Here is a 45,622-nt window from a genome sequence, read left to right on the forward strand (position 1 = left end):
CCATCGGGCTCCAGATCTCGATCTTCGCGTTCGTCCTCGCCGCCCTCGTCGCACTGCCCGTGTTCCGGCTGCAGTCCGCGCCGATCGCGGGTCCCGACTCGCTCGGACAGTTCGCGGCGCTGATGTCGGCGGTGACGGCGATCGTCGTCTTCGTGCTCGGGCGTGTCATCGCGGCCGACCCGGCGCGGCGCGACCGACTCGGGGTGCTCGACATCGTCGACATCGCCGCGTTCGCCTTCGCGCACGCCATGATCGCGCTACTCGGGTGGACCCTGGCGGCGACGATCGTCGAGGCGGGACTCATCGGCGCTGCGGTGTTCCCGGTACCTGTGCTGATGCTGGCCGGTGCCGCGGCCGCATTGACCGCATACGTGACCTACTACTCCGCCACGCACCTCGACCTGCAGCTGCTGGCCACGGTTCTCGCCGTGTTCCTCGTGCTGGGAGTGCTCGCGAGCATGCTCACGGCGAGCGACCCGCAGTGGTGGAAGGAGAACCTGAGCGCTCTCGGCATGACGGACGACCTCTCCGCCCGGGCCTTCAACCTGACCCTGATCGTCGCCGGGATCCTGGTGACGACGCTGGCCCGCTACGCGACGAAGGGGATTCCGACGCCTCATCCGCGCGGGGCCGCCTCGGTGCGCACGTGCCTCGTGATCGTCGGCATCTTCCTCGGTCTGGTGGGGGTGTTCCCCGTGGATGAGCACTTTGCCCTGCACACCGGGGTGGCTTCGGGGATGGTGGTCGCCTACGCGGTGCTGATCATCGCCGTCCGGTGGTGGGTGCCGGGCGTCTCGCGCACGTTCCTGCTCGTCGGCTACGTCTTCACCCTTCTGATCCTGCTGCTCGCGGTGTTCTTCGCCGTCGGCTACTACACCCTGACCGCGGTCGAGCTGGTGGCGGGGACGGTCGTCTTCACGTGGATCATCCTGTTCATCCGCACCGCCGACGCACTCAAACGCGACGCCGGGAGAGGTCTCGCGGACTGAAAGATCACCCGGAGGATGCCCTTGAGGGCGGGGCGCCGACGCCACTAGCTTTGGTGCCATGTCGCCCCCCGTACGATCGACGACGCCGGGACCCGTGGTGCGCTTCCGCCCACCGGGGCCCCAACCGGGTGCCATCCGCCGGGAAAGGGTGAGCACCGCGATCGCCGATGCAGCGGCGATCGACCCGCTGACGGTCGTCAGCGCGCCGAGTGGCTTCGGCAAGACGACCGCGGTCGCCGACTGGGCTTCCGGGCTCGAGCAGGTCGCCTGGCTCAGCCTCAGTTCCTTCGACTCCGACCCTTCGCGTCTGACGTACGGCGTCGTGCATGCTCTGCTCGTCGGCGCCGAGCGTGCGGGGCGTCCACTCGCACTCGCGCGGGACCTCGACGATCCCGAGCATGCCTATCAGGAGATCTGCGGCGCCCTCGAGGCGCTCGACACCCCCATGCACCTGATCGTCGACGACGCGCACCGCGCCGGTGAGAGCTGGCGCACCGGGCTCCTCGGCATGCTCGCGGAGCAAGCACCCGAGAATCTCCGGGTCGTGCTGGTCGGGACGACGCTGCTCGAGGTCACCCTCTCGCGGCATCGACTCACGCATCCTGCTTCCTTCGTCGGTGTGGACACGCTCAGCTTCACGGCCCCGGAGGTCAAGCTCCTGCGCACCGCAGACGGAGCCGGGCTCGCTGCCGAGACGATCTTCGCGGAGTCCAGAGGGTGGCCGATCGCCGTGCGGCTCATGATGATCGGCGGTGCCCGACCCGACGCCCGCGCACAGAGCGCGTCGAGCTTCCTCGGGACCTACGTCCGCGAACACGTGCTCGGGGCGCTGCCGGCCGAGATCGCCGACTTCGTGCTCGACGGCAGCGTCTGCGGCGAGCTGACTCCCGAGCTCGCCGCCGCCGTGACCGAACGTCCGGATGCGGCAGAGCTGCTGGAGACGTGCGTGCGGCTCGGTCTTTTCCTCGATCGTTTCGAGGGTCCGCACGGCGTCGTCTACCGGTGGCACACCTCGTTCGCCAAGCAGTGCGCCGACATCGTCGCGCTCGACACCGCTCGGGCTGCGGCCTGCCATCGCCGCGCCGCCATCGCGCTCGAGGCGACGGACCCCACCGCCTCGATCGCGCACTCGCTTCGTGCGGGAGATGCGGAGATCGCGAGGGAGACGCTGCTGCACCACTGGCTCGGCCTCGTGGTCGGTGCCCGCGCGGCGGAGATCGAGCAGACGGCGATCGACATGCTGCGCCGTACGCCCGACGACGCGCAGGTGCTCCTGGTGCGTGCGTGCGCAAGCGATGTGCTCGGCGACCATCGCGTCGCGCGCGAGCTCTTCCGGCGCGCAGAGGCGATGATCGCGCGCACCGGCGACGGGACGGAGCCCGCGGTCCTGCAGATCGCGCGTCTGTTCATCACCGACGAGCGGTCAGAGGTCGCTGAAGCGAGTGCGAAGGTGCGGCAGATGCTCCTCGACGCGGATTCGACCGAGCTCGGAGACCGCGCGGCACTCAACTATCTCCTCGGGTGGACCGAGAACCGGCACCGCGGTAACCCGATGATCCCGCTCGAGTACTTCTCGGCCGCGGCGAGGGAGGCGCAGAGCTCCGGCGATCGCGAACTCGCGAAGCGGTCCCTGGGGCATCTCGCCTTCGGCCAGACCTGGGCGGGTCGCCTCGTCGATGCGAGGTCATCGCTGGCCGCGGCACATCATGAGGATGACGTGAGTCTTCCCTGGAGCACCTACGCCGGAGGAAGCGCCGCCGCAGCCGCCGGGTACGTCGCGTACTGGTCGGGGGAGTTCGATGAAGCGATGCGGGCTTTCGGGACGGTGATCGCCAACGGGAGTTCCGACCGTTCCTTCACCGGCGTGGCGCGGATGATGATCGCGTACACGGCGGCCGAGACCGGTGATGTCCCGACATGCCGTCGCGCGGCGATCGGCGTGCAGGACATCCCGCTCGAGGTCGTCCACGGTATCTCCTGGCCGGCATTTCGGGAATCGTCCGTCGCGGTTCTCGAGGAGGCGGTCGGTCGACAGGACCGCGCGTTGCGGATCGCCAGGAAGTACCTCCACTGCCCGGACCTGCCGGTCGTGAACGTCACGCTCGCCGGTGTGCTGCGCCGTGCCGGTGACTACCCCGCAGCTCTGGAGATGCTGCGATCGCTGCGGGCGTTCAGCGAGGTGTCGTACGTGAAGACAGCGACCCTGATCACCGCCGCCGTGCTGCGCCGTCACACCGGGCACCACGACGAGGCGCACGAGTTGTGCGAAGCCGCGGTCGCGGTCGCCTCCGGGGAGAACATCCGGCTGCCGTTCGGACCCCGTGAGGCGGCGGTGCGCAAGCTGCTGGGCGAGCACGTGCATTTCGGCACGCAGTTCGAGGACTTCATCGGTCGATGCCTCGCCAACGATGCCGCCGGCTCGCTGGTGGAGACGCTCTCGGAGCGGGAGCGCGATGTGTTCCAGCAGTTGCAGACGGCGCGCACACTGCACGAGATCGCTCGGGAGCTGGCCGTGTCGATCAACACGGTGAAGACCCACCAGCGCGCCATCTACCGGAAGCTCGGGGTGTCCTCCCGCCGAGAGGCCGTGCGGACGACCGTCTGACCCCGCGCCGCGTTCCGCGCCCGCCGACGCGTCAGGGCTGGCGCAGCGCCGATGCGAGAACCGTGTTCGCGATCGAGGCGGGGATGGGTTGGGTCGCGAGGATCCGATCACCCCGACGGTCGACATCGTGGGAGAAGCGTTCACTCCAGGTCGGCTCGACGAGGATGAGTGCTGCGAGGGAGCCGATGGGGAGCCCGGATGCGAAGTGCCGGGCGTCGTCTTCGCAGACGAGACCAGGGGTGTCCAGACCGAGACCGGCGAGGGTGAACTCATCGGCGTCGATCTCGATGAGGTGCCAGTCCTCCGCGCCGAGCCGGCGGATGAGAAGGAAGTCCAGAAGGCGGATGGCGCCGCTCTCCACCTGTCGGAGCAGGGCTTCGAGGATGTCGGGGCTGAGGCGGTCGTCCTCCAGGCGCACGACGACGAATTCGACGTCGCCGAGCGCCTGCAGGGACATATCGACCACCTCAGCCACGATGTCAGCTCAGTGCGCGCGTCTTGATGGCGGCGAACTCGTCGGGAGTGATCGTTCCCGCCGCGAGGAGCTTCGACGCCTTGTCGATCTCATCGCTGGGACTGGATCCGGCGACGCTGCGGATGTAGGAGTCGGCAGCGTGCTGCTGCTCCCGGTACGCCGAGACGCTGCGTTCGCCCATTCCCTTGCCGCGTGCGATGAGGTAGACGAGCGCCGTGAGGAAGGGCACGAAGATGAGGAAGATGATCCACACGGCCTTCCACCACCCGTTGAGGGCGTGATCCCGGAACAGGTCGGCCACGATGTTGAAGAGCACCATCAGGTAGGAGATGAACACGAAGACCCAGAAGAACCACCAGATGATGTCCCAGAAGCTTTCCCAAATGGACACTTCGGACCCCTTTCGTTGAGTTACTGCGTACGGCGATAGTGACAGCGCCTCCACGGGCGCGGGAAAGCTGCTCACCCCTAGCGGGCGACCCCCGTGCCCGGCAGGTCGAGCCGCCGGACGGCGAAGTTCTCATCCGATCGGGGTGAGGGCGGCGATCACCCCGATCGCGGCAGTGCGAACATGGCCGCAGAGTCCCGGTACGTCGTCGCCGGGAGAAGGGATACTCCATGAATGACTTCCGATTCGGCCCCGCCGAGTTCTACCTCGTCGGGTTCGAGGGCGATCGTCCAGACCCGGCGACGTTCCGCGCGCTGACCGACCTCGTCGACAGCGGGGTCGTGCGATTGCTCGACTTCGTCCTGCTGTCGAAGTCGGCGGCAGGGGAAGTGGAGATCGTCGAGCTCGACACGGATGACGACTCCCTCGGACTCGACGACTTCGAGCCGATCGCCGCCGGGCTGGCCGGCGAAGAGGACGTGGAGGCCCTCGCGAGCGCTCTCGCCCCCGGTCAGTCCGCTGCCGTCGTCGTCCTGGAACTCGCTTTCGCCCGCACCCTCGCGCAGAACCTCGCCGCCGCCGGCGGTCAGGTGCTCCGTAGCGAGCGCGTGCCGGCACCCGTCGTGAACGCCATGATGGACATCCTCGATCAGGAAGGTGAATGACATGCCCTTGAGAAGATTCGGTCGCCCGGGACTGATCGGACTGGCCGCCAGGACCGCGGTGGTAGCGGGAACGGCGTCGGCGGTCGGCGGTGCGATGTCGCGGCATCAGCAGGAGCGTGCGCAGGGGCAGTACGAGCAGCAGCAGTACGAAGCCGCTCAGCAGCAGGCGCAGGTCGACGCCGCCGCGCAGAACGCGGCAGCCCAGTATGCGGCTCCGCCGGTACAGGCGGGTGCGCCGGCCGGGACGGATGATCTGATCGCGAAGCTGCAGCAGCTGGCGTCGCTGAAGGACGCCGGCGTGCTGTCCGAGACGGAGTTCGCTGCGGCAAAGCAGAAGCTCCTGAGTTGAGAGGTCTGGCCGTCGTCGGCACACGCGAGCGACGCGACCGCACGAGGAGGAGAGCGAATGAGTGAACTGGATGATCTGCGAGCCCGGGTGCTCCTCCTCGAACAGGAGAACCAGACACTCAAGAGCGAGACTCGAGAGAAGCCTCGTCGCCGACCGGTGGGCAGGAGCATCGTCGCCGGAATCGTGCTCGCCGTGGCGGTGCTGCTCGCGCCGATCGCGGCGATGGGAACGTGGGCGCGCCTGCAGCTGGTCGACGCCGATCGGTTCGTGGCGACGTTCGCGCCCCTGGCCGAGGATCCGGACGTGCAGGACTTCGTCGCCGCTCAGGCCAGCGCCGCCATCCAGGAGCAGGTCGACCTCACGGCTGTGGTCGGCGAGGTGTTCGACGGACTACGCGAGCTCGATCTGCCGCCGCGCGCGGCATCGGCGCTGACCCTCCTGGAGGCGCCGGCGGCGAGCGGACTGACATCCCTCGTCGACGGGGTGATCCACGACGTCGTCGCCTCGGACCAGTTCGCCGATATCTGGGCGCAGTCGCTGCGCTTCACCCACGAGCGCGCTGTCGCGATCATGCAGAACAGCCCGGACACCGCGCTGCAGCTGGCGGACGACGGGGTGCTCTCGATCGACCTCGGCCTCGTCGTCGAGCGGGTCAAGTCGGTGCTGGCCGAGCGCGGTGTCGGCTTCGCCGATCTGATCCCGGAGATCGACCGATCGATCCCGATCGCCCAGGCGGACGCTCTGGTGCTCGTGCGGACCGTCTACCAGATCGCCGTCGCCGCAGGGTTCTGGCTGCCCTGGGTCGTGCTCGGCCTCGTGGTCGCCGGCATCCTGATCGCCCGGAACCGCCCGCGCGCGCTCTTCTGGACCAGTGCCGCGTTCGCGGTCGCCTTCCTCCTGCTCTCCGCAGGCATGGGCATCGGGCGGACGTTCTTCATCGGGGCCGTGAGCCCGTCGATCATGACGTCGGCCGCCGCACAAGCCCTGTTCGACGAGGTCACCTCGCTGCTCAGCTCGACGATCGTCGCGCTGGCGATGGTCGGCGTGCTCATCGCGGTGTGGGCGTGGCTCGCCGGTTCGAGCCGCAGCGCCGGGGCCACTCGTGGTGTCCTCGAGAGCGGCTTCTCCGCGGTGCGCGGGACCTGGGAGCGACGGGGACTGTCCACCGGACGATTCGGTCTCGCGGTGGATAGGTTCCACGGACCCATCGTCATCGTCGGCATGGCTCTCGCACTGCTCATCCTGATCGTGACGCGACCCGTCTCGTTCGGGACGGTGGTCGGCGTGACGATCGGACTGATCGTCTTCATGATCCTGATCGAGCTGCTGCGGCGCCCGACCGCGGAGGCGGATCCCCTGGATGCCCCGGGGACGCCCGAGACGGATGGCATGGGGATCGAGACCGCCGACCCGGAATCTCCGGTGGTCACCGCCGCTTCGTGAGCCGCCACGCAGGAGGATGCCCGGAGAGCCGCGCTCCCCGGGCATCCTCTTGCGTCGTTCAGGCGCCGTCGACCTCGGAAGCGGCCTGGGGGAACACGGTCGCCCAGTCGTCCTTGACGCTCACGACGGTGTACCCGGCGTCATCGGCGGCAGCGAGCGCCTTCTCCGCGCCCGCGTCGTAGGGTGCGTCGCCGCGGTCGGGGTCGTCGTGGTGGATCAGGATCGCGAATCCGGGGCGGGGTCCCTTGCGGGCGAAGTCGAGCATGGCCGTGTCGCCGTTCGAGTTGCCGCCGGCGAACAGCGGCCGTCGGCCGATGCGGCTCCAGATGCGCACCGGCTTCTCGGGTCCGTCGTCGAAGAATGCGAGGGATGACGAGTACTTCACGGTCGCGTCGGCGTCGTCCCAGGTGAGACCGAAGGCCGAGCCCACGACGCGCTCCGGCGGGATGCCGTAGTTGGCCTGCGTCATCGGTCGCATGAAGTCGCGCTCGCCGCCCGACACGATGTAGCAGGTGAAGCCGTGGCTCTCCAGGTACCGAAGCAGCTCGACCATCGGCTGGTACACGGCGTCGGCGTAGGGCCGCTTCAAGGCCGGATGCTGCGCCGTGCGATAGAACTCCCCGACAGAGAGCGCGTAGTCCTCCACGCTCATCCCGTCGGTGAGGCCGACGAGCGCCTGGATGATGGTCTTCAGGTCGGAGTCGTCACCGCTGTAGTGCTTGTCGATAGCCGTGCTCAGCCAGCCGAAGTCGCCACTCACCGCGGCGAGGTACGGTTGCCGCTCCGCGAGCTCCGGCGCGCGTTCCGCCGCTGTACGCCATTGCTCGACCACGTAGTGCAGTTGCGTGGGCATCGGCTTCTCGGACCACAGTGTGCCGTCGTTGTCGAACACGGCGATGCGCTCCTCGACCGGCACCGCATCCGGGCCCTCCGTGACGGAGGCGACGAAGGCCTCGATGTCTCTGCGCGTGCGGGTGTCGCGCCAAGAGGGGAGAGAGCTGTGATCGGTCATGTCGGGTCCTCGCGTCTCGATGAGTGGGCGGCAATCGCCTCCAGGGTCGCACCCGCGGTGTCGTCGCACAGTCATCGGTCACCCGGTGGGGGCGATGCCGTCGACCGTAGGGCGGCGATGTGTACGTCCAGCCGGGTCACCGTCGGTCGAGGATCCGTACTGAATCACCGCGAGGCCGAAATCGCAAGGGGGTCATGTGCGGGGATGGCTCCACCTAGTGTGAAAGCGCCGCCACGGACCCGGCGGCGAAGCATCCGGACGAGTCGAGGGAGTGACCATGAAGACACTCATCACCCAGGTCGGAAGCTATCTGACCGGCGACGCGACGGCCGATGCGGTGGTGCAGTACTGGCTGGCGTTGACGGAGGAGCGACGTACCGACGTCGTCGACATCCCCATCGTCGGGTCGGGCGGCGAGCGTTCGTACGTCCGTCTTGCGCTCGGAACGACGCTTCCCATCGCCGTGGTCGACGCCGGCCTGGCACCGGAGCTCGATGACGACGAAGGCGCAGCGAGACGACTGCTCGCGCGTGCGCACGCGCTCACGCCGAAGGCCGGACCGGCGTTCGAGCCGGGCGACGAGCCGGAGTCGCCGGACGGGTACGACTCCGCCCTGATGTGACGATGCGGGTAGCGCGCGGGCGGTTCGGAAGATAGCCGCTTCGTCCGGTGGGCTCAACCCCCTGCTCCTCATCGTCCGGTCGGGTGAGACTGATCGTGGTCGCCGATTCGGCGACGAAGACGCCGAGACGAAGGAGGAGAGATGGAATCGACACCGGATGGCGTTTCGGAAGTCGGAGCGGATGCCGTGCAGCCGCTGCGCGATGCGGATGCCACAGCCGTCGGGGACGGCCGTGACCCGGCTCAGGCCGAGTGGGAGCAGACGACGGCGCTCGATGGAGGGGCGACCGACGATGTGCTCGACCCGGCGACCGCCACGGGCGCCGACCCGGATGCGCTCGCTGCTCCAGACGACGAGGTACCCGCGGATGACCTTCCCCGATCCGCGTTGCAGCCGGAGAGCCAGGGGGACGACCCCCTCCTTGCCGAAATCGGTGAGGACGGCGAGGGCGACCTCGGGACCGGAGACATCTGATGAACGCGCTGCGGATAGTCACGAGGTCGAAGAACGGCCAGTGGGTGAATGAGGTCGAGAGCGCTCCGGAACTCTCGCGCAGCTACAGCAGCCGCGACGAGGCGATCGAGGAGGGTGAGGCGCTCGCCGCGGAGCGCGGCGCGAAGCACGTCGTCGAAGACAGCGAGCCGACGGGAACGATCACCGACGGCGGTGCGCCGGAGGATGATGTGGCTGTCGTGGGGGAGAAGCCTTCCACCGGGGCGGGGATGGACACGACGGACGAGAACGGGTTCCCGCTGGAGAACCCGTCCGGCTGATCCGCGTGAGGGAGTGCGTCAGCCGTCGGCGTCGCCACGTGCACAACGACGAAACCCCGCCTGGATCAGGCGGGGTTTCGTCGTTGTGCAGTTGGTCTGTGTGCCCCCGACAGGAGTCGAACCTGCGACCTACGGTACCGGAAACCGGCGCTCTATCCACTGAGCTACGGAGGCGTACCGATCGACAATATCACTCGTCGGGGGTCGTCTCCGACCCACCCGCTTCGGTGACCGGCGCGGCGCGCAGCTCTTCGAGTGCTGCGGCGAGCTTCTCTGCCAGATACCGGTGGCCGTCGGTGGACGGATGCTTGCGCCCCACCTCGACGTCGATCACATCGAGGTAGTTCTGCTCGGTGATCCAGTTCCGGGCGATGGGGGAGAGGTACCACCAGCCGCGGGCCCCGGCGAGTTCGCCGAGATCCGTGTCGATGCGCGCGGTCGCAGCCCCGACCGGCAGCTCGTGCGGTGCCGGTCCCAGCACGACGATGACCGCGTCCGGATACGTGGCGGCCAGGGCGTCCCACGCCGAGGTCACGGCCTCACGGTAACCCTCGACGCCCTGTGCCCGGTCGTTGATCGAGCCCTGGATGATCACGAGGTCGGGTGCGAGCGAGGGGTCGAGTGCCGCGATGCGCTCTCCGAAGGTCGGGCCGTCGAGGCCGGGCTTGAGGTAACCGCTGCCGCGGACGCCGTTCACGATCGTCTCGCCGCCGATCAGATCGGCCAGGAGGTACGCGTAGCCGAGCGTCGGGACGGTCGCCGCCGAGCCGTAGGTCCAGCTGTCTCCGAACACCAGAACGGTCGGGTGGTCCGGCAGTGTGAGGGGAGCCGGCGCGATGGCTTCGGAGGCCGTGCCGGCGGCCGCGGCCGGGGCTCCCACGGGGGCGGCGGAGGGCGGTGGCGTCCATGGTCGCCACATGCCGACGACGCCTGCCGCGACGGCGAGGAGGAGGGCGATGGCGACCCCTGCGGTGCGCAGTCGACGACGGGTGGCGGGGGCCTTCATGGGATGAGAGTAGATCACTGCGCGCCGATTGCGAATTCCGCGCGCCCCGCGCCGTCGGACGGCCGGTCGCCGACCCGTAAACTGAGGGGGCTATGAACCCCGAATCCCTCGCCGCCGCTGTCCTCGCCGTCCTCGCTCCGATCGCCGAGGAACGACGTCCCGGCGAGCCGCTCGGAGTCTCCGTGAAGGACATCGTGCTGGAGCGTCCGCGCAACCGCGACCACGGCGACTGGGCATCGAACATCGCCATGCGGCTCGCGAAGCCTTTCGGTACGAACCCGCGCGAGCTCGCGCAGCAGATCGCCGACGGTCTCGCCGCTGTCGACGGCATCGCGAGCGCGGAGGTCGCCGGCCCCGGGTTCATCAACATCCGTCTCGATGCCGCCGCCGCGGGTGCGCTGGCCAAGGTCATCGTCGACGCCGGCACGGCTTACGGCACGAACACGTCGCAGGAGGGCGTCAGCGTGAACGTCGAGTTCGTCTCCGCGAACCCGACCGGGCCTCTCCACATCGCGCACACCCGTTGGGCGGCGCTGGGCGACTCGATCGTTCGTCTGCTGCTCGCAAGCGGCGCGCGTGCGGTGCGCGAGTACTACATCAACGACGCCGGAGCGCAGATGGACCGCTTCGCCGTCTCCATCCTCGCGGCCGCCAAGGGCGAGCCGACGCCCGAGGGTGGCTATCCCGGTGCGTACATCGCAACACTCGCCGGCCGGGTGCTCGAGGCGCGTCCCGACCTGCTGCAGCTTCCTGAGAGCGAGCAGTCGTCCGTCGCGCTCGAACTCGCCTACGAGTTCCAGCTCGCCGAGATCAAGAGCTCGCTCGATCGATTCAACGTGCCGTTCGATGTCTGGTTCTCCGAGCGCACGCTGCACGCGAAGGATGCATCGGGCACGAGCCTGATCGATCAGGCCGTCGACCGTCTGCGCGAGCAGGGCCACGTCTTCGATGAGGATGGCGCCGTCTGGGTGCGCACGACCGACTTCGGCGATGACAAGGACCGCGTGATCCGTCGCTCGAACGGCGAGTACACCTACTTCGCCGCTGACGCCGCGTACTACCTGAACAAGGGCGACCGCGGCTTCCAGAACAAGATCTACCTTCTCGGCGCCGACCACCACGGCTACGTGCACCGTCTGAAGGCGGTCGCGGGAGCAGCGGGTGAAGACCCGGAGAAGAACGTCCAGGTACTGATCGGGCAGATGGTCTCGATCAACGGCGCCCGCCTCAGCAAGCGCGCGGGCAACATCATCGAGATGGACGACCTGCTCGACTGGCTGGGCACCGACGCGCTGCGGTACTCGCTGGAGCGCTCGCCCGCGGACTCGCCGCTGGATCTGGACCCCGAGCTGCTGCAGAAGCGCACGAACGACAACCCGGTCTTCTATGTGCAGTACGCCCACGCCCGCACGCACAACGTCGCGCGGAATGCGGCCGACTCGGGCGTGGACCGCTCCGAGTTCGCCCCGGAGACGCTGACGCATGAATCCGAGGCCGCTCTGCTGGGAGCGCTGCAGGAGTTCCCGCGCATCGTCGCATTCGCCGCCGAGGTCCGTGAGCCGCACCGCGTCGCCCGCTACCTCGAGGAGCTCGCAGGGCTCTACCACCGCTGGTACGACAACTGCCGTGTGATCCCGCAGGGTGACGATCCGGTCGAGACCGTGCACCGCACGCGTCTGTGGCTGAACGACGCCGCCGGTCAGGTGTTCCGCAACGGTCTCGATCTCCTCGGAGTGAGCGCCCCCGAGCGCATGTGATGCGCGCTTCCGTCCGGTCGGGTACGGCAGGATGGCAGGCATGAGCGACGACAACCACACCCTGCCGTATCCGGACGCCTCGGCCGAGCATCCGACGCTCGTGATCCCGAGGGACGGCGCCGATCAGCAGGCCGATGCCGCTCCGCGCACACGCCGTCGCTGGCCGTGGGTGCTGCTGATCATGGTGTTCGTGTTGGCGCTGCTCGTGGTCGCCGCCGAGTTCATCGCGCGCGCGGTGCTCCCGGGGATCGTGCGGTCGATCGTCGTCGAGCAGCTGGATCTCCCCGCCGATCAGCAGCTCGACGTGGAGACGCAGGGCCTGTTGCTCCCGCAGCTCATCGGCGGTTCCCTCGACACCCTGCACCTGTCGACGGACTCGGTGACGCTGGAGGGCATCACGGGGGCGGCCGACGTCACCGCGACCGGAGTCCCGCTGCGCGGCGGCGACCTCGGCGGAGCCGCGGGAACGATCCGCATCGATCAGGCGGAGTTCACCTCCCTGCTCGCCGGCACCGAGCTGCCCGTCGAGTCGGTCGAGTTCGCGGCGCCGAACGCGACGGTGAGCGGCTCGATCAGCGTTTTCGGGGCCGCTGTGCCGCTCTCTCTGACCCTCACGCCCGGTGCCGTGGAGGGCGACCTGGAGCTCACGCCGGTCGGTGCGAGCATCGGCGGACTCGACATCGACCTCGACCAGGTCGGCTCGACGCTGGGGTCGCTCGGCGAGGGCCTGACACAACCGCAGCGGGTGTGCATCGCCGATCAGCTGCCGGCCGGACTCACCCTCACCGGGTTGGAGATCGTCGACGGTGCAGCCGTGATCGACATCGACGTCGACGGCGCGATCGTCACCGACACGTCGCTGCAGGAGAAGGGTGTCTGTCCGAGCTGAACCGCTCGGAGCAGCACGGTCATCCGCCGCGTGCCTCCGTGATGCGCCGCGCGAGCCATTCGGGTCTCTGCAGCGGGATGCCGTGTCCGCAGCCGTCGACGACCTCGATCGCGCTCTGGGGGAGTGCTGCGTGCAGCGCCGCGGCCGAGCGCCTCATGAGCTTCTTCTCCGCGGCTCCGACCAGGATCAGTGCCGACCCGGGGAATGTCGCCCAGTCCGCAGGCGGCACGAATCGCAGGTTCTCCTCGACCGAGGTGAGCAGCGTCTCCCGGGAAAGGGCCGACGATGTCTGCAGGTAGTCGGCCATGTGTGACTCCGGTACGAAGAGCTCCCGGGCCTGCAATCGCGCGAACTTCTCGTTCCTCGCGAGCCCTGCGGTCGCGCCGAGCAGTGCCAGAGTCGGTCCGGTCATGCGCAGGGGCACGGCCTGTGCGCTGATCACGACGACCCGTTCGACGAGGTCGGGTCGCAGAGCCGCGAGCAGCACGGCGAGCTGTGCACCGAGCGAGAAGCCCGCGACCGTGGCCGGGCGGCCCTCGCCCTCGAGGATCTGCGCGAGCAGTTCGACGGTGTCGTGGTGGGAGGCGTAGTCCTCCGCCGCGCTGCGCCCGTGACCCGGGAGGTCCGGCACCAGCACCCGCGCCTGCGGAGGCAGGTGGGCGCGCATCGGCTCCCACATCCATCCGGCGACGCCCCCGCCGTGCAGGAGCAGCAGCGGTGGTTCGCCCGCACGCCCGAAGGTCTCCAGGTGCATCATGTCTCCGTCTCGAAGGCCGCGGCCATCCGCCCGATGGTGTCGATCGTGCCCTCCAGCAGGGCGGGGTCGAGCGGACCGAGCAGTCGTGCCGCCGACAGCAGTCCGATCGTCGTGCTCGACAGCGCCAGAGCGAGTGTGCGTGGATCGACATCCGTGACGATCAGCCCGCGCTCCTGCAGCTCACGGAACCACTGCACGACCCGCTGATGACGCTCGCGGTAGCGACCATCGGTCTCCTCCATCACGTGGGAGCCGAGGATGCCCCGATCGTCGAGGAACGCAGCGGTCATCAGCGGGTCGTCGAGCAGCGCCCGAGCCGTCGCCCGACAGGCGTCGCTGAGACGAGGATGGTCACCCAGCTCGCTTCGGACCCGGTCGGCCATGCGCACGTTGCCCTGCAGCAGCAGGGCGTCGAGGATTTCACGCTTGCCGGCGAACTCCAGATACACGGCACCCTTGGCGATGCCGGCGCGCTCGGCGATGGCGGCGACGCTCATGGCATCGAAGCCGTGCGCGAGCACGAGGGTTCGGGCCGCATCGAGGATGCGCGCGCGTCGGTCAGGAACGCGTGGTCGGGGCATCGGCACTCCTCAGCTGTTCGAGCATGGCCGGGATGACGATGTCGGGGCGGTCGCGCTGCACCCAGTGGCCGGCGCCGTGCGCGACCTCCAAGGTCGCCGATGGCAGCAGCGCGGCTGCCGTCTCGATGCGAGCGAGGGGGACTCCGGTGTCGCGATCGCCGTGCACCAGCAGCGTGGGCGTGCGGATGCTCGCGAGCTGATCCGTGTAGACCGTTCGCAGTCGATTCCAGAGCACCTGATCGCGCTGCCACTGGCCGAACGTCTCCAGGCTCGAGCCGCCGGCGGCTTCGGCGAGGACCGAATCGACGAGCTCGGGACTGCGCGCCTGCGGGTTGCGCACGAGGTCGCGGAGTCCGCGCTCCATTGCGGGGCGGTTCCGTGCGTACGAACGGGTCATCGGGCCCAGCAGCCCGGAGCGCAGTAGGAGGAAAGACATCAGATGGGTGATGCGACCGCGGAAACCGTCGGCGAGGCGGGGCATCAGACCGTAGCAGCCCAGGAGCACGGCGGTGCGAGCGCGGCCGGGCTGATCGAGCAGGTGCCCGACCGTCATCCCTCCGCCGAGGGAGAGCCCGGCGATCGCGTAGTCGCTGAGTGCGAGTGTGTCGACGAGCTCGTCGACGTGTCGGACGAGAAGCTCCTGCGTGAGCGGCCAGTCGGCCCGGGGGCTGTGTCCGAAGCCGGGATGGTCCGGCGCTATGACGCGGTGCCCTGCCTGCGTGAGGGCCGGTCCGACTTCGCCCCAGGAGAGCTCGGCGCTGTCGGCTCCGCCGCCGTGCAGGAGCAGCACCGGGATGCCGGTCTCCGCGACCGGCCGCCACTCCAGCGCTGACACCGTGGCGTGGGGGAGTTCGATGACTGTGCGGTGCGCGTCCATGTCGTCCTCTCGTTGTGACCAGAATAGCTGATCTGGTCACAACGAAGACGCGCGGGCTAGGCCGACTTCTCGGCGGACGCGGCCTCCTGCGCGGCGCGCAGTTCCGCGGTGGCGACCTTGACGTCGACCTCGGCGCGCTGCAGGCGTCGTTGGACGAAGGTCGTCGCTGCGAAGCGGGCGTGCACGCGATCGGACTTCTCCTCTTCGGCCGTCACGATGTACGCGCACGCGAACAGCATCACCTGCGCCGAGAAGTTCAACCAGATCAGCAGCGCGAGCAGCGAGGCGAAGGAGGCGAGAAGCGGGTTGCTCGTCGCGCCTCCCACGAACAGTCCGGACAGCTCCTGCAGGACCAGCAGTCCCACGGCGCCGAGCAGCGCTCCCGACCAGAGAGACCGCTTCGACGGTCGCACCCCGGAGAGGAGGAGGAACACGCCGATGATGATCGCCGTGTCGAGAGCGAACACGACGACGAGGGAGAGCAGGCGCACGGTCCAGGCCACGACCGGCGCATCCGCGGGTAGCCCGAGGAAGTCAGCGATCCACGACACACCCAGCTGTCCGACGAAGGTGACGGCGGCCGAGAGGATGAACGCCAGGCCGATGCCGATGGCCAGTGCGAGGTTGCGGAGGATCACCCAGATCCAGAGGATGTCGTCCTGCAGCGTGCCCGCGAGAACCCGCACGGCCGTGCGGAGCGAGCCGATGGCACCGAGTGCCGCGCCGACGAGAGCGATGAGCGAGATGATCCCGGCGAGCGACAGGGACGCAGGAGCCTGGAGGTCCTTCGTCTTGATCACACCGTCCTTGCCGATGAGCCCGGGCACGGCCGACTGCACGGCGTCGATGATCGCCTGCCATGCCACCGGGTTCCCGGCGAGCCACAGAGCCGCGATCGAGAAGCCCAGAAGCACCCCCGCGAACACGCTGAACAGCGCGCGATAGGTGACACTGTCGGCGAGCATCGGTCCCCGGCGCTCGGTGTACAACAGCGCCGCGCGTACCGGCCGGCGCGCGAGAGCCCACGCGATGACCGGTCCGGTGATGCGGGGGATCAGCCCCGGACGCGCGGAGGAGTCTTTCGTCGTTTCAGTGTTCGCCACGCCCCCACCCTAGGAGGCGGAGACGGGCTGTTGCAGGGGCTTGACGCGGCGCGTCACCATGACCAGGGAGACGCGGCCGGTGCCCTAGAATCGGGTCAACCTCGATGTGTGCGACCCCGCCCGAGATCCTTCCCACGATTGGTGATCAGTGCTTCTCCCTGCCGATTCGCTCGCTCCGGAATGGCTCGCCGTGCCCGATGACGCCAATGACCTCGCCGACGGCGTCTGGCCGGCATCCGCGGTGCGTGATGCCGACGGCGTGCTCGACATCGCCGGCGTCAGCGCCACCGCCCTCGCCCGCACCTACGGCACGCCGCTGCAGGTGCTCGACGAAGACGAGGTGCGCGGGCGCGCACGGCGGTTCCGACTCGCATTCGATCGCGCCGCCGCCGCCAACTCCACCACCGCGCAGGTGTACTACGCGGGCAAGGCGTTCCTGTGCACGACGATCGCACGCTGGATGGTCGACGAGGGGCTGCGCGTCGACGTCTGCACGGGGGGAGAGCTGGCCGTCGCCCTCGCCGCCGGCGTCGCGCCGGCTTCGCTCGGTTTCCACGGCAACAACAAGTCGGTCGCCGAGCTCGAGCGTGCCGTCGAGGTCGGCGTCGGGACGATCATCGTCGACAGCGCCATCGAGATCGAACGGCTCGCAGCGATCACGGCGCGCACCGGTGCGACCCAGCGCGTGCTGGTCCGCGTGATCAGCGGCGTGCACGCCGAGACCCACGACTTCCTCGCCACGGCCCACGAGGACCAGAAGTTCGGTTTCCCGCTCCCGGAGGCAGAGAAGGCGGTCGCGCGCATCCGCGAGATCCCCGGTCTGGTGTTCGCCGGGCTGCACTGTCACATCGGTTCGCAGATCTTCGGCGTCGCCGGCTTCCGCGAGTCCGCGTCCCGCGTTCTCGACCTGCACGCCACTCTGCTCGAAGGCGGTCCGGTCCCGCAGCTCAACCTCGGCGGCGGCTTCGGCATCGCCTACACGCGCGTCGACGACCCGACCCCGATCGAGGAACTCGCCGATGCGATCGTCGCCTCGGTCGCGGAGGGGTGCGCCGCACGCGGCATCCCCGTTCCCGCCCTGTCGTTCGAGCCCGGCCGTGCCATCGTCGGCACCGCGGGCGTCACCCTCTACGAGGTCGGCACCACCAAGGACGTGACCGTGGCGACGGGCGCCGTGCGCCGGTACGTGAGCGTCGACGGCGGCATGAGCGACAACGCGCGTCCTGCGCTGTACGGCGCCCAGTACTCGGCGCGCCTCGCTTCGCGCGCGGGGGCCGGTGAGCCTCGCCTCAGTCGGGTCGTCGGCAAGCACTGCGAATCCGGCGACATCGTGGTCGACCACGAGTACCTGCCAGACGATCTGGTGCCGGGCGATCTGCTCGCCGTGCCGGCCACCGGCGCATACTGCGTCCCGTTGGCGAGCAACTACAACCACGTGCCGCGTCCGCCGGTGATCGCCGTGCGCGACGGACACTCGACGGTCATCGTTCGCGGCGAGACCGTCGACGACGTGCTGGCCCGCGACGCGGGCATCGACGGGGCGAAAGCCCCCGAGGGAGACCAATGACCCACCTCCGAAGGAGCAACCATGACTGAATACCGACGACTTCGTGTGGCACTGCTGGGTGCCGGAGCGGTCGGCTCGCAGGTCGCGGCGCTCCTGCTGCGCCACGGTGACGAGCTGGCCGACCGTGCCGGTGCGGAACTGGAGCTCGCCGGCATCGCCGTGCGCGACGTGGACGCTCCGCGTGACGTCGACCTGCCCAAGGAGCTCTTCACCACCGACGCCGAGTCGCTGATCCTGGGCGCCGACATCGTGATCGAGCTGATCGGCGGCATCGAGCCGGCGCGCACCAGCATCCTGCAGGCGATCGGCTCCGGCGCCGACGTCGTCACGGCCAACAAGGCCCTGCTCGCCACGCACGGCCCCGAGCTGTTCGAGGCCGCCGACCGTGTGGGCGCGTCCGTCTACTACGAGGCCGCAGCCGCCGGAGCGATCCCGATCATCCGCCCGCTGCGCGACTCGCTCGCCGGTGACCGGGTGGTGCGCATCATGGGCATCGTGAACGGCACCACGAACTACATCCTGGACCGGATGGACTCCGAGGGTGCCGACTTCGCCGACGTGCTCGCCGACGCCCAGCGCCTGGGCTACGCCGAGGCCGACCCGACCGCTGATGTCGAGGGCTACGACGCTGCGCAGAAGGCCGCCATCCTGGCGAGCCTCGCGTTCCACACCGCCGTGCCACTCGAGGCCGTCTACCGTGAGGGCATCACCTCGATCACGCCGTCCATGATCGAGGAGGCCCGCGCTGCGGGCTTCGTCATCAAGCTGCTCGCGGTGTGCGAGCGCATCGAGGCCAACGGCGCCGAGTCGATCTCGGTGCGCGTCTACCCGGCGCTCGTGCCGAACTCGCACCCCCTCGCATCCGTGCACGGCGCCAACAACGCCGTCTTCGTCGAGGCCGAGGCCGCCGGCTCACTGATGTTCTACGGCGCAGGAGCGGGTGGTGTCCAGACCGCCTCCGCCGTGCTGGGTGACGTCGTCTCCGCCGCCCGCCGTCACATCGCCGGGGGTGTCGGGGTCGGCGAGTCGACCAGGGCCAACCTTCCGGTCGTCCCGATCGGACACGTGACCACCCGGTACCAGATCACCCTCGAGGTCGCGGATGCGCCGGGTGTGCTCGCCACGGTCGCCGGAATCCTCAGCGACGGTGGAGTCTCGGTCGCGACGGTCGTGCAGACCGTCGAGGGAGAAGACGAGCCGACCGCCCGCCTGATCATCGGCACGCACCGCGCGACGGAGCAGGCTCTCAGCGCCACGGTCGACGCTCTCGCCGACAGCGCGGTCGTCGCCCGGGTCGTCTCGGTGCTCCGGGTGGAAGGCGAGTGACGATGGCGTCAGCCCTCGCCCCCGCCGAGGGCAACCCCGTCGAAGGCCGCACCGTCGAGGTGCGGGTGCCTGCCACGAGCGCGAACCTCGGCCCCGGATTCGACACGCTCGGCCTGGCGCTCAGCATCTACGACACCCTGCAGGTCACGGCGCTGTCGGCCGGTGAACTCGAGATCGAGGTGACCGGTTCCGGTGCTGCCGAGATCCCGCGCGACGAGTCGAACCTCATCGTCCGCACGATCGCGTACGTGTTCGCCGACGCGGGCCGTCCGATGCCCGGCCTGCGCATCATCGCCGAGAACGGCGTGCCGCACGGTCGCGGACTCGGTTCTTCGGGTGCGGCCGTCGCTGCCGGCGTGCTCGCGGCGAAGGGACTGCTCCACGGCGACGTCGAGATCGACGATGCCGACCTCCTCCGTCTCGCCACCGAGCTCGAGGGGCATCCCGACAACGTCGCCCCGGCCCTGTTCGGCGGACTGACGATCGCGTGGATGGGGGAGCGCGGACCTCAGCACAAGAAGCTGCTCGTGCACCGCGGCGTCTCGCCCCTCGTGCTCGTCCCCGCCTACACGATGTCGACCTCGCAGGCGCGTTCGCTGCAGCCTCCGCACGTCTCCACGGCGGATGCGGTGTTCAATGTCTCGCGCTCTGCGCTGCTGATCGCGGCCCTGATGCAGAGTCCGGAGCTGTTGCTCGACGCGACGGCCGACCGACTCCACCAGGACTACCGCGCCGAGGCGATGCCCGAGACCCAGCGGCTCGTGCAGGCGCTGCGCAAGGCGGGCTTCGCGGCCGTCGTGTCCGGCGCCGGCCCCAGCGTGCTCGTGCTGGCCGACGGGCCGGGCAGCCGTCAAGACGCGGTGGAGTTGGCCGATCGAGTCACCGACACCCCGTGGGAGGCACTCCTGCTCGCCGTCGACGTGCGTGGTGGTACAGTGGGGACTCGAGCGGAGGGCTCCACGTAACTACGTGAATCTGGCCCCATTGCAACTCTTGCAAGACCTGCACGCAAATCCCTGTGGCACAAGTGCCGAGGCTGGCTGGCGCAGAGCGTCAGCCCGTGCGATCGCGCGCAGCACCCGTTGTGTGCGTTCAACGCTCATTCCCCATGACATATAAGGGAGTACTCGTGGAGAACCTCTCCGAGACCCAGAACGACCAGTCCGCTTCGGTGTCCGAAGCACCCGCGACCGAGGCCGCACCGGCACGCAAGCGGGCGCCGCGCCGCGCCAGCACCGCCACGGCAGCAGCGAAGGCCGAGAAGGCCGAGGCGGCGAAGGCCGAGAAGCCCGCGTCGAAGACCGAGGCTGCGCCGAAGGCCGAAGCCGCGCCCGCCGAGGCGTCGGCCGAGACCACGGAGGCCGCGCCCAAGGCGAAGGCACCGCGTCGCAGCCGTGCCAAGAAGGCAGACGCCGAGGCCCCGGCAGCAGACGCCGCTCCGGCAGAGGCACCGGCCGCGGATGCCGCTCCGGCAGAAGCGCCGGCGGAGTCGGCGCCCAAGTCGACCGGCCGAGGGCGCCGTGGCGCTCAGAAGACCGCAGCCCCCGAGGCCGAAGCTGCGGATGCAGCGCCTGCTACGGATGCCTCGTCTGACGCCGCCGCCGCTGAGCCCGCACAGAACGGCAACGCACGGGGCCGCAACGCGCAGAACAGCAACGCGCAGAAGAACAACGCGCAGAACAACGACGCGCAGAACAACGACGCGCAGAAGAACGACGCGCAGAACAACAACAGCGACGACGACTCCGACGGAGGCGAGGAGCAGGGTGGCCGCGGTCGCAACCGCAGCCGCAGCCGCAACCGTGGGCGTGGTCAGAACGGCGCAGCGCAGGAGCAGCAGGCACAGCCCGCCGCCGATGACGACCAGTCCGGCGGCAACAACCGCAACCGTCAGCGCAACAAGCGCCGCAGCGGTGTCCCGACCGATGAGTTCGACACCGAGATCGGCGAGGACGACGTCCTGATCCCGATCGCCGGCATCCTCGACGTGCTCGACAACTACGCCTTCGTGCGCACCACCGGCTACCTCGCCGGCCCCAGCGACGTGTACGTCTCGCTCGGCCAGGTGAAGAAGTACAACCTCCGCAAGGGCGACGCCGTCGTCGGCTCGATCAAGCAGCCCCGCGAGGGCGAGCAGCAGGGGCGCCAGAAGTACAACGCGCTGGTCAAGGTCGACTCGATCAACGGTCTGTCGGTCGACGACGCGGCCACGCGTGTGGAGTTCGGCAAGCTCACCCCGCTGTACCCGCAGGAGCGCCTCCGCATGGAGACGGCCCCCGAGAAGCTCACCCAGCGCATCATCGACCTGGTCGCCCCGGTCGGCAAGGGCCAGCGCGGTCTCATCGTCGCGCCGCCCAAGGCCGGCAAGACGATCGTCCTGCAGCAGATCGCGAACGCGATCGCGCAGAACAACCCCGAGGTCCACCTCATGGTCGTGCTCGTCGACGAGCGCCCCGAAGAGGTCACCGACATGGAGCGCTCGGTCAAGGGCGAGGTCATCGCCTCGACGTTCGATCGTCCGGCCGAAGACCACACCACGGTCGCCGAGCTCGCCATCGAGCGTGCGAAGCGCCTGGTCGAGCTCGGACGCGACGTCGTCGTGCTGCTCGACTCGATCACCCGCCTCGGACGTGCGTACAACCTGGCTGCACCGGCATCGGGCCGCGTGCTCTCCGGTGGCGTCGACGCGTCGGCGCTGTACCCGCCCAAGCGGTTCTTCGGCGCGGCGCGCAACATCGAGAACGGCGGATCCCTCACGATCCTCGCCACGGCGCTGGTCGAGACCGGCTCCAAGATGGACGAGGTCATCTTCGAGGAGTTCAAGGGCACCGGCAACAGCGAGCTGCGTCTCTCCCGCGCCCTCGCCGACAAGCGCATCTTCCCTGCGGTCGACGTGAACGCGTCGAGCACCCGTCGCGAAGAGATGCTGCTCTCGGCCGACGAGGTCAAGATCACGTGGAAGCTGCGTCGTGCCCTCGCCGGCCTCGACCAGCAGCAGGCTCTCGAGGTGGTCCTCGGCAAGCTCAAGGAGACCAACTCGAACGTCGAGTTCCTCGTGCAGATGCAGAAGTCGATCCCGACGCTTCCCTCGGGCGCGCACGGGCACGACAACAACATCCGCTGAGCGGCTGAGCCGTGTTCGAGTCCGTCCAGACTCTGATCGACGAGCATCGCCGGGTGCAGGAGGAACTCTCCGACCCGGCGGTGCACGCCGACGCTGCCCGTGCGAAGCGCGTGAACCGTCGCTATGCCGAGCTGTCTCGCATCGTCGCCGCGTATGAGGCCTGGATCGCGGCGACCGATGATCTGGAGACCGCGCGCGAGTTCGCGCGGGAGGACGAGTCGATCGCGGCCGAGATCCCGGCGATGGAAGAGGAGCTGCAGACCGCACAGGAACGCCTGCGGCGCCTGCTGATCCCGCGCGACCCGGACGATGCCCGCGACGTGATCATGGAGATCAAGGCGGGGGAGGGTGGCGCGGAGTCTGCGCTGTTCGCCGCCGACCTGTTGCGCATGTACATCCAGTACGCGGCGTCCAAGGGGTGGAAGACCGAGCTGCTCGAGCGCAACGAATCCGACCTCGGCGGCTACAAGGATGTTCAGGTCGCCATCAAGGGATCCTCGACCGACCCCGCCCAGGGCGTGTGGGCGCACCTGAAGTACGAGGGGGGCGTGCACCGCGTGCAGCGTGTGCCCGCGACGGAGTCGCAGGGGCGAATCCACACGTCGACGACCGGCGTGCTCGTCTTCCCCGAGGTTGACGAGCCCGAAGAGATCCACATCGACCAGAACGACCTCAAGATCGATGTGTTCCGTTCGTCCGGTCCGGGTGGGCAGTCGGTGAACACGACCGATTCTGCGGTACGCATCACTCACGTGCCGACCGGCATCGTCGTGTCGATGCAGAACGAGAAGTCCCAGCTGCAGAACCGCGAGGCGGGTATGCGCGTGCTGCGTGCCCGTCTGCTCGCGCGTCAGCAGGAGGAGCTGGACGCCGCGGCATCCGATGCCCGCCGATCGCAGATCCGAGGCATGGACCGCTCTGAGCGCATCCGCACCTACAACTTCCCCGAGAACCGCATCGCGGATCACCGCACGGGCTTCAAGGCGTACAACCTCGATCAGGTCATGGACGGAGCGCTCGATCCGCTGATCGAGAGTGCGATCACGGCAGACGAGGAAGCGCGGCTCGCCGCGGTCGGTTCCGACTCCTGACGCGCCGCTCGAGCGCTATGCTCGGGCCGTGATCACACTTCTGTTCCGCGGCCTCATGTACGTCGTGTCGGCCGGTCTCGGCCTGATCGCCGCCGACCTCGCCCTCGACGGGTTCCAGATCGAGTGGGACAAGTGGTGGGGCTTCGTCATCTGCATACTGATCTTCGCGATCCTGCAGAGCGTCCTCGCGCCGTGGGTGGGCAAGATGGCCACGCGCTACGCGCCCGTGCTCATGGGCGGCATCGGCATCTTCTCGACGCTGATCTCGCTCATCATCGTGGTGCTGCTGCCCATTGGAGGACTGCGCATCACCGACCTCACCGGCTGGCTTCTCGGCTCGGTGATCGTGTGGCTCATCACCGCTCTCGGCAGCGTCCTGCTTCCTCTCATCTTCCTTCGCAAGAAGGTGGAGGCCGTCAAGACCACACGCCGCTAGGCTGTCCGGGCCCGGCGCCGCTCAGATCGCGTAGTCCGGCGCGGTGAGCAGTGCCCTGGTGTCCTCGCCGGTATTGCGCTGGCGCGGCTTCGCCGGAACCCCGACGAGGATGCTGTCCGCTGGAGCATCACGGGTGACCACGGCGTTCGCACCGATGACGGAGCCGGGGCCGATCGTGATGGGGCCGAGGACCTTCGCACCGGCACCGACCGCCACTCCGTCGCCGAGCGTGGGGTGGCGTTTGCCGGAGGTGCGCGTCCGTCCGCCGAGAGTCACACCGTGGTAGAGCATCACGTCATCGCCGATCACACTGGTCTCGCCGATCACGACGCCCATGCCGTGATCGATGAAGAACCGACGGCCGATGCGCGCGCCGGGATGGATCTCGATCCCGGTCAGCCAGCGCGACAGCTGCGAGCCCGCGCGCGCGAGCAATCGCAGTCGGCGTCGCCAGAGCGCGTGCGAGACGCGGTGCGCCCAGATGGCGTGGAGCCCCGGGTACAGCAGAGCGACCTCGACGGAGCTGCGTGCGGCGGGGTCACGAAGGCGAGCCGCCGCGACGTCCTCGCGCATTCGTCCGATCATGCCCATCGACGTCTCAGTCTTCGCGCAGGTCCTCGAACAGCGCGGTGGAGAGGTAGCGCTCACCGGTGTCCGGGATCACGACGACGATGGTCTTGCCGTCGTTCTCGGGGCGCGCGGCGACCTTGAGCGCCGCGGCGACGGCCGCGCCGGACGACATGCCGACGAGCAGGCCCTCTTTCGCGGCGAGCTCCCGGGCGACCCGCAGCGACTCGTCGAACTCCGCGGTCATGATCTCATCGAGCACATCGCGGTCGAGCACGTCGGGGACGAAGTTCGGCCCGATGCCCTGGATCTTGTGCGGTCCGGGGTGGCCTTCGCTGAGCACAGGGGAGTCCTTGGGCTCGACGGCGATGACCTGGATGCCCGGCTTCGCGGCCTTGAGGGCCTGCCCGGTTCCCGTCACCGTCCCGCCGGTGCCGACTCCAGCGATGAAGATGTCGACCGCACCGTCGGTGTCGCGGAGGATCTCCTGCGCCGTGGTCTCGCGGTGGATCTGAGGGTTGGCGGGGTTCTCGAACTGACGGATCCAGATCGCGCCGGGCGTCTCCGAGACGATGCGCTTGGTCTCCTCGATCGCACCGCTCATGCCCTTGGTGGGATCGGTGAGCACGATCTCCGCGCCGAAGGCCTTGAGCAGCACGCGGCGCTCCTTCGACATGGAGGCAGGCATCGTCAGGATGACCCGGTAACCGCGGGCGGCGCCCACCATCGCGAGCGCGATGCCGGTGTTGCCGCTCGTCGACTCCACGATCGTGCCACCGGGCTTCAGCTCGCCCGATGCCTCTGCGGCGTTGATCATCGCGATGCCGATGCGATCCTTCACGCTCGATGCCGGGTTGTAGTACTCGAGCTTGGCGAGCACGGTGGCCCCGAGGCCCTCGGTCACGCGGTTCAGACGCACGAGCGGCGTGTTGCCGAAAGCGGTCGTGATGTCGGAGTGGATGCCGGGCATGAGGAGCCTTCCTGTGCGGGGGTCGCTGCCGGTCCAGCCTAGGGGAGGGCCCTGTGGGCGGGGGCATTGTGACGGCCGTGCGCGCTCTACGCTGGAACCCATGTCCGACACCTCTCTCGTGGCGCTCGTCCGTGCCGCTGCTCAGCGCCTGGCCGACGTCGGCGTCCCCGATCCTCTGGTCGACGCAGAGCTGCTCGCGGGCCACGTGCTCGGTCGGCGACGCGGCGAGGTGCAGGCCGCGGTCATCCGCGGCGACGACGTCGACGACGAGACGGCGGGCGCCCTGGAGGCTCTGGTGACGCGCCGAGTCGCGCGCGAGCCGCTGCAGCACATCACCGGGACCGCCCCCTTCCGCCACCTCGAGCTGGCGGTGGGGCCCGGTGTGTTCGTCCCGCGGCCGGAGACCGAGACGGTGGTGCAGTATGCGATCGATGCGCTGCTGAACTCCGCGGAGCCCGAGCCGATCGGCGTGGACCTCGGCACCGGCAGCGGTGCGATCGCTCTCGCGATGGCGACGGAGGTGCCGCACGCCCGTGTCTTCGCCGCCGAGCTGTCCGAGGAGGCGCACGCGTGGGCCAGCCGGAACGTCGCCGGCGTCGACAACCTGACGCTCGTGCTGTCCGATCTGGGGGAGGCTTTCCCCGAACTCGACGGCACGGCATCGGTCGTCATCTCGAACCCGCCCTATGTGCCGGACGCCGCGATCCCGCGGGATCCGGAGGTGCGACTCTTCGACCCCGCGATGGCGCTGTACGGGGGAGAGGACGGCCTGGACATCGTGCGAGTGCTCAGTTCTCGGGCGCTCGCACTCCTGCACTCCGGTGGTCTTCTCGTCATCGAGCACGGCGAGCTGCAGGGGGAATCGATCAGGGACATCCTCGCCGCGGACGGCTGGCGCGCACCGGCGACGCATCGCGACCTCACCCTGCGGGACCGCACCACCACGGCGCTCAGGCCCTGATCAGCTCCCTCTGAGCATCTGCAGCCCCCGCGCCGCATAGAATCGAACCGTCATGTCAACCATCTTCGACTGCCGCGATGACTCGCAGCTGCTCGCCGGCATGCGCCATGCGCGCCAGGCGATCGGCCGCGGCGAACTCATCGTGATGCCCACAGACACCGTGTACGGCGTCGCTGCCGACGCCTTCTCCCCGGCCGCCGTTCAGCGGCTGCTCGATGCGAAGGGGCGCGGCCGTGATCAGCCGCCGCCCGTTCTGATCGGCACGAAGGAGACGCTCGCAGCCCTGGCCGAGTCCGTCCCGGAGCCTGTCGAACGTCTCATCGAGGCGTTCTGGCCCGGCGGTCTCACGATCGTGCTCCCCGCCCAGCCCTCTCTGGTGTGGGATCTCGGGGAGACGCTCGGGACGGTCGCGGTGCGGATGCCGGAGGGGCGCGTGGCACTGGAGCTGCTGGCCGAGACCGGACCGCTCGCCGTGTCCAGCGCCAATCTCACCGGCCAGCCCGCCGCCATCTCGGCCTCGGACGCGGAGCAGATGCTGGGCGACAGCGTCGCCGTGTACCTCGCCGATGGTCTGAGCAAGGACGGCATCGCCTCCACCATCGTCGACGCCACGTCTCTGGTCCGTCGGAGTGCGGATGCCGAGCCCGGCACTGTTCGCATCCTCCGAGACGGTGCGGTGACGCGCGAGCAGCTGCAGGAGGTGCTCGGCGATCTGCTCGAACCGGAGGAGCCGCAGGACGCGGAGCATGTGCATGCGGAGGAGCCGCAGGACGCGGATTCGTGAAGCAGTATCTCGCCACGGTCATCCTCACGGCAGCGATCACGTTCGCGCTGACCTGGGCGGTCTGGCGACTCAGCCTCCGGTTCAAGCTGTACCCCGGCATCCGCGAGCGCGACGTGCACACCACGCCCACGCCCCGCCTCGGCGGTGTGGCGATCTTCCTCGGCATCGCCGCCGCCTTCGGGTTCTCGGCGGTCAACCCGTTCTTCCAGAGCATCTGGATCCCCCCGCAGACGATGTGGTCGATCCTGGGCGCCTCGCTGCTGATCGCGATCATCGGCGTGGTGGACGATCTCTGGGACATCGACTGGATGATCAAGCTCGGCGCGCAGTTCCTGGCCGCCGGGCTCATCACCGTGGGCGGCGGGCTGCAGATCCTGTCGCTGCCGTTCGGGGACCTCATCGTGGTCTCCAGCTGGCTGAGCATCACGATCACCATGTTCGCGATCGTCATCGTGATGAACGCGGTGAACTTCATCGACGGACTCGACGGGCTGGTCGCCGGGGTGTGTCTCATCTCGAACGGCGTGTTCTTCGCGTATTCCTACATCTTCACGCGTGACTCCGGAGCTTCGAGCTACTTCAACCTCTCCACGTTCCTCGCCGCGGTCCTGATCGGTGCCTGCCTCGGATTCCTGCCGCTGAACTGGAGCCCGGCGAAGCTGTTCATGGGGGATTCGGGCGCACTGGTCATCGGTCTGCTGATGGCGACGTCGGCGATCTCCATCACCGGTCAGATGGACCCGTCGGCATTGGACCCCGAGCGTCTCGGCCGCTCGCAGCTGATCGGTGCGTTCCTCCCGATCCTGCTGCCGCTGCTGGTGGTGCTGCTGCCGCTGCTCGACTTCGGTCTGGCGGTGCTCCGACGCATGAGCGCCGGCCGGTCGCCGTTCTCACCCGATCGCAAGCACCTGCATCACCGGATGCTGGACCTCGGCCACCGCGACCGCGACGCTGTCCTCATCTTCTACGCATGGACGGCCGTCATCTCGCTCGCCGTCCTGCTGATGTACGTCGGTGCACGGGAGGACTGGCCCGGCCAGTACCTTCCCGGCGTCGGCTTCGGCGTCGTGGGCATCGCCGCCTGCCTCGTCGTCACCCTGAGCCCCACCCGCCGCAGGAAGAGCGCAGCGGCCGCCGACACCGACCCGACACCCGTGGAGTCCTGATGAGCCCGAGCCCCGTTTCCAGCACGCCGATCCTGCGTCGCACCCTCATCTGGTCGGCGGTCGCCACCGCGGTACTCGCGATCGTCGCGGGCGGTGTCGGCTATGCCGTCGCCGGGGGAGAGGGACTCGTCAGCGGGCTGCTGGGCGTGCTGCTGGCCGCCGTGTTCCTGGCGATCACCGGCATCAGCATCCTCATCGCCAACCGTTGGTACGGCGACCCGATCTACGTGCAGCTGTTCTTCGCCATCGTCCTGGGCGGCTGGCTCCTCAAGCTCGGACTGTTCGTCGTCGCGATGATCCTGCTCGCGGGTCAGCCGTGGCTGGAGCCGATGGTGTTCTTCCTCTCGATCGTGGCCGGCGTGCTGATGTCGCTCGCGATCGATGTGATCGTGCTCACCCGTATGCGACTGCCGAACGTGAGCGACACCACGCTGCCGACCGAGGTGCCCGAGGACCGCGCCCCCGGCAACGCGAATCACATCGACGAAGGACCCGTCGACGGCGGCCCGCGGTCTTAGGGGACCCTCAGATTCTGATACTGTTGAAACGTGCCCGCCGCTCGCCCGCGAGCGCTTGCGCTGATTGCACACCGACCATCGTCGCCCCGGTTTAGACCGGTGCCCCGAAGCTGGAGCCCGCGCTGTTTAATCTTGCTGCGACCCTGACCCCCCGACTTGCCTCCGACGGCGAGTTCCACGGCCCTTCGATCGACGATTTCTTTCCGGAGATCCTCTTCCACGTAGGCCCGATCCCCGTCAACCGGATCCACCTGGTCCAGTTGCTCGCGGTGATCGCCGTGGTTCTCATCCTCTGGCTCGGCACCCGCCGCATGAAGGTCGTCCCCGGACGCTTCCAGAGCCTGGTGGAGATGGGGCTCGGCTTCGTTCGAACCAACGTCGCCCACGACATGCTCGGTCGCAAGGACGGCGATCGCTTCCTGCCGATCCTCACCACCATCTTCTTCATGGTGCTGTTCATGAACATCACGGGAATCATCCCGTTCCTGAACATGCCGGGAACGGCGATCGTCGCGGTGCCGCTGACGCTCGCCGTGGTCAGCTACGTGACCTTCATCTACGCGGGAATCAAGCGCCACGGCCTCAAGTTCTTCAAGAACTCCCTGTTCCCGCAGGGCGTGCCGGTCGCCGCGATGCCGATCGTCGCGATCATCGAGCTCATCTCGACGTTCATCCTGCGTCCGGTCACATTGACGCTGCGTCTTCTCATGAACCTCGTCGTGGGGCACATGATCTTGGTCCTCGCGTTCTCCGCGACCCAGTTCTTCTTCTTCACCGCAGGCGGCGGCTGGGCCGCGCTCGGTGTCGGAACCCTCGCCTTCGGCGGCGCCTTCACTCTCTTCGAGATCCTGGTCGCCGTCCTCCAGGCATACGTCTTCACCGTCCTCACCGCGGTCTACATCCAGCTCGCGGTCGCAGAAGAGCACTGAGCGGGCAGGCATCAGCCTTCCCACCCAACGAAAGGAAAACCCCGTGGACGCTACTACGGTTCTCGCTGAAATCAACGGTCACCTCGGAGCTGTCGGCTACGGCCTCGCAGCCATCGGCCCGGCCATCGGCGTCGGCATCGTCGTCGGCAAGACCATCGAGGGCGTCGCCCGTCAGCCCGAGCTGGCCGGTCGTCTCCAGGTCCTCATGTGGATCGGTATCGCCTTCACCGAGGCGCTTGCGTTCGTCGGCATCGCCGTCGCATTCATCCCCTTCCCGTAATCCTCACCGACTTCTGAAGGAGACAGGATGCTGAACGCTCTTGTCACGAACCTCGCAGCAGAGGGTGAGCCGAACAACCCCCTCATCCCTGCCTGGTACGACATCATCTGGTCGGGCCTCTGGTTCATCGTCATCCTCATCGTGGTCTGGAAGGTCGCCCTTCCCCGGCTCACGAAGATGCTCGACGAGCGGTCCGCCGCCATCGAGGGCAACATCGCCAAGGCCGACGAGGCGCAGAAGCAGGCGGAGGCGGCACTCGAGGAGTACACGCGTCAGCTCGCTGAGGCGCGTACCGAGGCCGGAGAGATCCGCGAGGCCGCCCGTGAGGACGGCAAGAAGATCGTCGCCGAGGCGAAGGATGCCGCGTCCACCGAGGCCGCACGCATCACCGCCACCGCGCACACGCAGATCGAGGCCGAGCGGCAGACCGCTCTCGTCTCGCTGCGCAGCGAGGTCGGAACGCTCGCCATCGACCTCGCCGGCGGCGTGGTCGGCGAGACGCTCTCCGACGACGCCCGTGCGACGGCTGTCGTCGACCGCTTCCTCGCCGACCTCGAGGCATCCGAGAAGGCGGCTCAGTAATGGGCAGCGCGACCACTCAGGCACTCGCGGCATCCATCCAGACGCTTGCCGCAGCGAAGGGCGTCACTCTCGACACCGCACGGGAGCTCCTCGCTGCCGCGCGTGCCGTGAGCGGGTCGTCTCAGCTGAGCGGCGCGCTTGCTGATCCCTCTGCTCCCGCCGCGGCACGACAGAACGTCGTCGCCGCGGTGTTCGGCGGGTTCTCCGCAGACGCTCAGAGCGTTCTGAAGACGGTCGTCGCGGAGCGCTGGTCCAACGCGGGTGAGCTCGTCGACGGTGTCGAGGAGCTCGCGATCCGCGCTGCTGCGATCGCCGAGCCGGGCGCGGACATCGAGGGGGAGCTCTTCAGCTTCTCCCGCGTGATCGCCGCCAACCCCGAGCTCGAACTCGCCCTGGGCAGCCGCCTCGGCGGAGAAGACGCCAAGGCTGCGCTCGTCGAGCGCCTCCTGGCCGAAGGCTCCACGAGCGCTGCGTCGACGCTGATCATCACGTCGCTCGTGCGTCAGCCGCGTGAGCGCCGCGTGCGGCGACTGCTGAACCGGGCGATGAGCATCGTCTCCAGCCAGCGCGGTCGCGTGGTCGCCACGGTGCACACCGCGGCTCCGCTCACCGATGCGCAGCGAGCACGTCTCAGTGACTCGCTGTCTCGTCGCTACGACGGCCAGGTGTCCCTCAACGTCGTCATCGACCCTGCCGTGGTCGGAGGTCTGCGTGTGCAGATCGCCGATGACGTCATCGACGGCAGCATCTCCGCACGACTCGCAGACCTTCGCCAGAAGCTCGCGGGCTAACACGACTTCGCGCGGGGAACCGCGCACCCAGATACAAAGGGAAGACAATGGCAGAACTATCGATCAGCCCCGACGTCATCCGTGACGCGCTGAAGGACTTCGCCGCAGCATACGAGCCCTCCGGGGCCGGGGCGACCGAGGTCGGCACCGTCATCGACGCCGCAGACGGCATCGCGCACGTCGAGGGACTTCCCGGCGTCATGGCGAACGAGCTCGTCATCTTCGCCGACGGCACCAAGGGACTCGCACAGAGCCTGAACGAGCACGAGATCGGTGTCGTCGTCCTCGGCGAGTTCACCGGTGTCGAGGCCGGCCAGGAAGTCACCCGCACGGGCGAGGTCCTCTCGGTCCCGGTCGGCGACGGCTACCTCGGCCGCGTGGTCGACCCGCTCGGTACCCCGATCGACGGCCTCGGCGCCATCGAGACGGAGAGCGTCCGCGCTCTCGAGCTGCAGGCGCCCGGCGTCATGCAGCGTAAGTCGGTGCACGAGCCGATGCAGACCGGCATCAAGGCGATCGACGCGATGATCCCCGTCGGCCGTGGCCAGCGTCAGCTGATCATCGGCGACCGCCAGACCGGCAAGACGGCCATCGCGATCGACACGATCATCAACCAGAAGGCCAACTGGGAGTCGGGCGACGTCAACAAGCAGGTCCGCTGCATCTACGTCGCCATCGGCCAGAAGGGCTCGACCATCGCTTCGGTGAAGGGCGCGCTCGAAGAGGCCGGAGCCCTGGAGTACACCACGATCGTCGCGGCTCCGGCATCCGACCCCGCCGGCTTCAAGTACCTCGCCCCCTACACGGGTTCGGCCATCGGTCAGCACTGGATGTACGGCGGCAAGCACGTCCTCATCATCTTCGATGACCTGTCGAAGCAGGCCGAGGCCTACCGTGCCGTGTCTCTGCTCCTTCGCCGTCCGCCGGGCCGCGAGGCATACCCGGGTGACGTCTTCTACCTGCACTCGCGCCTGCTCGAGCGTTGCGCGAAGCTGTCCGACGAGCTCGGCGCAGGTTCGATGACGGGTCTCCCGATCATCGAGACCAAGGCCAACGACGTCTCGGCATACATCCCGACCAACGTGATCTCGATCACCGACGGCCAGATCTTCCTCCAGTCCGACCTCTTCAACGCCAACCAGCGTCCGGCGGTCGACGTGGGTATCTCGGTCTCGCGAGTCGGTGGTGACGCGCAGGTCAAGTCGATCAAGAAGGTCTCCGGAACGCTGAAGCTGGAGCTCGCGCAGTACCGCTCCCTCGAGGCGTTCGCAATGTTCGCGTCCGACCTCGACGCGGCTTCGCGTCGTCAGCTCTCCCGTGGTGCGCGTCTGACCGAGCTGCTCAAGCAGCCGCAGTACTCCCCGTACCCCGTCGAGGAGCAGGTCGTCTCGATCTGGGCCGGAACGAACGGCAAGCTCGACACGATCGAGGTCTCGGATGTCCTGCGCTTCGAGCGCGAACTCCTGGACTACCTGCGTCGCAACACCAAGGTTCTCGAGACGCTCCGCGACACCAACGTCCTCGATGACGCCACGGTCGCCGAGCTCGAGAAGCAGACGGATGCCTTCATCCTGGAGTTCCAGGGTGGCAAGGGCGCCAGCATCGGCGCTCCCGGCCACGAGGAGCACGCTGCAGCCGAGGCTGAGGACGTCAACCAGGAGAAGATCGTCAAGGGTCGTCGCGCGTAACCGCGTGAGGTACTGACATATGGGCGCTCAACTCAGGGTCTACAAGCAGAAGATCTCTTCTGCTCAGACGACCAAGAAGATCACGAAGGCGATGGAACTCATCGCGGCTTCGCGCATCCAGAAGGCGATGGCACGCGTCAAGGCGTCCACACCCTTCGCGCGAGCCGTGACGAGGGCCGTGTCTGCCGTCGCGACGCACTCGAACGTGGATCACCCGCTGACCCGCGAGTCCGAGAACATCACCCGCTCCGCGGTCGTGATCTTCTCGTCGGACCGCGGTCTCGCCGGAGCCTTCAACTCGCAGATCCTCCGTGAGGGTCTCGAGGTGGCGGAGCTCCTGCGCGAGCAGGGCAAGGAGCCGGTCTTCTACCTCATCGGTCGCAAGGCCGTCGGATACTTCCAGTTCCGACGCCTCGCTGCCGCTGCGGAGTGGACCGGCGACACCGATACCCCGTCGTTCCACACCGCGGAGGAGATCTCCGCGACGCTGCTCGATTCCTTCTCCCGCGGGGGACAGGACGGCGGCGTCGACGAGATCCACCTCGTGTACAACCGTTTCGTCAGCATGATGACGCAGTCGCCCGAGTCCGTGCGTCTGCTCCCGCTGGAGATCACGGAAGCCGATGAGTCGGAAGCAGGTAACACCGTCTACCCGCTGTACGAGTTCGAGCCGGATGCCGAGACCGTTCTCGATGCGATCCTGCCGGTGTACATCCAGAGCCGCGTCTTCAACGCTCTCCTGCAGTCGTCTGCTGCCAAGCAGGCCGCGACGCAGAAGGCGATGAAGTCGGCCAGCGACAACGCCGACAAGCTCATCACCGACTACACCCGCCTGCGCAACAACGCGCGCCAGGCGGAGATCACGCAGCAGATCGCCGAGATCGTCGGCGGCGCCGACGCCCTCTCGAGCAAATAGACCATCAGGAAAGAGACGAAAATGACCCTCACCGCTCCGGCTGACCAGCCGGCGACCGCGGTCGTCGGGCGCGTCGCACGCGTCAACGGTCCGGTTGTCGACATCGAGTTCCCTCATGACTCGATCCCCGACATCTACAACGCGCTGAAGACCACGATCGCGATGGGCGAAGAGTCCACCGAGATCACGCTCGAGGTCGCACAGCACCTCGGCGACGACCTCGTCCGCGCCATCGCTCTGAACCCGACCGACGGCATCGTCCGCGGTCAGGAGGTCCGCGACACCGGTGAGGCCATCTCGGTCCCCGTCGGCGACGTGACCAAGGGCAAGGTGTTCAACGTCATCGGCGAGGTGCTCAACCTCGAGCCCGGTGAGACGATCGAGGTCACCGAGCGCTGGCCCATCCACCGCAAGGCGCCGAACTTCGACCAGCTCGAGTCCAAGACTCAGATGTTCGAGACCGGCATCAAGTCGATCGACCTCCTCACCCCGTACGTGCTGGGTGGAAAGATCGGCCTGTTCGGTGGTGCCGGTGTCGGCAAGACCGTCCTCATCCAGGAGATGATCCAGCGCGTCGCGCAGGACCACGGTGGTGTGTCTGTGTTCGCCGGTGTCGGTGAGCGCACCCGTGAGGGCAACGACCTCATCCACGAGATGGAAGAGGCGGGCGTCTTCGACAAGACCGCCCTGGTGTTCGGCCAGATGGACGAGCCGCCGGGAACGCGTCTGCGCGTCGCCCTGTCGGCCCTGACGATGGCGGAGTACTTCCGTGACGTGCAGAAGCAGGATGTGCTGCTCTTCATCGACAACATCTTCCGCTTCACGCAGGCCGGTTCCGAGGTCTCCACGCTGCTGGGCCGCATGCCCTCCGCCGTGGGTTACCAGCCGAACCTCGCCGACGAGATGGGTGTGCTCCAGGAGCGCATCACCTCGACGCGTGGTCACTCGATCACCTCGCTGCAGGCGATCTACGTGCCGGCCGATGACTACACCGACCCGGCTCCGGCGACGACGTTCGCCCACCTCGACGCGACGACCGAGCTCTCTCGTGAGATCGCCTCGAAGGGTCTGTACCCGGCCATCGACCCGCTGACCTCGACGTCGCGCATCATGGACCCCCGCTACTTGGGCGAGGACCACTACCGCGTCGCCACGACGGTCAAGCAGATCCTCCAGAAGAACAAGGAACTGCAGGAGATCATCGCCATCCTCGGTGTCGACGAGCTCTCCGAGGAAGACAAGATCGTCGTGTCGCGTGCACGTCGCATCCAGCAGTTCCTCTCGCAGAACACCTACATGGCGAAGAAGTTCACCGGTGTCGAGGGTTCGACCGTCCCGCTCAAGGAGACCATCGAGTCCTTCGATGCGATCACGCGCGGTGACTTCGACCACGTCGCCGAGCAGGCCTTCTTCAACGTCGGTGGCATCTCGGACGTCGAAGAGCAGTGGGCGAAGATCCAGAAGGAGAACGGCTGACCATGGCGCTCCACGTCAGCCTCGTCTCCGCGGATGCGGAGGTCTGGACGGGAGAGGCGAGCCTCGTGGTCGCCAAGACCGTCGAGGGCGAGATCGGCTTCATGACCGGTCATGAGCCGGTGCTGGCCATCCTCGCTGAGGGCCAGGTCCGCATCACGCAGTCGGATGGCACGAAGGTGCTGGCCAACGCGCAGGACGGGTTCCTCTCCATGGAGGGCGACACCCTGACGATCGTGGCCGGCAACGCGGCTCTCATCGCCTAGCATTTCCGTTTCGACGCGTCCGCCTCGGTGCCCCTCGGGTCCCGAGGCGGACGCGTCTGCATTCACCGAGGTTCCATGAAGATCCTGCTTCCGCCGTCGGAGACGAAGCGCGAGGGCGGTCATGATGTCCCGCTCGACATCGCCTCCCTCTCGCTGCCGTCGCTGAGTGCGCATCGATCCGCCGTGTTGGATGCCCTCGTCGACCTCGCAGCCGACGAAGAGGTCTCGCGACGCGTGCTCAAGTTGAGCGAGCGCCAGATGGGCGAGATCGCGCACAACCGGCGGCTGCGGACGGCGCCCACGATGCCCGCGATCGATCGATACACGGGCGTGCTCTTCGATGCGCTCGATGCACGCGGTCTCACCGCAGCGTCGCGTCGGTGGCTGGGGGAGCACGTCTGGATCCACAGTGCACCTCTCGGTCCCGTCGGTGCGCTGGACGCGGTGCCGACCTATCGCCTGGCCGCCGGGACTTCGCTGCCGCGCTTCCCTGCGTTGCGGAAGCACTGGGCGGAAGCCACGTCAGCGGCGATCGCGGAGGCGTCACCGTCCTTCGTGCTCGATCTGCGCAGTGAGGCGTATGTGGCGCTGGGGCCTGTGCCCGACACTGTGCCCTCCGCCTATGTCCGCGTCGTCACCGAGCACGGCCGGGCGTTGAACCACTTCAACAAGAAGTCCAAGGGGTTGCTCGTGCGTGCCCTCGCCGAAGATCGGCCCCGTGTGGCTTCCCTCCGCTCCCTCCGGCGCTGGGCCGAGAGCCGAGGCGTCGTGCTGCGTGACACGGAGCAACCGGGTGTTCTGGAGCTCGTCGTCCACGAGTGACCGCGCAAGTCCGCGCATGACCGCTTCCGCGTGGGTCTTTGCTCGCCTGTGGTCTCCCCGCTATGGTTGTCACGCGGCGCGACCCGTGCCGAATATTGGATCCGGAGGGGACCATGTACGACTATTACGACACAGGCTCGTTGGCCGTTTTCGGCATCCTGATCGTCTTCGGCTTCATCTTCGCGATAGCGGGGTACGTCCTCTCGTCGCTGTTCCTGATGAAGATCTTCGAGAAGGCCGGAGTCGAGGGTAAGTGGCGAGCATGGGTGCCCGTCTACAACGCCATGATCCTGGCGAAGCTCGGCGATGTGTCGCCGTGGGTGATGCTCGGTGCCATCGTGGTCAACATCATTCCGATCCTGAACTACATCTCGTGGATCGCCTATGTCGCGGTCATCGTGATCGTTGCCTGGCGCGTGGGTCTCAAGCTGCAGAAGGATGCCGTCTGGATCCTCCTGGGCCTGATCCCCGGTATCGGTGCCTTGATCTGGCTCGGCATCAACGCTTTCGACAAGTCGCGCTGGAACCCGAACATCGTTCCCGCGCCCTGGGCGAACAACGGATTCCTCGGTGACAACACGGTGTGGCAGGGCATCCCGGTTCAGCCCAAGCCCGCCGCCGCTGCTCCCGGATACGGCGCACCGCAGGGGTACGCCCCTCCGGCACCGCAGGGGTACGCCCCTCCGGCACCGCAGGGCTACGCCCCGCCCGCTCAGCCCGGCTACGCTCCGCCTGCAGGGCCTGCTGCTCCGGCCACGGGTGCGCCCGTCCCGTCGGTGCCGCCCACCACCCCGCCGGCACCTCCGGCGGCACCGCCGACCACTCCGCCCGCGCCGCCCACTGCACCGCCTGCGGCTCCGCCGGCACCGCCCGCTGCTCCGCCGGCACCGCCGAGCGATCCCACTCAGCCTCCGGCGTGATCATCTGACACAGAGCCCTCGACTTCGGTCGGGGGCTCTGTGCTGTCCTGGCTGGTCACCGTTCCGACGCGCCCGCTAACGTGGAGGGCATGGTCTTGTCTCAGCGCCGAGTGGGCGCTTCCGGTCTTCTCGTGTCATCCACCGGCCTCGGCTGCAACAACTTCGGTCGAGCGGGGACGGTGACCGAGACGCTCTCCGGCACGAGAGAGGTGATCGATGCGGCACTCGCCAACGGCATCACGTTCTTCGACACCGCTGACATGTACGGTGCGGTGGCCGGCGCGAGTGAGGCGCTGATGGGTGAAGCCCTCGAGGGGCGTCGAGACCGTGTGGTGCTGGCCACGAAGTTCGGCCAGGAACGGGACATGGGCTACGAGTTCCCCGCGGCCCGTGGTTCTCGCCGCTACGTCCGGCGGGCGGTGGAGGAGTCGCTGCGGCGGCTTCGAACCGACTGGATCGACCTGTACCAGCTGCATCTGCCGGACCCGGAGACGCCGATCGCCGAGACGACGGACGCCCTCGACGAGCTCGTGCGTGAAGGCAAGATCCGCTACTACGGGCACTCGAATTTCACCGGATGGCAGATCGCCGAAGCGGAGTTCACGTCCCGCGCGCGATCTTCGGGCAGATTCATCTCCGCACAGAACCACTACTCACTGCTCGCGCGCGCGGCCGAACGCGAGGTGCTGCCGGCCGTGGAGAGATACGCCCTGGGCTTCTTCCCGTACTTCCCGCTGCACAACGGACTCCTCACGGGCAAGTTCACGCGCGACGGGGGACCGGCCTCGAGCCGCATCATGTCCACGCGTCGCCATGTCTGGGAGAACGCGCCCTGGGATGCCATCGACACCTTCCGCGACTTCTGCGACGAGCGCGGCATAACGATGTTGGAGGCTTCCTTCGGTTGGCTTCTCTCGCGGCCGGCGGTCTCCAGCGTCATAGCCGGTGCGACGACACCCGAGCAGGTCGAAGCGAACGCGGCAGCGGGTGATTCGTGGCGTCCGAGTGTCGAAGACGAGAAGATCATCGACGAGCTGTTCCCTCTGCCGGCCGACCCGGGCGCCCGGGTGTGATCGCGGTGCGGGGGAGTTCTACTACGATGTGTGAGTATCCTGCGGACGCCCGACCCGTCGCAGATCCATCGGAGGCAGCACGTGGCTGAGACGAAGACGCATCGCGTCACGGTTGCGCAGCGCGCATTGCTGCTGTCCTGGGCAGGGGTCACCGATCTCGGTCGTCGTCGAGAGACGAATCAGGATGCGTTCCTGGCGGAGTTCCCCCTGTTCGTCGTCGCGGACGGCATGGGCGGCCACGCGGGTGGAGAGATCGCGAGCCGCAGCACGGTAGAGCGGCTTCAAGCCGTCGTCTCCGCGGGCGATGTCAACGGTCCTGCGATCGAGAAAGCGCTCGAACAGGCGGTGGGCGACATCGCCGACCACCCCGAAACGACCGACGAGGGCACCGGTACCACTCTCACCGGCGTCTTCTTCGCGATCACGGGCGATCACGCCCAGTGGGTGGCCCTGAACATCGGGGATTCCCGTGTCTACCTTCTTCGCGATGACCGCCTCGTCCAGGTCACGACAGATCATTCGGTCGTGCAGGAGCTGATCACGGCGGGCAAGCTCAGTCCAGAGGAGGCCGAAGGGCACCCGTACAGCAACGTGATCACGAGGGCGGTGGGTGCGAGCGAGCTCACGGCGCCGGACTACGTGACGATCGACGTGCGCGCCGGCGATCGATTCGTCATCTGCTCCGACGGGCTCACCAAGGAGCTCACCGATTACGGGATCCAGCACTTCCTCAGGGAGCACCGCGACCCGGGCCACAGTGTGGACGCCATGCTCGCCGCGGCGTTGGAGAATGGCGGGCGTGACAACGTGACACTCATCATCGTGCAGGTTGAAGACGAGGACGACTCGTCCTCCCCAATCGAAGACACGACGGAGTAGCCGCGGGGCGCTGTGGACAGCGCCGTTCTCCGGAAGGGCATGCGATCCACTGGACGCATGGAACCCCTCCCGATCGTGCTCCCGTCGGCCCCGGTGCCGTTGCGCCGTGCTCCACTCCCTTTCATGGCGGCGATCGTCCCGATAGCCGCAGGGGTCGTGCTCTGGCTGATCACCGGATCCGTGTTCGCGCTGTGCTTCGCCGCGCTGGGACCGTTGATGATCGTGGCATCGTTCGCGGACGCGGCGCGCAACCGGCGACGTGAACGTCGGCGCGACGCTGCGCAGTCCGAGCAGGACTGGGCGGCGGCCGCGGCCGAACTCGTACTCCGCCACCGGGAGGAGCGTGAGACCCGGTGGCTCCGCCACCCCGATACCGCGGCGAGTCTCCTGCAGACTCCCCTCCGTGGAGCGGAGTCGCCGGATAGCGCAACCGCCCTCGTGGTGGGGGCCGGGAGTGCGCCGAGCGGAATCCGGTGCAGCGGGGGCGAAGACGGTCGTGGTCGTGAGTTCCGCGAACGTTGCGGAGTGCTCGACGACGCCCCCATCGTCGTGCCGCTGGGCGGAGGAGTGTGTCTGCGCGGCGCGCGGCCGGTGATCGCCGCCGCGGCGCGCGCGCTCCTGCTGCAACTGAGTCTTCGCTTCAGCGCGGCGCAGCTGTCGCTCGTGGGCGCTGAACTCCGCGAGTGCGGGCTGGACGCGCTGCCGCATGCGCGGCGCGCGCGCAGGGGTGGCTTCCGTGTCGGGATCGGGTCGGGCGACGCGATCCGGATGGATGCCGATGCCGTGGTCTGGTTGGCGCCGGCCGACGCCGAGGTTCCGGCGGGGATCACGACGGTGATCGACATCATCGAACCAGGATGTGCCCGGCTGCGCACCCCTCAGGGCACCGCCGTCGTCTCCGTCGAGTGCGTCTCACTCGCACAAGCAGGGATCATCGCTCGCGAGCATGCGTCGGCGGCCGGCGAGATCGATGTGCTTCCCGACTCCGTCGTTCTGCACGAGCTGGAGCAGCCACGACCAGGCGGCGGTCTGGCCGCCGCCATCGGTCGGAACGAGCACGGACAGCTGGTCGTCGACATCGTCGAAGACGGTCCTCACGCCATCGTGACGGGAACGACGGGCACCGGCAAGAGCGAGCTTCTGGTCAGCTGGGTCACCGCCATCTCCGCGGTCTACGGGCCGGACCGAGTGACGTTCGTGCTCGCGGACTTCAAAGGGGGGACCGCATTCGAGCCGTTGCGCGGGTTGCGGCAGGTCGCAGCGGTCATCACGGATCTCGATGAGGGCGGTGCCCGGCGAGGCGTCTCCAGTCTGACCGCCGAGCTTCGCCGCCGGGAAGGCGTTCTCGCCGAAGCCGGTGCTCGGGACGTTCGAGAGGTGGGGATGCCACGGTTGGTCATCGTCGTCGATGAATTCGCGGCGCTGCTGGCGGAGCATCCCGACCTGGGGGCTGTCTTCACCGACGTCGCCGCACGGGGGCGGGCGCTGGGCATGCACCTCATCCTCGGCACACAACGCGCTGCCGGAGTCGTGAGGGATGCGCTGGCGGCCAACTGTCCGCTCCGAGTCAGTCTGCGGGTCGGGGATGCCGCGGACAGCAGGCTCATGATCGGAACGGACGCCGCGGCGGAACTCCCCGGCGGCGCGGAAGCGCGGGGTCTCGCTCTCGTTCGCCGTCCGGCCGACCCCGAGCCGTCGGCGATCCGCATCGCGCTGACGAGTCCCGCGGATCTGCGAGCGGTGGGGCTGCGGTGGGCGGCGGCCGATCCGCCCCGCAGCCCGTGGCTCGCCGCGCTTCCCACACGGATCCCGCTCGCGGACCTCGTCGCTTCTGCCGCGCTGGGTCCGGATGCCATCGTGCTCGGGCGAGCCGACGAACCCGCCCGCCAAGCTCAGCCACTCGAGCTTTTGCGCTGTGGGCAGGATCGAGGAATCGTGCTGCTGGGGGCGCCGGGGTCGGGCCGCTCCACCGCGTTGCGGGCCCTGGCTGCGCAGTGGCCTGATGCCGCGTGGGTGCCGAACGACCCAGAGGCGGCGTGGGACCTCCTCACGGCGTGGGCCGTGGGGAGTGAACGGATGCCGTCGCTCGTCCTCGGCGACGACATCGACGGGGTGCTCTCGACTCTTCCCCCCGAGTACGGTCAGCAATACACGCAACGGTGGGAGCAGCTTCTCCGCGGCCGCGGGGAGACGACCTTCGTGCTGGCGGCGACAAGGGCGGCGGGCCCGCCGGGACGACTGATCGATGCTCTGCCGCGACGAGCGCTGCTTCGGATGCCGAGCCGAGTGGAGCATCTCGCGGCCGGGGGAGAGGCCTCGTCATACATCCGCGACCGCTCTCCCGGCCGTGCCCACATCGGCGACCGCGAGGTGCAGCTGGCATGGGTCCCGGAAGGCGCGGGGGTTCCCCCGGCCCTCGTCACACCTCCGGCCTGGGCGCCGTCGTGCGCGATCACCGCCGTCGTCAGCGCCGGAGCTGCTTCGGTCGTAGAGATGCTGCGTGCGGCGCATCCGGGGTGCGAGGTCATCCCTGCCGGGGCGGAGCCGACACAGCGCGACCGTTCTTGTGTGGTCGTGGGAGACGCGGAGGTGTGGCAGCGCAACTGGCCGTTGTGGCAGCGCATCCGAGGGGAGGGCGAAGTGCTGATCCGTGCCGAGCAGCAGTCCGATCTCCGTCAGCTCGCGGGCGTGCGGGAACTCCCGCCGTACGCGCGCACCCACGCCGGCCGAGCCTGGTCCGTCCGTGGTGCCGGAGCGCCGCGTCGCGTCGTCCTTCCTGCACTGTCGCCGCGATGAGCAGTGAGAGTCTCGGCTGGGCTCGGCTCGGCTCGGTAATGACGGGTGCGTCAGATACCGGCGCCGGGACGGATCGCGCCGACGATCGAGCCGCCGCCCGAAACGGTGAGGGGGAGTGCCTCCGCCAGCATGGCGACCTCAGCGCTGCTCAGGCCCCCTGCGCGCTCGAGGAGCGTCGCCGCCACGATCGTCGACGCGCGCGTCGCGCCGTCCAGCATCTTCAATGCGACGGTCGTGCCGTTCGGGGCGACCATCACCATGACGCCTTCGGCGCCGTGCTTGGTGAAGACTCCGAGTTTCTCGATCGCGATCGTGTCGGGGCGGCCCGGTCCTTCGATCGTCCACGGGCTCTCTCGCACCGCCCGCACCAACGAACCGGCGACGCGATGAAGGGCGAAGGGCGAGCGGTCGGAGGCGGTGCCGATGCGGTGGATGCCCCGCGCGAGGGCGGTGAGCGTCATCGCGTGGACCGGCGCCCCGCACCCGTCGATCGCCGTGTGGGCGACCTTCTCGCCCGTGAGACGCTCGACGACGTCGCGAATGTGCACCTGCAGCGGATGCGCTGGGTCGAGATAGCCGGTGGTCGGCCAACCGGTCGCCACGCACGCACGCAGCATCGCGGCATGCTTTCCGGAGCAGTTCATCCGCACGCGCGTCGGCTCACCGTGCTCGCGGACGAGGTCATCGCGCGTCGCCGAATCACTCGGCCAGGACGCCGGGCACGCCAGGTCGTCCTCGGTCAGCCCGCCTTCGGTGAGGATGTCGCGAACGACGGAGGCGTGCCGGTCGGTGCCGACATGGCTCGCCGTGGAGATCGCGAGCTGTTCGCCCTCGAGCACCGCCCCTGCCGTGATGCAGGCCACCGCCTGCAGGGGCTTGAGGCTCGATCGGGGCAGGACCAACGCGTCGGGGTTGCCGTGGCGGGCGACGATGTCACCATCGGAAGAGAGCACGATCGCTGCGCCGGCGTGACGCGATTCGACGAATCCGCTCCGTTCGACGACGGCGAGTTCCACGGAATCCTGAACGGTGAGAGTCTCCAGCACCCGTCAACTCTAGCGCCGGGCACGCCATCGCTCACCTCGGGTCGGTGGCCCCTGGCAGACTGAGGACATGGCAGAGTCGACCCCCCGCGCCCTCGGCGAACATCACTACGCGCTCACCTCGGTCTGGACCGGAAACACCGGCACCGGGACGTCCGGCTACCGGGACTACCGCCGCGAAGTCACCATCGAAGTCGACGGCAAGCCGGAGCTGCTCGCATCGGCGGACAAGCCGTTCCGCGGCGATCCCTCGCGGTGGAATCCGGAAGACCTCCTGCTCGCCTCGCTCTCCGAGTGTCACCTGCTCTCGTACCTGCACGCGTGCGTGACGGCCGGGGTGGTCGTCGTCTCGTACCGCGACGACGCGAGCGGGATGATGCGCGAAGACGGCAAGGGCGGTGGGGCGTTCGTCGAGGTGATGCTGCGGCCCGAGGTCGTCGTGGCGGACGCGTCGATGATCGAGGCGGCCGAGCGCGCTCACGCGCAGGCGAACGAATGGTGCTTCATCGCGAACTCGATGAACTTCCCGGTGCGCCACGAGGCGACCGTCCGCGCCGTCGAGTGACTCAGCGCGGCACGGGCGTCAACGGCGCTCGTGTGGCAGGGCCTGCTTGATCTTCTCGATCGTGCCCTGCGCAGGAGCCTCGTTGTACGCTCCGGCGAGCTCCTGACCGGACAGACCGTGGATGGCTGCCATGATCTCGTCGGTCGCCAGGCGACGCGCACGCCCGCTGGTCGCAGGTCCGTGCGGCGACAGATCCAGCGGTGCGCCGAACCGGACCGTGATGCGCTCCTTGAGCGTCGGCATCTTCGCCCCGACCGGCATCACCTTGTCCGTCCCGATCAGCCCGACCGGCACGACGGGGGCGCCCGTCTGGAGCGCGAGGAACGCGACCCCGGTACGCCCCTTGTAGAGGCGGCCATCGGTGGAGCGCGTGCCCTCCGGGTAGAGCGCGACGGCGAGTCCCTCGTCGAGGAGCTGACGCTGCAGGTCGAGAGCATCCAGAGCCGCTTGGCCGGCACCGCGGCGCACGGGGATGGCACCGATCGACTCGAAGAAGGTCTTGCTCATCCAGCCCTGGAAGCCGGTGCCTTCGAAGTAGGTCGACTTCGCGAGGAAGTGCACGGGCCGGGGCGCGGCGACCGGGATCGCGATCGAGTCGATGAATGACAGGTGGTTGCTGGCGAAGATGACGGGCCCGGTCAGCGGAACGTTCTCGCGGCCCTCGATCTTCGGCCGGTAGACGAGCCGCGCCAGCGGAGTGATGAGGCTGCGTCCGAGGGTGTAGGCGAACCCGGCGTGACGGGGCTTGGCAGTCTCATCTGACGACGAGGATTCCTCTTCTGACGAGGATTCGGGCTCGACGGACTGCTCAGAGGTCATCAGAGCAGGTTACTCCCGGATCCATGCCGGCGTGGGAATGAAGAGTCGCGCCGTGCCTCCCAGCGGGGGCAAAGGGCTATACGGCAGGATGGAGGTTCCCACCCGCGATCCCGAGGTCTCACTGTGCGCAAGCGTCCGCTCATCGTTCTGTCCACCGTCGCCGCGGCGACTCTGCTGCTCGCAGGCTGCTCCGGCAGTTCCGCGCCGTCGAGCTCCGGTACGCCGAGCCCGACCGCGTCGAGTGAGTGCTTGCTGGACGCGCAGCCGGGCGAGACGTCTGACGCCGTCGTCGTCGAGGGAAAGGGCCTCGACGCGAAGGTCACCGTGCCCGCGGACGCGCCTTTCGCTGACGTCGAGCGCACCATCATCTCCGAGGGAGATGGTGACGAGGTCGTCGCGAACGACCTCGTGGGTGTGAAGTTCCAGATCGTCGATGCGGCGACGGGCGAGGTCGTCGACTCTTCCGCTCGCAGCGAGGGAGGAGAAGCCTCCGTCCTGCTCGACCAGAACAGTGCGTCACTGTTCATCGCAGCCCTCGAGTGCCAGCCGCTTGGTACTCAGGTGGTTCTCGCGCTTCCCGGAAAGGTCTTCGGAGAGGGTGGTACCGCCAAAGTCGTGTACGCCGAGGCTGTCGAGCAGCTCCCCGAGGTGGCGACCGGCAAGGACGTCGACCCGACCCCGGGCATGCCGACCGTCAAGCTCGATGACAACGGCAAGCCCTCCGTCAAGATCCCGGACGGGGACGCACCGACCGAGACGAAGGTCGCCGTCCTCAAACAGGGTGATGGGGCCACAGTGGGCTCCGGTGACCTCGTGGTTGTTCAGTACCTCGGCGTCAAGTGGTCGGACGGCAAGGAGTTCGATTCCAGCTGGAGCCGCGACGCCGCCCCGACGCAGTTCCAGACCACGGGTGTGGTCGCGGGCTTCCAGAAGGCGCTCGAGGGACAGAAGGTCGGGTCTCAGGTCGTCGTCGTGATGC

General features: G+C 68.3%; 47 protein-coding genes and 1 tRNA gene (1 of these 48 cut by a window edge). 35 read left to right on the plus strand and 13 right to left on the minus strand.

Going from position 1 to position 45,622, the window contains the following annotated elements:
* Positions 1–989 carry the 3' portion of a DUF998 domain-containing protein gene (locus OC372_RS01655; RefSeq protein WP_262000750.1) on the plus strand. It extends 79 nt beyond the left edge of the window, so 989 of the gene's 1,068 nt are visible here — the last part of the coding sequence; the start codon falls outside the window, past its left edge; the stop codon is at positions 987–989.
* A 148-nt stretch (positions 990–1,137) separates the two neighbouring features.
* Entirely contained in the window at positions 1,138–3,594 is a 2,457-nt protein-coding gene (locus OC372_RS01660) for a LuxR C-terminal-related transcriptional regulator (protein ID WP_262000751.1), read from the plus strand.
* Positions 3,595–3,625: 31 nt separating this feature from the next.
* On the opposite strand, the gene OC372_RS01665 is transcribed toward OC372_RS01660, so the two are convergent.
* Positions 3,626–4,069 carry a DUF6325 family protein gene (locus tag OC372_RS01665; protein ID WP_136025836.1) on the minus strand — a complete coding sequence of 148 codons (444 nt, stop codon included), beginning with the start codon at positions 4,067–4,069 and terminating at the stop codon, positions 3,626–3,628.
* 4 nt (positions 4,070–4,073) lie between these two features.
* On the minus strand, positions 4,074–4,460 hold the full coding sequence (locus OC372_RS01670; RefSeq protein WP_029261891.1) for an SHOCT domain-containing protein: 387 nt from the start codon (positions 4,458–4,460) through the stop codon (positions 4,074–4,076).
* Positions 4,461–4,687: 227 nt separating this feature from the next.
* On the opposite strand from OC372_RS01670, the gene OC372_RS01675 reads away from it, so the two are divergent.
* Genes OC372_RS01675 through OC372_RS01685 form a run of 3 tightly spaced genes read left to right on the plus strand, consistent with a single transcriptional unit; the run spans position 4,688 to position 6,914 of the window.
* On the plus strand, positions 4,688–5,122 hold the full coding sequence (locus tag OC372_RS01675) for a DUF6325 family protein (RefSeq protein ID WP_105709715.1): 435 nt from the start codon (positions 4,688–4,690) through the stop codon (positions 5,120–5,122).
* 1 nt (position 5,123) lies between these two features.
* Positions 5,124–5,471, plus strand: a complete 348-nt coding sequence (locus tag OC372_RS01680; protein ID WP_029261889.1) for an SHOCT domain-containing protein — start codon at positions 5,124–5,126, stop codon at positions 5,469–5,471.
* Positions 5,472–5,528: 57 nt separating this feature from the next.
* Positions 5,529–6,914: a hypothetical protein gene (locus tag OC372_RS01685; RefSeq protein WP_105709716.1), complete on the plus strand. Its 1,386-nt coding sequence runs from the start codon at positions 5,529–5,531 to the stop codon at positions 6,912–6,914.
* Between the two features lie 58 nt (positions 6,915–6,972).
* Here OC372_RS01685 and OC372_RS01690 read toward each other — a convergent pair whose 3' ends face one another.
* A complete protein-coding gene (locus OC372_RS01690; RefSeq protein WP_262000752.1) occupies positions 6,973–7,926 on the minus strand; it encodes an HAD family hydrolase in 954 nt (317 codons plus the stop codon).
* Between the two features lie 277 nt (positions 7,927–8,203).
* On the opposite strand from OC372_RS01690, the gene OC372_RS01695 reads away from it, so the two are divergent.
* The 3 genes from OC372_RS01695 to OC372_RS01705 all read left to right on the plus strand — a co-directional run bounded on the left by OC372_RS01695 (position 8,204) and on the right by OC372_RS01705 (position 9,321).
* Positions 8,204–8,548, plus strand: a complete 345-nt coding sequence (locus tag OC372_RS01695) for a hypothetical protein (RefSeq protein WP_262000753.1) — start codon at positions 8,204–8,206, stop codon at positions 8,546–8,548.
* 141 nt (positions 8,549–8,689) lie between these two features.
* A complete protein-coding gene (locus OC372_RS01700) occupies positions 8,690–9,022 on the plus strand; it encodes a sugar ABC transporter ATPase (protein WP_262000754.1) in 333 nt (110 codons plus the stop codon).
* Positions 9,022–9,321: a DUF2188 domain-containing protein gene (locus OC372_RS01705; RefSeq protein ID WP_262000755.1), complete on the plus strand. Its 300-nt coding sequence runs from the start codon at positions 9,022–9,024 to the stop codon at positions 9,319–9,321. The genes OC372_RS01700 and OC372_RS01705 overlap by 1 nt, the downstream gene beginning before the upstream one ends.
* A 101-nt stretch (positions 9,322–9,422) precedes the next feature.
* Here the strand turns inward: OC372_RS01705 and OC372_RS01710 are convergent.
* A tRNA-Arg gene (locus OC372_RS01710) sits at positions 9,423–9,495 on the minus strand.
* A 16-nt stretch (positions 9,496–9,511) separates the two neighbouring features.
* The gene (locus OC372_RS01715) at positions 9,512–10,327 is read right to left on the minus strand and encodes an SGNH/GDSL hydrolase family protein (RefSeq protein WP_262000756.1); all 816 of its coding nucleotides are present in this window, start codon (positions 10,325–10,327) and stop codon (positions 9,512–9,514) included.
* 92 nt (positions 10,328–10,419) lie between these two features.
* Here OC372_RS01715 and argS point away from each other — a divergent pair, with 92 nt between their 5' ends.
* Complete coding sequence (gene argS / locus OC372_RS01720) at positions 10,420–12,084, plus strand: arginine--tRNA ligase (RefSeq protein WP_262000757.1); 1,665 nt, start codon at positions 10,420–10,422, stop codon at positions 12,082–12,084.
* A gap of 40 nt (positions 12,085–12,124) precedes the next feature.
* On the plus strand, positions 12,125–12,973 hold the full coding sequence (locus OC372_RS01725) for a DUF2993 domain-containing protein (protein WP_262000758.1): 849 nt from the start codon (positions 12,125–12,127) through the stop codon (positions 12,971–12,973).
* Between the two features lie 19 nt (positions 12,974–12,992).
* Here OC372_RS01725 and OC372_RS01730 read toward each other — a convergent pair whose 3' ends face one another.
* From OC372_RS01730 to OC372_RS01745, 4 genes are read right to left on the minus strand one after another with little or no spacing between them, the layout of a single operon-like run.
* The gene (locus OC372_RS01730; protein WP_262000759.1) at positions 12,993–13,730 is read right to left on the minus strand and encodes an alpha/beta fold hydrolase; all 738 of its coding nucleotides are present in this window, start codon (positions 13,728–13,730) and stop codon (positions 12,993–12,995) included.
* The gene (locus OC372_RS01735) at positions 13,727–14,311 is read right to left on the minus strand and encodes a TetR/AcrR family transcriptional regulator (RefSeq protein WP_262000760.1); all 585 of its coding nucleotides are present in this window, start codon (positions 14,309–14,311) and stop codon (positions 13,727–13,729) included. The genes OC372_RS01730 and OC372_RS01735 overlap by 4 nt, the downstream gene beginning before the upstream one ends.
* Positions 14,289–15,188, minus strand: coding sequence for an alpha/beta fold hydrolase (locus OC372_RS01740; RefSeq protein ID WP_262000761.1), 900 nt, complete (start codon positions 15,186–15,188; stop codon positions 14,289–14,291). Before OC372_RS01740 ends, OC372_RS01735 begins: the two co-directional genes overlap by 23 nt.
* A gap of 56 nt (positions 15,189–15,244) precedes the next feature.
* On the minus strand, positions 15,245–16,291 hold the full coding sequence (locus OC372_RS01745; RefSeq protein ID WP_105709724.1) for a YihY/virulence factor BrkB family protein: 1,047 nt from the start codon (positions 16,289–16,291) through the stop codon (positions 15,245–15,247).
* Between the two features lie 148 nt (positions 16,292–16,439).
* Here OC372_RS01745 and lysA point away from each other — a divergent pair, with 148 nt between their 5' ends.
* The 6 genes from lysA to OC372_RS01775 all read left to right on the plus strand — a co-directional run bounded on the left by lysA (position 16,440) and on the right by OC372_RS01775 (position 23,835).
* Positions 16,440–17,858, plus strand: a complete 1,419-nt coding sequence (gene lysA / locus OC372_RS01750) for a diaminopimelate decarboxylase (protein WP_262000762.1) — start codon at positions 16,440–16,442, stop codon at positions 17,856–17,858.
* Positions 17,859–17,879: 21 nt separating this feature from the next.
* Complete coding sequence (locus OC372_RS01755; RefSeq protein WP_105709726.1) at positions 17,880–19,184, plus strand: homoserine dehydrogenase; 1,305 nt, start codon at positions 17,880–17,882, stop codon at positions 19,182–19,184.
* A gap of 2 nt (positions 19,185–19,186) precedes the next feature.
* The gene (thrB, locus tag OC372_RS01760) at positions 19,187–20,149 is read left to right on the plus strand and encodes a homoserine kinase (protein WP_105709727.1); all 963 of its coding nucleotides are present in this window, start codon (positions 19,187–19,189) and stop codon (positions 20,147–20,149) included.
* Positions 20,150–20,313: 164 nt separating this feature from the next.
* Complete coding sequence (rho, locus tag OC372_RS01765; protein WP_105709728.1) at positions 20,314–22,308, plus strand: transcription termination factor Rho; 1,995 nt, start codon at positions 20,314–20,316, stop codon at positions 22,306–22,308.
* Positions 22,309–22,319: 11 nt separating this feature from the next.
* Positions 22,320–23,399 (plus strand): peptide chain release factor 1, encoded by a 1,080-nt coding sequence (prfA, locus tag OC372_RS01770; protein WP_029261872.1) that lies wholly within the window; start codon positions 22,320–22,322, stop codon positions 23,397–23,399.
* Positions 23,400–23,427: 28 nt separating this feature from the next.
* Complete coding sequence (locus tag OC372_RS01775; protein WP_029261871.1) at positions 23,428–23,835, plus strand: phage holin family protein; 408 nt, start codon at positions 23,428–23,430, stop codon at positions 23,833–23,835.
* A 21-nt stretch (positions 23,836–23,856) separates the two neighbouring features.
* Here the strand turns inward: OC372_RS01775 and epsC are convergent, their stop codons facing one another.
* Positions 23,857–24,426, minus strand: a complete 570-nt coding sequence (gene epsC, locus OC372_RS01780) for a serine O-acetyltransferase EpsC (RefSeq protein WP_029261870.1) — start codon at positions 24,424–24,426, stop codon at positions 23,857–23,859.
* Between the two features lie 7 nt (positions 24,427–24,433).
* Positions 24,434–25,372, minus strand: coding sequence for a cysteine synthase A (gene cysK, locus OC372_RS01785; RefSeq protein ID WP_029261869.1), 939 nt, complete (start codon positions 25,370–25,372; stop codon positions 24,434–24,436).
* Positions 25,373–25,472: 100 nt separating this feature from the next.
* Here cysK and prmC point away from each other — a divergent pair, with 100 nt between their 5' ends.
* The 17 genes from prmC (at position 25,473) to OC372_RS01870 (ending at position 42,216) form a co-directional block, all read left to right on the plus strand.
* Positions 25,473–26,333, plus strand: a complete 861-nt coding sequence (prmC, locus tag OC372_RS01790; RefSeq protein ID WP_105709729.1) for a peptide chain release factor N(5)-glutamine methyltransferase — start codon at positions 25,473–25,475, stop codon at positions 26,331–26,333.
* A 52-nt stretch (positions 26,334–26,385) separates the two neighbouring features.
* Complete coding sequence (locus tag OC372_RS01795) at positions 26,386–27,117, plus strand: L-threonylcarbamoyladenylate synthase (RefSeq protein WP_029261867.1); 732 nt, start codon at positions 26,386–26,388, stop codon at positions 27,115–27,117.
* Positions 27,114–28,283 carry an MraY family glycosyltransferase gene (locus tag OC372_RS01800; RefSeq protein ID WP_105709730.1) on the plus strand — a complete coding sequence of 390 codons (1,170 nt, stop codon included), beginning with the start codon at positions 27,114–27,116 and terminating at the stop codon, positions 28,281–28,283. Before OC372_RS01795 ends, OC372_RS01800 begins: the two co-directional genes overlap by 4 nt.
* Entirely contained in the window at positions 28,283–28,801 is a 519-nt protein-coding gene (locus OC372_RS01805; RefSeq protein ID WP_029261865.1) for a hypothetical protein, read from the plus strand. Before OC372_RS01800 ends, OC372_RS01805 begins: the two co-directional genes overlap by 1 nt.
* Before the next feature lie 209 nt (positions 28,802–29,010).
* On the plus strand, positions 29,011–29,730 hold the full coding sequence (atpB, locus tag OC372_RS01810) for a F0F1 ATP synthase subunit A (protein WP_258134098.1): 720 nt from the start codon (positions 29,011–29,013) through the stop codon (positions 29,728–29,730).
* A 43-nt stretch (positions 29,731–29,773) separates the two neighbouring features.
* Positions 29,774–30,010, plus strand: a complete 237-nt coding sequence (gene atpE, locus OC372_RS01815) for an ATP synthase F0 subunit C (protein WP_017830994.1) — start codon at positions 29,774–29,776, stop codon at positions 30,008–30,010.
* Between the two features lie 27 nt (positions 30,011–30,037).
* Positions 30,038–30,592 carry a F0F1 ATP synthase subunit B gene (locus tag OC372_RS01820; RefSeq protein WP_029261863.1) on the plus strand — a complete coding sequence of 185 codons (555 nt, stop codon included), beginning with the start codon at positions 30,038–30,040 and terminating at the stop codon, positions 30,590–30,592.
* Positions 30,592–31,383: a F0F1 ATP synthase subunit delta gene (locus OC372_RS01825; protein ID WP_029261862.1), complete on the plus strand. Its 792-nt coding sequence runs from the start codon at positions 30,592–30,594 to the stop codon at positions 31,381–31,383. The genes OC372_RS01820 and OC372_RS01825 overlap by 1 nt, the downstream gene beginning before the upstream one ends.
* Before the next feature lie 47 nt (positions 31,384–31,430).
* On the plus strand, positions 31,431–33,071 hold the full coding sequence (gene atpA / locus OC372_RS01830) for a F0F1 ATP synthase subunit alpha (protein WP_029261861.1): 1,641 nt from the start codon (positions 31,431–31,433) through the stop codon (positions 33,069–33,071).
* Positions 33,072–33,090: 19 nt separating this feature from the next.
* Positions 33,091–33,987 (plus strand): F0F1 ATP synthase subunit gamma, encoded by an 897-nt coding sequence (locus tag OC372_RS01835; protein ID WP_029261860.1) that lies wholly within the window; start codon positions 33,091–33,093, stop codon positions 33,985–33,987.
* A 21-nt stretch (positions 33,988–34,008) separates the two neighbouring features.
* The gene (gene atpD / locus OC372_RS01840; RefSeq protein ID WP_017830989.1) at positions 34,009–35,463 is read left to right on the plus strand and encodes a F0F1 ATP synthase subunit beta; all 1,455 of its coding nucleotides are present in this window, start codon (positions 34,009–34,011) and stop codon (positions 35,461–35,463) included.
* Positions 35,464–35,465: 2 nt separating this feature from the next.
* Entirely contained in the window at positions 35,466–35,726 is a 261-nt protein-coding gene (locus OC372_RS01845; RefSeq protein ID WP_017830988.1) for a F0F1 ATP synthase subunit epsilon, read from the plus strand.
* A gap of 75 nt (positions 35,727–35,801) precedes the next feature.
* Complete coding sequence (locus OC372_RS01850) at positions 35,802–36,548, plus strand: YaaA family protein (protein ID WP_105709732.1); 747 nt, start codon at positions 35,802–35,804, stop codon at positions 36,546–36,548.
* Between the two features lie 113 nt (positions 36,549–36,661).
* Complete coding sequence (locus tag OC372_RS01855; protein WP_262000763.1) at positions 36,662–37,468, plus strand: large exoprotein; 807 nt, start codon at positions 36,662–36,664, stop codon at positions 37,466–37,468.
* 89 nt (positions 37,469–37,557) lie between these two features.
* Positions 37,558–38,541 carry an aldo/keto reductase gene (locus OC372_RS01860; RefSeq protein ID WP_262000764.1) on the plus strand — a complete coding sequence of 328 codons (984 nt, stop codon included), beginning with the start codon at positions 37,558–37,560 and terminating at the stop codon, positions 38,539–38,541.
* An 81-nt stretch (positions 38,542–38,622) separates the two neighbouring features.
* Complete coding sequence (locus OC372_RS01865) at positions 38,623–39,420, plus strand: PP2C family protein-serine/threonine phosphatase (RefSeq protein ID WP_262000765.1); 798 nt, start codon at positions 38,623–38,625, stop codon at positions 39,418–39,420.
* Positions 39,421–39,477: 57 nt separating this feature from the next.
* A complete protein-coding gene (locus OC372_RS01870) occupies positions 39,478–42,216 on the plus strand; it encodes an FtsK/SpoIIIE domain-containing protein (protein WP_262000766.1) in 2,739 nt (912 codons plus the stop codon).
* Positions 42,217–42,266: 50 nt separating this feature from the next.
* Here the strand turns inward: OC372_RS01870 and OC372_RS01875 are convergent, their stop codons facing one another.
* A complete protein-coding gene (locus tag OC372_RS01875; RefSeq protein ID WP_262000767.1) occupies positions 42,267–43,262 on the minus strand; it encodes an asparaginase in 996 nt (331 codons plus the stop codon).
* 67 nt (positions 43,263–43,329) lie between these two features.
* On the opposite strand from OC372_RS01875, the gene OC372_RS01880 reads away from it, so the two are divergent.
* Positions 43,330–43,824, plus strand: a complete 495-nt coding sequence (locus OC372_RS01880; protein WP_029261852.1) for an OsmC family protein — start codon at positions 43,330–43,332, stop codon at positions 43,822–43,824.
* Positions 43,825–43,842: 18 nt separating this feature from the next.
* Here OC372_RS01880 and OC372_RS01885 read toward each other — a convergent pair whose 3' ends face one another.
* Positions 43,843–44,643: a lysophospholipid acyltransferase family protein gene (locus OC372_RS01885; RefSeq protein ID WP_262000768.1), complete on the minus strand. Its 801-nt coding sequence runs from the start codon at positions 44,641–44,643 to the stop codon at positions 43,843–43,845.
* 123 nt (positions 44,644–44,766) lie between these two features.
* Here OC372_RS01885 and OC372_RS01890 point away from each other — a divergent pair.
* Positions 44,767–45,622, plus strand: an 856-nt coding sequence (locus tag OC372_RS01890) for an FKBP-type peptidyl-prolyl cis-trans isomerase (RefSeq protein ID WP_262000769.1), incomplete at its 3' end; no start/stop codon positions are given.

Source organism: Microbacterium sp. Mcb102, assembly GCF_024519805.1.
In the GTDB taxonomy this organism is placed as follows: domain Bacteria; phylum Actinomycetota; class Actinomycetes; order Actinomycetales; family Microbacteriaceae; genus Microbacterium.

Coding starts and splice junctions, on each gene's coding strand:
- OC372_RS01675 (WP_105709715.1), top strand. CDS start 4,688: ATGAATGACTTCCGATTCGGCCCCGCCGAGTTCTACCTCGTCGGGTTC.
- OC372_RS01680 (WP_029261889.1), top strand. CDS start 5,124: ATGCCCTTGAGAAGATTCGGTCGCCCGGGACTGATCGGACTGGCCGCC.
- OC372_RS01685 (WP_105709716.1), top strand. CDS start 5,529: ATGAGTGAACTGGATGATCTGCGAGCCCGGGTGCTCCTCCTCGAACAG.
- OC372_RS01690 (WP_262000752.1), bottom strand. CDS start 7,926: ATGACCGATCACAGCTCTCTCCCCTCTTGGCGCGACACCCGCACGCGC.
- OC372_RS01695 (WP_262000753.1), top strand. CDS start 8,204: ATGAAGACACTCATCACCCAGGTCGGAAGCTATCTGACCGGCGACGCG.
- OC372_RS01700 (WP_262000754.1), top strand. CDS start 8,690: ATGGAATCGACACCGGATGGCGTTTCGGAAGTCGGAGCGGATGCCGTG.
- OC372_RS01705 (WP_262000755.1), top strand. CDS start 9,022: ATGAACGCGCTGCGGATAGTCACGAGGTCGAAGAACGGCCAGTGGGTG.
- OC372_RS01715 (WP_262000756.1), bottom strand. CDS start 10,327: ATGAAGGCCCCCGCCACCCGTCGTCGACTGCGCACCGCAGGGGTCGCC.
- argS (WP_262000757.1), top strand. CDS start 10,420: ATGAACCCCGAATCCCTCGCCGCCGCTGTCCTCGCCGTCCTCGCTCCG.
- OC372_RS01725 (WP_262000758.1), top strand. CDS start 12,125: ATGAGCGACGACAACCACACCCTGCCGTATCCGGACGCCTCGGCCGAG.
- OC372_RS01730 (WP_262000759.1), bottom strand. CDS start 13,730: ATGATGCACCTGGAGACCTTCGGGCGTGCGGGCGAACCACCGCTGCTG.
- OC372_RS01735 (WP_262000760.1), bottom strand. CDS start 14,311: ATGCCCCGACCACGCGTTCCTGACCGACGCGCGCGCATCCTCGATGCG.
- OC372_RS01740 (WP_262000761.1), bottom strand. CDS start 15,188: ATGGACGCGCACCGCACAGTCATCGAACTCCCCCACGCCACGGTGTCA.
- OC372_RS01755 (WP_105709726.1), top strand. CDS start 17,880: ATGACTGAATACCGACGACTTCGTGTGGCACTGCTGGGTGCCGGAGCG.
- thrB (WP_105709727.1), top strand. CDS start 19,187: ATGGCGTCAGCCCTCGCCCCCGCCGAGGGCAACCCCGTCGAAGGCCGC.
- epsC (WP_029261870.1), bottom strand. CDS start 24,426: ATGGGCATGATCGGACGAATGCGCGAGGACGTCGCGGCGGCTCGCCTT.
- cysK (WP_029261869.1), bottom strand. CDS start 25,372: ATGCCCGGCATCCACTCCGACATCACGACCGCTTTCGGCAACACGCCG.
- prmC (WP_105709729.1), top strand. CDS start 25,473: ATGTCCGACACCTCTCTCGTGGCGCTCGTCCGTGCCGCTGCTCAGCGC.
- OC372_RS01795 (WP_029261867.1), top strand. CDS start 26,386: ATGTCAACCATCTTCGACTGCCGCGATGACTCGCAGCTGCTCGCCGGC.
- OC372_RS01805 (WP_029261865.1), top strand. CDS start 28,283: ATGAGCCCGAGCCCCGTTTCCAGCACGCCGATCCTGCGTCGCACCCTC.
- OC372_RS01820 (WP_029261863.1), top strand. CDS start 30,038: ATGCTGAACGCTCTTGTCACGAACCTCGCAGCAGAGGGTGAGCCGAAC.
- OC372_RS01825 (WP_029261862.1), top strand. CDS start 30,592: ATGGGCAGCGCGACCACTCAGGCACTCGCGGCATCCATCCAGACGCTT.
- atpA (WP_029261861.1), top strand. CDS start 31,431: ATGGCAGAACTATCGATCAGCCCCGACGTCATCCGTGACGCGCTGAAG.
- OC372_RS01835 (WP_029261860.1), top strand. CDS start 33,091: ATGGGCGCTCAACTCAGGGTCTACAAGCAGAAGATCTCTTCTGCTCAG.
- atpD (WP_017830989.1), top strand. CDS start 34,009: ATGACCCTCACCGCTCCGGCTGACCAGCCGGCGACCGCGGTCGTCGGG.
- OC372_RS01845 (WP_017830988.1), top strand. CDS start 35,466: ATGGCGCTCCACGTCAGCCTCGTCTCCGCGGATGCGGAGGTCTGGACG.
- OC372_RS01850 (WP_105709732.1), top strand. CDS start 35,802: ATGAAGATCCTGCTTCCGCCGTCGGAGACGAAGCGCGAGGGCGGTCAT.
- OC372_RS01855 (WP_262000763.1), top strand. CDS start 36,662: ATGTACGACTATTACGACACAGGCTCGTTGGCCGTTTTCGGCATCCTG.
- OC372_RS01860 (WP_262000764.1), top strand. CDS start 37,558: ATGGTCTTGTCTCAGCGCCGAGTGGGCGCTTCCGGTCTTCTCGTGTCA.
- OC372_RS01870 (WP_262000766.1), top strand. CDS start 39,478: ATGGAACCCCTCCCGATCGTGCTCCCGTCGGCCCCGGTGCCGTTGCGC.
- OC372_RS01880 (WP_029261852.1), top strand. CDS start 43,330: ATGGCAGAGTCGACCCCCCGCGCCCTCGGCGAACATCACTACGCGCTC.
- OC372_RS01885 (WP_262000768.1), bottom strand. CDS start 44,643: ATGACCTCTGAGCAGTCCGTCGAGCCCGAATCCTCGTCAGAAGAGGAA.